This is a genomic window from Pseudomonas sp. NFPP12, from assembly GCF_900103205.1.
GTDB lineage: Bacteria > Pseudomonadota > Gammaproteobacteria > Pseudomonadales > Pseudomonadaceae > Aquipseudomonas > Aquipseudomonas protegens.
The window spans coordinates 1-42,197 of the sequence record NZ_FMWW01000011.1 but is presented as its reverse complement, the minus strand read 5'-3'; the positions used below and the strand labels follow the sequence as shown (position 1 = coordinate 42,197).

At 64.3% G+C, this 42,197-nt stretch carries 34 protein-coding genes and 1 pseudogene; 32 read left to right on the top strand and 3 right to left on the bottom strand.

All coding sequences use genetic code 11. The features are described from left to right. The coding region (locus BLS75_RS31430) for a retention module-containing protein (protein ID WP_143031451.1) at positions 1-1,541 on the bottom strand (1,541 nt) is incomplete at its 3' end. A gap of 361 nt (positions 1,542-1,902) precedes the next feature. Here BLS75_RS31430 and BLS75_RS31425 point away from each other — a divergent pair. From BLS75_RS31425 to BLS75_RS31360, 14 genes are all read left to right on the top strand, one after another. Further along, on the top strand, positions 1,903-3,255 hold the full coding sequence (locus tag BLS75_RS31425) for a TolC family outer membrane protein (protein ID WP_072453141.1): 1,353 nt from the start codon (positions 1,903-1,905) through the stop codon (positions 3,253-3,255). Between the two features lie 38 nt (positions 3,256-3,293). Then, positions 3,294-5,447 carry a type I secretion system permease/ATPase gene (locus BLS75_RS31420; protein ID WP_011058516.1) on the top strand — a complete coding sequence of 718 codons (2,154 nt, stop codon included), beginning with the start codon at positions 3,294-3,296 and terminating at the stop codon, positions 5,445-5,447. Continuing rightward, positions 5,437-6,804 (top strand): HlyD family type I secretion periplasmic adaptor subunit, encoded by a 1,368-nt coding sequence (locus BLS75_RS31415; RefSeq protein ID WP_011058517.1) that lies wholly within the window; start codon positions 5,437-5,439, stop codon positions 6,802-6,804. The genes BLS75_RS31420 and BLS75_RS31415 overlap by 11 nt, the downstream gene beginning before the upstream one ends. A 360-nt stretch (positions 6,805-7,164) precedes the next feature. After that, complete coding sequence (locus tag BLS75_RS31410) at positions 7,165-8,052, top strand: TauD/TfdA dioxygenase family protein (protein WP_072453138.1); 888 nt, start codon at positions 7,165-7,167, stop codon at positions 8,050-8,052. 39 nt (positions 8,053-8,091) lie between these two features. Continuing rightward, positions 8,092-9,117, top strand: a complete 1,026-nt coding sequence (locus tag BLS75_RS31405) for an ABC transporter substrate-binding protein (RefSeq protein ID WP_169893095.1) — start codon at positions 8,092-8,094, stop codon at positions 9,115-9,117. A 5-nt stretch (positions 9,118-9,122) separates the two neighbouring features. Next, positions 9,123-9,983 (top strand): ABC transporter ATP-binding protein, encoded by an 861-nt coding sequence (locus tag BLS75_RS31400; RefSeq protein ID WP_041115052.1) that lies wholly within the window; start codon positions 9,123-9,125, stop codon positions 9,981-9,983. Positions 9,984-10,016: 33 nt separating this feature from the next. Continuing rightward, positions 10,017-10,883, top strand: coding sequence for an ABC transporter permease (locus BLS75_RS31395; RefSeq protein WP_011058521.1), 867 nt, complete (start codon positions 10,017-10,019; stop codon positions 10,881-10,883). 215 nt (positions 10,884-11,098) lie between these two features. Further along, positions 11,099-12,025 (top strand): LysR family transcriptional regulator, encoded by a 927-nt coding sequence (locus BLS75_RS31390; RefSeq protein WP_011058522.1) that lies wholly within the window; start codon positions 11,099-11,101, stop codon positions 12,023-12,025. A gap of 176 nt (positions 12,026-12,201) precedes the next feature. Further along, positions 12,202-13,746 (top strand): MFS transporter, encoded by a 1,545-nt coding sequence (locus BLS75_RS31385; RefSeq protein WP_011058523.1) that lies wholly within the window; start codon positions 12,202-12,204, stop codon positions 13,744-13,746. A 14-nt stretch (positions 13,747-13,760) separates the two neighbouring features. Then, on the top strand, positions 13,761-14,831 hold the full coding sequence (locus BLS75_RS31380) for an HlyD family secretion protein (protein ID WP_011058524.1): 1,071 nt from the start codon (positions 13,761-13,763) through the stop codon (positions 14,829-14,831). Next, positions 14,828-16,309: an efflux transporter outer membrane subunit gene (locus tag BLS75_RS31375; protein WP_072453136.1), complete on the top strand. Its 1,482-nt coding sequence runs from the start codon at positions 14,828-14,830 to the stop codon at positions 16,307-16,309. Before BLS75_RS31380 ends, BLS75_RS31375 begins: the two co-directional genes overlap by 4 nt. 70 nt (positions 16,310-16,379) lie before the next feature. Beyond that, on the top strand, positions 16,380-16,889 hold the full coding sequence (locus BLS75_RS31370; RefSeq protein WP_011058526.1) for a sigma-70 family RNA polymerase sigma factor: 510 nt from the start codon (positions 16,380-16,382) through the stop codon (positions 16,887-16,889). Next, on the top strand, positions 16,886-17,839 hold the full coding sequence (locus BLS75_RS31365) for a FecR domain-containing protein (protein ID WP_072453133.1): 954 nt from the start codon (positions 16,886-16,888) through the stop codon (positions 17,837-17,839). Before BLS75_RS31370 ends, BLS75_RS31365 begins: the two co-directional genes overlap by 4 nt. A 98-nt stretch (positions 17,840-17,937) precedes the next feature. Beyond that, positions 17,938-20,403, top strand: a complete 2,466-nt coding sequence (locus BLS75_RS31360; protein ID WP_011058528.1) for a TonB-dependent siderophore receptor — start codon at positions 17,938-17,940, stop codon at positions 20,401-20,403. Between the two features lie 96 nt (positions 20,404-20,499). On the opposite strand, the gene BLS75_RS31355 is transcribed toward BLS75_RS31360, so the two are convergent. After that, positions 20,500-21,243: a DUF3142 domain-containing protein gene (locus BLS75_RS31355; protein WP_072453131.1), complete on the bottom strand. Its 744-nt coding sequence runs from the start codon at positions 21,241-21,243 to the stop codon at positions 20,500-20,502. Continuing rightward, on the bottom strand, positions 21,213-23,405 hold the full coding sequence (locus BLS75_RS31350; protein WP_072453129.1) for a PA5441 family protein: 2,193 nt from the start codon (positions 23,403-23,405) through the stop codon (positions 21,213-21,215). Before BLS75_RS31350 ends, BLS75_RS31355 begins: the two co-directional genes overlap by 31 nt. Before the next feature lie 331 nt (positions 23,406-23,736). Between BLS75_RS31350 and BLS75_RS31345 the strand changes: the two genes are divergently transcribed. From BLS75_RS31345 to BLS75_RS31260, 18 genes and pseudogenes are all read left to right on the top strand, one after another. Then, positions 23,737-25,347: a glycosyltransferase family 39 protein gene (locus BLS75_RS31345; RefSeq protein WP_072453126.1), complete on the top strand. Its 1,611-nt coding sequence runs from the start codon at positions 23,737-23,739 to the stop codon at positions 25,345-25,347. A gap of 109 nt (positions 25,348-25,456) precedes the next feature. Then, a complete protein-coding gene (locus tag BLS75_RS31340) occupies positions 25,457-25,918 on the top strand; it encodes an aminoacyl-tRNA deacylase (RefSeq protein WP_011058532.1) in 462 nt (153 codons plus the stop codon). Positions 25,919-25,932: 14 nt separating this feature from the next. Continuing rightward, the gene (locus BLS75_RS31335) at positions 25,933-26,178 is read left to right on the top strand and encodes a DUF2789 domain-containing protein (RefSeq protein ID WP_011058533.1); all 246 of its coding nucleotides are present in this window, start codon (positions 25,933-25,935) and stop codon (positions 26,176-26,178) included. Between the two features lie 64 nt (positions 26,179-26,242). Beyond that, positions 26,243-26,488, top strand: a complete 246-nt coding sequence (locus BLS75_RS31330; protein WP_011058534.1) for a type II toxin-antitoxin system Phd/YefM family antitoxin — start codon at positions 26,243-26,245, stop codon at positions 26,486-26,488. Then, positions 26,478-26,759 (top strand): type II toxin-antitoxin system RelE family toxin, encoded by a 282-nt coding sequence (locus BLS75_RS31325; RefSeq protein ID WP_011058535.1) that lies wholly within the window; start codon positions 26,478-26,480, stop codon positions 26,757-26,759. Before BLS75_RS31330 ends, BLS75_RS31325 begins: the two co-directional genes overlap by 11 nt. Positions 26,760-26,901: 142 nt before the next feature. After that, positions 26,902-27,330: a MarR family winged helix-turn-helix transcriptional regulator gene (locus BLS75_RS31320; RefSeq protein ID WP_011058536.1), complete on the top strand. Its 429-nt coding sequence runs from the start codon at positions 26,902-26,904 to the stop codon at positions 27,328-27,330. After that, entirely contained in the window at positions 27,327-29,414 is a 2,088-nt protein-coding gene (locus tag BLS75_RS31315) for an FUSC family protein (RefSeq protein ID WP_072453123.1), read from the top strand. The genes BLS75_RS31320 and BLS75_RS31315 overlap by 4 nt, the downstream gene beginning before the upstream one ends. Beyond that, the gene (locus tag BLS75_RS31310; protein ID WP_011058538.1) at positions 29,411-29,620 is read left to right on the top strand and encodes a DUF1656 domain-containing protein; all 210 of its coding nucleotides are present in this window, start codon (positions 29,411-29,413) and stop codon (positions 29,618-29,620) included. Before BLS75_RS31315 ends, BLS75_RS31310 begins: the two co-directional genes overlap by 4 nt. Further along, positions 29,617-30,507: an efflux RND transporter periplasmic adaptor subunit gene (locus tag BLS75_RS31305; RefSeq protein ID WP_011058539.1), complete on the top strand. Its 891-nt coding sequence runs from the start codon at positions 29,617-29,619 to the stop codon at positions 30,505-30,507. The genes BLS75_RS31310 and BLS75_RS31305 overlap by 4 nt, the downstream gene beginning before the upstream one ends. Further along, a complete protein-coding gene (locus tag BLS75_RS31300) occupies positions 30,504-31,952 on the top strand; it encodes an efflux transporter outer membrane subunit (protein ID WP_011058540.1) in 1,449 nt (482 codons plus the stop codon). Before BLS75_RS31305 ends, BLS75_RS31300 begins: the two co-directional genes overlap by 4 nt. Before the next feature lie 93 nt (positions 31,953-32,045). Continuing rightward, entirely contained in the window at positions 32,046-32,681 is a 636-nt protein-coding gene (locus BLS75_RS31295; RefSeq protein ID WP_015633693.1) for a hypothetical protein, read from the top strand. A 223-nt stretch (positions 32,682-32,904) separates the two neighbouring features. Next, positions 32,905-34,407, top strand: coding sequence for a YdgA family protein (locus BLS75_RS31290; RefSeq protein WP_072453121.1), 1,503 nt, complete (start codon positions 32,905-32,907; stop codon positions 34,405-34,407). 275 nt (positions 34,408-34,682) lie between these two features. Further along, complete coding sequence (pgaA, locus tag BLS75_RS31285) at positions 34,683-37,169, top strand: poly-beta-1,6 N-acetyl-D-glucosamine export porin PgaA (protein ID WP_072453118.1); 2,487 nt, start codon at positions 34,683-34,685, stop codon at positions 37,167-37,169. A 14-nt stretch (positions 37,170-37,183) separates the two neighbouring features. Next, entirely contained in the window at positions 37,184-39,181 is a 1,998-nt protein-coding gene (gene pgaB / locus BLS75_RS31280) for a poly-beta-1,6-N-acetyl-D-glucosamine N-deacetylase PgaB (RefSeq protein WP_019095705.1), read from the top strand. Positions 39,182-39,184: 3 nt separating this feature from the next. After that, a complete protein-coding gene (gene pgaC / locus BLS75_RS31275) occupies positions 39,185-40,534 on the top strand; it encodes a poly-beta-1,6-N-acetyl-D-glucosamine synthase (RefSeq protein ID WP_019093523.1) in 1,350 nt (449 codons plus the stop codon). Continuing rightward, on the top strand, positions 40,534-41,058 hold the full coding sequence (gene pgaD, locus BLS75_RS31270; protein WP_072453116.1) for a poly-beta-1,6-N-acetyl-D-glucosamine biosynthesis protein PgaD: 525 nt from the start codon (positions 40,534-40,536) through the stop codon (positions 41,056-41,058). The genes pgaC and pgaD overlap by 1 nt, the downstream gene beginning before the upstream one ends. Positions 41,059-41,649: 591 nt before the next feature. Then, positions 41,650-41,865, top strand: a pseudogene (locus BLS75_RS31265) (ShlB/FhaC/HecB family hemolysin secretion/activation protein); the annotation flags it as partial. A gap of 27 nt (positions 41,866-41,892) precedes the next feature. Further along, on the top strand, positions 41,893-42,197 hold a 305-nt coding region (locus tag BLS75_RS31260), incomplete at its 3' end, for a filamentous hemagglutinin N-terminal domain-containing protein (protein WP_143031450.1).

The window sequence follows — 42,197 nt, the reverse complement described above, 5'->3', positions numbered from 1 at the left end:
ACTGGCGAACCGGTCACTGGCGCAGTCACCGATGCGGTGTAAACGACGGTGCCACCCTCAGCCACGCTTGGTGTTGCGGTCAGGCTGACGGTCGAAGTATCGATAGTGTCTGTGACGTCGGTAACTGCCGGAGCCGGGTCGGTGACCAGGTTTTCGAAATTGCCGCCATCGGCCTTGGTGATGGTGACTTCAACCTTGCCCGCGTCCTTGTAGACGTCATCGGCAGGGGCCGCGACGGTGGCAGTACCGGAAGTGGCACCGGCAGCGATGGTGATCACTGCGCCGTTGCTCAGGGTCACGGTGACCGGGGTGCCAGCAGGGTTGGTCAGGGTCGCGGTGTAGACGATGGAGCCGCCTTCGGCCACGGTATCGGTGGCCGACAGGCTCAGGCCGGTGTCGTCGATGCTGTCGATCACGGTGGTGACCGCTTTGTCTGGGCTGGGTTGCAGGTTCTCGAAGTTGCCGCCTTCAGCCTTGGTGATACCGACTTCGATGGTCTCGCCGTTCTTGTAGACGTCATTGGCTGGCGCCGGGACGTCGATCGAGCCACTGGACTTGCCCGCTTCGATAGTGATCACCGAGCCGTTGGACAGGGTGATGGTCACCGGAGTCTGTGCCGGGTTGGTGAGGGTGGCGGTGTAGGTGATCTGCCCGCCCTCGGTAACGCTGGTATCAGCGGTAAGACTGACGGTGGTGGTGTCGATGGTGTCGGTGACCTGGGTGACCGCCGGGGTCGGGTTGACCGTTACCAGCAGGCCGCCACCGCCGGTGGTGCCGGTCACGCTGACGCTGATCTGGCCCGGGTCGATATAGACGTTGTCCTGGGGCGCCAGGGGCACCTGCACGCTGCCAGTGGTCTGGCCGGCGCTGATGACGATGACCGCGCCATTGGACAGGGTCACGGTCAGGTCGGTAAGTGGCGCCTGGGTCAGGGTCGCGGTGTACACCAGGGTGCCACCGGCTTCGGTAATGGTTGGGGTGGCGCCCAGGGTCAGGGTGGCCGGGCGCAGGGAGTCACTCCCGCTGCCGTTGCCATTGCCCAGGCCGCCATTGTTGGTCAGGCCGCCAAAGGTGTTGTCCTGGGTCGAGTTGGCCAGCCCCAGGCCAGCGGTGGGGAAACCGATGGTCGGGTCGACCCGGCCCGCAGTCTCTTCCAACTGCACAAAACTGTGGCCACCACCGGCCGCGCCGCCATTCCCCGCGGCGGTCGGGCCGGCGGCGGTGGCTTCCAGGTCGGTGGTCGGGTCGGCGCCGGCGGCGATGGCCTGCTGCAGTTCTGCCACCGAAGGGGCGGCCTGAGCGGTGGCCTGTGCCAGGTCCGTGCTGGAGTCCGGTGCGGCACCGCTCCACTGGGTGTCACGCCCCAGGTCCAGAGTGCGCCCGTCGGTCAACTCCAGGGTGACGGCCCCGGCCGGGCCGGTGTCTACCTGGTCACCCACGAACAGGCGGTCCCCTTCAATGAGTACGCGTCGGATCCCTTCCGGGGAAACCACGAAAACTTGGCCGACAATGCTTTTGACGATGGCAACAACACTGCTCATTGGGGACTCTCCGGTGTACCGCTCAGTCGACTTCCATGTACCGGCTTGGGCGCGGGCCGCAACTCAGTCAGGACGTACTAGGTGTGTAATTGGGAACGGGTAATTGACAGAACTACCGTCAAAAGTTTGGCTATATTTTTTGGGTATTAACTTTATGCCAAACTATTGACCTTATGGACGCCATCCTAAACAATCGCCGAATTAATGTCACATTGATATTCACGCGGTAACCTGACTTGAAGTATGTGAACCAGTTCTTAGTTTGAACTTTCCGACGGACGGTTGTTTTGGTTGTAATAAATCGATGTGGTGCCACGTTCTGACGTGATTCTGGACACGCTGTCCGAGGGAAATTCTTACCATGCGTTTTCATCTGTTCAAGGCCCTGCCCTTTGCCTTAGCCGCCAGCTTTGTGCAGGCTCAAACCCTTCCTGAAGCCATGCAGAAAGCACTGGATGTGCACCCGGAAATCCAAGCCGGCGTTAACAGCCGTCTGGCTGCTGACTACCAGTTGAAAGCCGCCAAAGGTGGCTATCTGCCACGAGTGGACATGCTAGCTGGCTATGGTCGTGAAGGGACGGATAACCCTACGACTCGTGCGGGTACAGGCAGCAATCACTGGGAAACCTTGAACCGCGGCGAGTCAAGTTTGCGTCTGCAACAGATGGTTTTTGACGGTTTTGCCACGTCTAGCGAAGTCGGGCGTCAACAAGCCACCGTCAACTCCCGCGCCTACTCCCTGCTGGGCACCTCCGAGCGCACGGCCCTGACCGTGGCCCAGGTCTATCTGGATGTGCTGACCCGCCGTCAATTCGTGCAACTGGCGGAAGACAACCTGCGCAATCACGAGCGTATCTACGACCAGATCAAGCTGCGCACCCAGCGTGGCGTGGGTAGCGGCGCCGACCTTGACCAGGCTGAAGCGCGGATGGCCCAGGCCCGCAACAACCTGATCACCGAGCAGACCAACCTCGCCGACGCCCAGACCAACTACCTGAGTGCCGTCGGAGAAATGCCGGACCAGCTGGAGCGCCCTGCCAGTTTTATGGCGATGTTGCCGGCCAACCTCGACGAGGCCCGGCACCAGATGCTGGAAAACAGCCCGATCCTGCGTTCCGCCGAGTCCGATATCGTCGCTGCCGAGAAGCAGTACGATGCCGCCAAGTCGGCGTTCTATCCGCGCTTCGACGCGGAGCTGGGGCGTACTGCCGACAACGACCTGGATGGCCAGAACGGCCACAACAATGAATGGCAGGCGATGTTGCGCATGCGCTTCAACCTGTTCGCCGGCGGCAGCAACAAGGCCGACCTGGAGTCCAAGGCCTACCAGTCCAACCAGGCGCTGGATATCCGCAACAACGCCCTGCGGGTGCTGAACGAGGAACTGGGCCTGGCCTGGAACGCCTTGAACAACGCCAACGCCCAGGTGCCGATCGCCCAGCAATACGTGGATCACAGCACCAGCGTGCGGACCGCCTACCAGAAGCAGTTCAGCCTGGGTGAACGTACCCTGCTGGACTTGCTCGACAGTGAAAACGAGTTGTTCACCGCCTCCCGGCGCCTGGCCGAGATCCAGAACATTCAGTTATTTACTCAATATCGAATCAAGGCGACCATGGGCGAGTTGCTCAAAAGCCAGGGAGTGGTGGCACCTATGGCCTCCGTCGTGCAAAGCGATGTGAAGCCCAAGGTCCAGCTGCCCGGGATGAATTGAGCTAATTTCATCCAACCAGCCAGTCAAGAGTGTCGAGCGTGGAATCAGAAGTCAGTGTGCAACTCAGTCATGATCCACGCGGCATGCATGACGATCCCCTTCTGGATGGTTTGCTGACCCTCTGCTTCCTGCACCAGAAGCCCGCCAGTGCGGCGATGCTGACCACCGGCCTGCCCTTGCCATCCCAGCGCCTGAGCGCCGAGCTGCTGCCCCGGGCCGCGGCCCGGGCCGGGCTGCAGGGCCGGGTGCTGCGGCGCAAGCTCGAACAGATTCCAGCCATCGCCATGCCCGCCCTGTTGCTGCTCAAGGACGGTCGCAGCGCGGTGCTGCTGGGCTGGCAGGGTGAAGACCAGGCGCGGCTGCTGCTCAGCGAAAGTGATGGCGGCGAAGTCTGTGTCGACCGCCAGTTGCTGGCCGACGATTACAGCGGCCAGGTGTTCTTCGCCCAGCCCCAGCACAAGTTCGACGTCAACCACGGGTCGCTGATCCCCCGCGCCCGTTCGTGGTTTCGCGACACCCTCAAGCGCTCGCGCTGGCTGTATGCCGACGCCATTGCCGCGAGCCTGCTGATCAACATCATCGCCATGGCCGCGCCGTTGTTCGTGATGAACGTCTATGACCGGGTGGTGCCGAACCAGGCCACCTCGACCCTGTGGGTGCTGTCCATCGGCATCATCGGCGCCTACATCTTCGACCTGATCCTCAAGGGCCTGCGCAGCCTGTGCCTGGACCTGGCGGGAAAGAAGACCGACCTGATCATTTCCGCCACGCTGTTCGAGCGCATCGTCGGCATGGCCATGAAGTACCGCCCGGCACGGGTCGGCAGCTTCGCCCAGAACATCCATGAGTTTCAGAGCCTGCGGGACTTTCTCGCATCCCTGACCCTCACCAGCCTGATCGACCTGCCGTTCACCCTGCTGATCTTCCTGGTGATCGCCATCCTTGGCGGGCATCTGGTGTGGATTCCGGTGCTGGCCTTCCCGATTGCCCTGTGCATCGGCTATGCCCTGCAGAAGCCGCTGGTGGCGACCATGGAAAAGACCATGGCCCTGGGGGCCGAGCGCCAGTCGAGCCTGATCGAGACCCTGGCCGGCCTGGACGCGGTCAAAGTCAACAACGCCGAGAGCGAGCGCCAGTACCAGTGGGAGCAGACCATCGGCACCCTCAGCCGGCTTGAGCTGCGGGTGAAGATGCTGTCCAGCCTGGCGATGAACATCACCTTGCTGATCCAGCAACTGGCCGGGGTGATCATGATCATCTTCGGCGTGTACCAGATCATCGACGGCAACCTCAGCATGGGCGGCCTGATCGCCTGCTACATGCTCAGCGGTCGGGCCCTGAGCCCGCTGGCTTCGCTGTCCGGGCTGCTGACCCGCTACCAGCAGGCGCGGGTCACCATGACCTCCGTGGACCAGATGATGGAGCTGCCCCAGGAGCGCAATTTCGACGAGCGCCCCCTGAGCCGCAGCGTGCTGCAGGGCGCCATCGAGTGCCGGCAACTGAGCTTTACCTACCCGGGGCAGCAGAACCCGGCGCTGAAGAACATCAACCTGATGATCAAGCCGGGGGAAAAGGTCGGCATCATCGGCCGCAGCGGCTCCGGCAAGAGCTCCCTGGCCAAGTTGCTGGTGGGGCTTTACCAGCCGGACTCCGGTGCCCTGCTGGTGGACGGTGTGGACATCCGCCAGATCGACGTCAGCGAACTGCGTCACAACATCGGCTACGTGCCCCAGGACATCCAGCTGCTGGCCGGGACCCTGCGTGACAACCTGACTTCCGGTGCCCGCTATGTCGAGGACGAACTGGTGCTGCAGGCCGCGGAACTGGCGGGGGTCCATGAGTTTGCCAGGCTGCACCCGCAGGGCTATGAATTGCAGGTGGGCGAGCGCGGGCAGAACCTTTCCGGTGGCCAGCGGCAGAACGTCGCCCTGGCTCGCGCGCTGTTGCTCAACCCACAGATCCTGCTGCTCGACGAGCCCACCAGCGCCATGGACAACACCGGCGAAGAGCGCTTGAAACAGCGCCTGGAGGCGGTGGTGCAGAGCAAGACCGTGGTACTGGTCACCCACCGGGCGTCGTTGCTGTCGCTGGTGGACCGGCTGTTGGTGGTGGACCGTGGACAAATCCTGGCCGATGGCCCGAAAGCGGTGGTGATGGAAGCGTTGAAGAAGGGGCAGATCAGTGTTGCTTAAGTCGGGATTCAAGGACTCGATCCGTCGCTATTTCAAAGGCACCGATTCGCTCCAGGGGCAGCCGCTGCCCGAGGTCAACAAGGCACTGATCGAAGATGCGCCGCGGGTTATCCGCCTGACCATCTGGGGCATCATCGCGTTCTTCCTGTTCCTGGTGCTGTGGGCCAACTTCGCGGTGATCGACGAAGTAACCAAGGGCGAGGGCAAGGCGATTCCTTCCTCCAAGCTGCAGAAGATCCAGAACCTGGAAGGCGGCATCGTCTCCGAGCTGTACGTCAAGGAAGGCCAGATAGTCGAGGCCGGCGCGCCGCTGATTCGCCTCGACGACACGCGCTTCCAGTCCAACGTCGGCGAGACCGAGACCGTGCGCCTGTCCATGCTGCTGCGGGTCGAGCGCCTGAGCGCCGAGGTGGATGAACGCGAGTTGAATTTCCCCGCCGAGGCGGTCAAGGAAGCGCCGGGCCAGGCGGCCAGTGAGAAATCCCTGTACCAGAGCCGTCGCCAGCAACTGCATGACGAGATCGGTGGCCTCCAGGAACAGCTGATCCAGAAGCAGCAGGAACTGCGCGAGTTCACCTCCAAGCAGGCGCAATACCGCCAGCAACTGGGTCTGCAGCGCCAGGAAATCGCCATGTCCGAGCCGCTGGTGGCCCAGGGCGCGGTGTCGCCGGTGGAAGTGCTGCGGCTCAAGCGTGCCGAAGTGGAAACCCGTGGCCAGCTGGACGCGACCACCCTGGCGATCCCTCGCGCCGAATCGGCGATCAAGGAAGTGCAGCGCAAGATCGATGAAACCCGCGGCAAGTTCCGCAGCGAGGCCCTGACCCAGCTCAACGAAGCGCGCACCGAACTGAACAAGGCCAGCGCCACCGGCAAGGCCCTGGAAGACCGGGTCAGCCGCACCCTGGTGACCTCGCCGGTACGCGGTATCGTCAAGCAGCTGATGGTCAACACCATCGGCGGGGTGATCCAGCCGGGCAGCGACATGGTGGAAATCGTCCCCCTGGACGACACCCTGCTGGTGGAAGCCAAGATCCGTCCCCAGGACATCGCCTTCCTGCACCCGGGGCAGGAAGCGGTGGTCAAGTTCAGCGCCTATGACTACACCATCTACGGTGGCCTCAAGGCCCGCCTGGAACAGATCGGCGCCGATACCATCACCGATGAAGACAAGAAGACCACCTACTACATGATCAAGCTGCGCACCGACCGCAGCCACTTGGGCACCGATGAAAAGCCGCTGCTGATCATCCCCGGCATGGTGGCCTCGGTGGACATCATCACCGGCAAGAAAAGCATCCTCAGCTACCTGCTCAAGCCGATCATCCGCGCCCGCGCCGAAGCCCTGCACGAACGCTGATCCATGTAAGAAACCACCTGCCAGCCTTGTAGGAGCTGGTTTGCCAGCGAAGGGGCCTTGAGAGCGCCTTCGTCGGCAAGCTCACTCCTGCAGCCTGTGTCATGGAGCCGTCGACAGCGCGCCGTCCGCAAGCGCCATGGGCTCCATCGATGGCGTACCGTCCCCAAGCGGTCCATCGGTTGAATCAACATATCGTTATTCAATAACGGTATTTAAATTCGTTTTCTTATATCTATAAAGTTGACTCCCTGCGTACCTGCCGACCAATCGGCGCGCCGCACGAAATGAACCCACACGGGATCTCCGTGAGTTTCTGATCGACGCGCGCGCCCTGGGCGCGCCTGCGCGGGAGTTTCAGTCATGTCTGCATCAGCCAGTGCCGCCTCCATTGCCGCACAAGCTTTCGAAATCCGGCCCTTGAATGGGGCTGTAGGCGCCGAGATCGTCGGCCTCGACCTGTCCCGGCCAGTCAACGACCAGGACTTCGCCCGCATCCACCGCGCCCACCTGGACCATCACGTAGTGGTGTTCCGCGACCAGCGCATCAGCCCCGAACAGCAGATTGCCTTCAGCCGTCGCTTCGGTGTGTTGCAGATTCATGTGCTCAAGCAGTTTCTGCTGGCCGGACACCCGGAAATCCTCATCGTTTCCAACATCATCGAGAATGGCCAGTCCATCGGCCTGGGGGACGCCGGCAAGTTCTGGCACTCGGACCTCTCCTACAAGGAGCTGCCGAGCCTGGGCTCGATGCTGCACGCCCAGGAACTGCCAGCCGAAGGGGGCGACACCCTGTTCGCCAACATGCACCAGGCCTGGGACAACTTGCCCGAGGCGCTGCGCAAGGCGGTCGAGGGGCGCAGCGCCGCCCACTCCTACACGGCGCGCTACAGCGAGACCAAGTTCGAGGGCAACTGGCGCCCGACCCTGACCCCGGAGCAACTGGCCCAGGTCGCCGAGGTGGTGCACCCGGTCGTGCGCACTCACCCGGAAAACGGCCGCAAGGCGTTGTTTGTCAGCGAAGGCTTCACCACCCGCATCGTTGGCCTGCCGGAAGACGAAAGCGCCCAGTTGCTGGCCGAGCTGTATGCCCACAGCGTGCTGCCGGACAACATCTACCGCCATCAATGGCAGCTCCACGACCTGGTGTTCTGGGACAACCGCTCGCTGATCCACCTGGCCGCCGGTTGCCCGAGCCATCTGCGCCGCAAGCTGTATCGCACCACCATCCAGGGCGACGCCCCTTACTGATCAGCCAGGCACGGCAGGAGAACCAGCATGTCCTTATCCATTCCCTTCATTCCCCGCCTCGGCAGACTGGCCACGGCCATCGGCCTGGGTTTCAGCCTGCTGGCCGGCAGCCTGGTCGCGCCTGCGCCGGCCCAGGCCGAAGGCGAGATCCGCATCGCTGAACAGTTCGGTATCGTCTACCTGCTGCTCAATGTGGTGCGCGACCAGAACCTGATCGAAAAGCACGGCAAGGAGCAGGGCATCGACATCAAGGTCGACTGGACCCAGCTGTCCGGCGGCGCGGCGGTCAACGACGCGCTGCTGTCGGGCTCCATCGACATTGCCGGGGCCGGCGTCGGGCCGCTGCTGACCATCTGGGATCGCACCCACGGCCGGCAGAACGTCAAGGCCGTAGCCTCTCTGGGTAACTTTCCCTACTACCTGGTGAGCAACAATCCCAAGGTCAAGACCATCGCCGACTTCACCGAAAAGGACCGCATTGCGGTACCGGCGGTGGGGGTCTCGGTGCAATCGCGCTTCCTGCAATACGCCGCCGCCAAGCAATGGGGCGACAAGGAATTCAATCGCCTGGACAAGTACACCATCGCCGTTCCCCACCCGGACGCCACCGCCGCGCTGATTGCCGGCGGCACCGAGCTGACCGGGCACTTCTCCAACCCGCCATTCCAGGACCAGGCCCTGGAGAACCCCAATGTGCACGTGGTGCTCAATACCTACGACCTGCTGGGGCCCAACTCGCCGACGGTGCTGTTCGCCACCGAGAAATTCCGCAACGACAACCCCAAGACCTACAAGGCCTTCGTCGAAGCCCTGGCCGAAGCGGCCGAGTTCGCCCAGCACGACAAGGGCGCAGCCGCCGATACCTACCTGCGCGTGACCAAGGCCAAGATCGACCGCGCCGCCTTGCTGAAGATCATCGACAACCCGCAGTTCGAGTTCAGCGTGACACCGAAAAACACCTACCCGCTGGCGGAATTCCTCTACCGGGTCGGTGCGATCAAGAACAAGCCCGAGTCGTGGAAGGACTACTTCTTCCAGGATGCCAAACCGTTGCAGGGGAGCTGATCGCCATGAACGCCCCCTTGCCAGGCCACACGGCCAGCAATCGCGCTGCCATCGCCCAGGCGCTGTTGGCGGTGGAACAAGTCAGCCTGGAATACCGCACCCCACAGCGGGTGGTGCGGGCCACCCACCAGGTGAGTTTCGAGGTTGATCCGGCCGACCGCTTTGTCCTGCTGGGGCCTTCAGGCTGCGGCAAGTCGACCCTGCTCAAGGCCGTGGCCGGGTTCATCCAGCCCTGTGAGGGCGAGATTCGCCTGCAAGGCCAGCGCGTCAGCCAGCCCGGGCCGGATCGTATCGTGGTGTTCCAGGAGTTCGACCAGTTGCCCCCCTGGAAAACCGTGAAGCAGAACGTGATGTTTCCCTTGCTGGCGTCGAAGACCCTCGGCCGCCGCGAGGCCGAAGAGCGTGCCCTGGAATACCTGGAAAAAGTCGGCCTGGCGGCTTTCGCCGATGCCTATCCGCATACCCTGTCCGGTGGCATGAAGGCCCGGGTGGCGATCGCTCGCGCGCTGGCCATGCAGCCGAAGATCCTGCTGATGGACGAACCTTTCGCCGCCCTCGACGCCCTGACCCGACGCAAGATGCAGGAGGAGTTGCTGCGGCTCTGGGAGGAGGTGCGCTTCACCTTGCTGTTCGTCACTCACTCCATCGAGGAAGCGCTGGTGGTGGGCAATCGCATCCTCCTGTTGTCGCCTCATCCGGGGCGCGTGCGGGCGGAAGTCCACAGCCACCAATACGACCTGCAGAGCCTCGGTGGCGTGGCCTTTCAGCAGACCGCGCGGCGCATCCACCGCTTGCTGTTCGATGAAGGCCAATCGCCGGAAACTGAAACCGAGCTGGATTTCGCCGATATCCGTATCGCTTATTGAGCCGTCAGGCCACCGTTGAACGAGGAATGCCCGATGAGCCACTCATCCCCTGCGCGCGAGGAATACGAAGTTGTCCTGCAGCCCTTGCTGCAAGTGCCCCTGGAGCGCGAGCTGCCCCTGGGGCAGCGCCTCTGGCAACAAGGCTGGTTGCGCAAGAGCCTGATCCTGGTCCTGCTGGCGCTGCTCTGGGAAGCCGTGGCCCGTTACCAGAACAACGACCTGCTGCTACCGAGTTTTCTGCAAACTGCCAGCGCTCTTTACCAGGGCCTGCTCAGCGGCGAATTGCTGGGCAAGGTGGGCATTTCCCTGGTGGTGCTGCTCAAGGGCTACCTGATCGGCATCGTCCTGGCGTTTGCCTTGACCACCCTGGCGGTCTCGACCCGGCTTGGCCGTGACCTGCTGAGCACCCTGACCTCGATGTTCAATCCGCTGCCGGCCATTGCCCTGCTGCCCCTGGCGCTGCTGTGGTTCGGCCTGGGGCAGAACAGCCTGATCTTCGTGCTGGTGCATTCGGTGCTTTGGGCTTTGGCCTTGAACACCTATGCCGGGTTTCTCGGGGTTTCCGAAACCCTGCGCATGGCCGGGCGCAACTACGGCCTCAAGGGCCTGCGCCTGGTGCTGTTCATCCTGATCCCGGCGGCGCTGCCGTCGATTCTCGCCGGGTTGAAGATCGGCTGGGCTTTCGCCTGGCGCACCCTGATCGCTGCCGAGCTGGTGTTCGGCGCCACCAGCGGCAAGGGTGGCCTGGGCTGGTACATCTTCCAGAACCGAAATGAGTTGTACACCGACAAGGTGTTTGCCGGGCTGGCAGTGGTGATCCTCATCGGCCTGCTGGTGGAAAACCTGATCTTCGACACCCTGGAGCGGATCACGGTAAAACGCTGGGGCATGCAGCGCTGAGCTACCTCGTCCGCCAGCCCCCCGACCGTAGGAGCTGGCCTGCCAGCGAAAGCGTCCTCAAGGGCTATGCAAGGTTCGAGGGCCCATTCGCCGGCAAGCCGGCTCCTACGCGGCTAGTGGGTTCACGGGTAAGGATTGATCTCCCTCATTTTCCTAGGCGCCAAGCCTGCTAGCATTGCGCCTGGATCATCCCTGACCAGTCACGAGTGCTCAGCATGCAACTTCCGGACATGAACCTTCTGGTGGCCCTCGACGCCCTGCTCGACGAGGGCAGCGTGGTGGGCGCGGCGCGGCGCATGAACCTCAGCCCGGCGGCCATGAGCCGGACCCTGACGCGGATCCGCGACGCCCTCGGCGACCCGGTGCTGGTACGTGCCGGACGCGGCCTGGTGCCCACCCCCAAGGCCCTGGAACTGCGCAGCCAGGTGCGCGATGTAGTGGAGCAGGCGGCGCTGGTGTTCCGCTCGGCGGACAAGGTCGACCTGGGTTCCCTGCAGCGGCGCTTCAACGTGCGCGCCAACGATTTTTTCGTCGGCGTGTATGGCGGTCGCCTCATCGATACCCTGGAGCGTCAGGCGCCCTTGTGCGAGCTGCGCTTCGTGCCCGAAGGCGATGGCGATGACGAGGCCCTGCGGGAGGGAAGGATCGACCTGCGGATTAGCAACACCCGGCCCCTGACCCCGGAAGTCAAGGTGCAGAACCTGTTCACCACCGCTTTTGTCGGCCTGGTGCGCGAAGGCCACCCGCTGTTGGACGAAGACATCACCGCCGAGCGTTTTGCCGCGTTTCCCCATATCAGCATGTCTCGCCGGGGCATAGCCCGTGGACCTATCGATGCGGCCCTGGCCGAGCAGGGCCTGGAGCGCCGGGTGCCGCTGATTGCCCCGAGCTTCCACGCCGCCATGTTCATGCTGCCGGATTCGGACCTGATTTTGCCGGTGCCCCAGGAAACCCTGCTCAGCGTCTCGCGCCTGGGCCTGCGCTTGCGTTCGTTCGTGCTGCCGATTTCCCTGCCGACCCTGGTTTTGACCCAGGCCTGGCATCCGCGCTACGACAAGGACCCGGCGCACAAGTGGTTTCGCGAAACCCTGCGCACCTCCTGCCAGGCCACCTGGCAAGAAGCCCAGCCGACCTCCTCGTAGGAGCCGGCTTGCCGGCGAAAGCGGTCTTGAGGGCCCCTTCGCTGGCAAGCCAGCTCCTACGGTCAACAGGGTGAATCATTGCGTCTGACGCACTTATAAACTGTCGATAAGTCAGTTTTCGTCAGCATCGGCTGTTCATAAACTGCTCTGGTTTTCTTGTCTGGAGCAGTATTTCCATGAGTTCCCTCGCTGTCGCTGCGCCTGCTTCGGTTGAAGCCGCCAGCAAGCCGGCAGCCATTGCACCGCCGGTGTTCGGGCCGCGGATCATCATCGGCCTGGTGGGCGTGCTGCTGGCGGTGCTGGTCTCGGGCCTCAACGAGATGGTGACCAAGATCGCCCTGGCGGACATTCGTGGTGCGCTGTTCATCGGCTACGACGAAGGCACCTGGCTGGTGGCCTGCTACACCGCCACCTCGGTGGCGGCCATGGCCTTCGCGCCCTGGTGTTCGGTGACCTTTTCCCTGCGGCGCTTCACCCTGTGTGCCATTGGCCTTTTCACCCTGCTGGGGGTGCTGTGCCCCTTCGCCCCGAACTACGAAAGCCTGTTGCTGCTGCGCACCCTGCAAGGCCTGGCCGGCGGCGCGCTGCCACCGATGCTGATGACCGTGGCCCTGCGGTTCCTGCCGGCCAACGTCAAGCTCTACGGCCTGGCCGGCTATGCCCTGACCGCCACCTTCGGTCCTAGCCTGGGCACGCCCCTGGCGGCACTCTGGACCGAGTACGTGGGCTGGCAATGGGCGTTCTGGCAGGTGGTGCTGCCTTGCCTGCTGGCGATGGCGGCGGTGGCCTACGGCCTGCCCCAGGACCCGCTGCGCCTGGAGCGTTTCAAGCAGTTCAACTGGCGCGGCCTGCTGCTGGGCTTTCCGGCGATCTGCATGCTGGTGATCGGTATCCTGCAGGGCAACCGCCTGGACTGGTTCGAGTCGCCGCTGATCTGTGTGCTGCTGGCCGGCGGGCTGGTGCTGCTGGTGCTGTTCATGATCAACGAATGGTCGCAGCCGATTCCCTTCTTCAAGCTGCAGATGCTCGGCATCCGCAACCTGTCCTTCGCCCTGCTGACCCTGGCCGGGGTGCTGGTGGTACTGACGGCGGTGATCATCATCCCGTCCGCCTATCTGGCTCAGGTCCAGGGCTACCGGCCGTTGCAGACCGCCCCGGTGATGCTGGTGATGGCCCTGCCGCAACTGCTTGCGCTGCCCCTGGTGGCAGCACTGTGCAACCTGCGCTGGGTCGATTGCCGCTGGGTGCTGGGGATCGGCCTGGGCATGCTGGTGCTGTCCTGTCTGGGCGGTACGCACCTGACCTCGGCCTGGATCCGTGACGACTTCTATGTGCTGCAACTGCTGCAGATCTTCGGCCAGCCCATGGCAGTGCTGCCATTGCTGATGCTTTCCACCGGCAGTATCACCCCGATGGAAGGGCCTTTTGCCTCGGCGTGGTTCAACACTGTGAAAGGCCTGGCGGCGGTGATCGCCACCGGTGTGCTGGATGTGCTGACCACCCGCCGCCTGCATTTTCATTCGACCATGCTGGTGGACAGCCTGGGCAACTCGCCTCTGGTGGACGACGGCGTCGCCGGCCTGGCCCGGCGCCTGCACCAGCAGGCCGTGGTGCTGACCTCCGCCGACCTCTACTACTGCATGGCAGGGCTGGCCGCTGTGCTGATCCTGCTGATTTTCTGGCTGCCGACGCGGATCTACCCACCGCGGGCGCCGACTTGAACGAGACCTTTGTCATGACGACCCAGAACAAACACAAAATCGCCATTGCGGTAGCGGCAGTGGCGGCCCTTGGCGTGTTGGCCTACCTGGCGCTGCCGGGGCTGTTCGGCCGCGCCGGCGAGCAGACCACCAACGACGCTTTCATCGCCGCCGACTACACCCTGGTGGCCCCGCGCGTGGCGGGGTTCATCAAGGAAGTGCTGGTGGAAGACAACCAGCAGGTTAAGGCCGGGCAACTGCTGGCCCTGATCGACGACCGTGACCTGCGGGCCGCGGCCCAGGCGGCGGATGCCGAGACCCTGGTGGCCAAGGCGCAGTTGCAGAACGCCCGGGCGACCCTGGACCGGCAGAGTTCGGTGATCGCCCAGGCCCAGGCTGCCTTGAGCGCGGCCCAGGCCGAGCGAGCCTTTGCCGAGCATGAACTGAACCGCTACAACCACCTGGCCGGGGTCGGCGCCGGCACGGTGCAGAACGCCCAGCAGGCCCGGACCCGCATCGACCAGGCCAGCGCCCGGCTGGCCACCGCCACCGCAGCCCTGGCGGCGGAGCGCAAGCAGGTGGAGATCCTCACCGCCCAGCGCGACGCCGCGGAAGGTGGCTTGAAACGTGCCCAGGCGGCCCTGGAAATGGCCAGCTACGAGTTGTCCTACACGCGCATCGTGGCGCCGGTGGACGGCATGGTCGGCGAGCGTGCGGTGCGGGTCGGTGCCTATGTCACCCCGGGCAGCAAGATCCTTGCCGTGGTACCGCTGCAGCAGGCCTATGTACTGGCCAACTTCCAGGAAACCCAGCTGACGGCCATGCATGCCGGGCAGGTGGTGGAGGTGCGGGTCGACAGCCTGGGCGGCGAGACCCTGCATGGTCGGGTGGAAAGCCTGGCCCCGGCCACCGGTGTGACCTTCGCCGCGGTGAAGCCGGATAACGCCACCGGCAACTTCACCAAGGTGGTGCAGCGCATTCCGGTGAAGATCCTTCTGGAACCCAACCAGCCGTTGGCCGAGCGGTTGCGGGTGGGCATGTCGGTGGAAGCCAGCGTGGACACCCACAGCTCTGCCACTAGCGCCCGCGAGGTGACCCAGCGATGAGCCGCGAACGCAGCCGTCACAGACGCTCCCACGGGCTCCGCACTCTGCTGGCGCTGAGCCTGCTGTCCCTGGCCGCGTGCAATGTCGGCCCGGATTTCCAGAGGCCCCAGGCGACCCAGGTCCAGGCCTGGTCTGCCCCGGCCCAGGCCGCTGCCAGCCAGGCGGTGGACAGTGCCATGCAGGAGCGCTGGTGGGAGGTGTTCAACGACCCGCAACTGTCGGCCCTGAGCCGTCGCGTCCTGAGCGATAACCTCGACCTGCAACTGGCCACCAGCCGTTTGCAGCAGAGCCGGGCGGCGCGCCAGGTCATCACTGCCGAACGCTATCCGAGCACCTCGGCCAATGGCGGCTACGGGCGCAAGCGCAACAGTGCCGAGGGCCTGAACGACCCTTCGGGGAACAACGGAAAATCGGCCTTCAATCTCTGGGAAGCGGGCTTCTCCGCCTCCTGGGAGCTGGATTTCTGGGGCCGGGTGCGGCGCGAAACCGAGGCCGCCGACGCGACCCTGGAAGTGGCGGAGAACGACCGGCGCGGGGTGCTGTTGTCGGTGCTGGCGGAAACCGCCCAGGACTACATCCAACTGCGCGGCGTGCAGAGCACCCGGGCGGTCACCGAGCAGAACCTCGAGGTCGCCCGGCACAGCCTGAAACTCTCGCAACTGCGCCTGGCCGACGGCGTGGCCACCGACCTGGACGTGGCCGAAGCCGCCGCCCAGGTCGCCACCATCGAGGCTCAACTGCCGGAGCTGCAACAGCGCCAGGCGCAGCTGATCAATGCCCTGAGCCTGCTGCTGGGGGAGCCACCCCAGGCCTTGCACCAGGAACTGGCCAGCGATGCGCCAGTGCCGCAACCGCCATCCCAGGTGGCTATCGGCCTGCCTTCGCAACTGGCCGAGCGGCGTCCGGATATCCGCCAGGCCGAGGCGCGCCTGCATGCAGCCACGGCCAGCATCGGTGTGGCCAAGGGCGATTTCTATCCGCGCATTACCCTGTCCGGCAACTTCGGCTCCCAGGCCCTGCAACTGGCGGACTTCGGTTCCTGGAGTTCGCGGCAGTTCGGCATCGGCCCGCAGTTCAGCCTGCCGCTGTTCGATGGCGGCCGCCTGCGGGGCATGCTCCAGTTGCGCGAGGCCCAGCAGCAGGAAGCAGCCCTGGCCTACCAGCAGACGGTGCTGCGGGCCTGGCACGAAATCGACGACCAACTGACCCGCTACAACGCCAGCCAGTTGCGCCGCGACAGCCTGGCCGAAGCGGTGCGGCAGAACCAGATCGCCCTGCGCACGGCACAGCAGCAGTACATCGAAGGGGTGGTGGATTTCGTCAACGTGCTGACGGTGCAGGGCGCCTTGTTGGCAACCCAGGAGCAGTTGGTGGAAAGCTCGGCCGGAGTGTCCCTGGCCATGGTTGGCCTGTACAAGGCGCTGGGGGGTGGTTGGCAGTCGGTCTACCCATTGCAGGCTGCCAGCCAGCCACGTTGAAAAGCGTTTTGCCTGGATTGAGAAAAAAGTGTAATGATAATTGCTCTCAATCATGTGCGCAGTTTCATTCATGCAAGCCACCACTGACGGCAACGCTCAACTCCATCGTCTGTATCAGGATCATCACGGCTGGTTGCAGGGCTGGTTGCGCAAGCGCCTGGGCGATCGCGAGCATGCCGCGGACGTGGCGCAAGACACCTTCCTGCGCCTCTTGCTCTCGGGGCGTTTTCCCGGGCAGCAGGAAAGCCGCAGCTACCTGGCGCAGATCGCCCGCAACCTGGTGGTCGACCAATGGCGGCGCGCGCGCATCGAGCGCGCCTACCTGGAAAGCATCGCCCACTTGCCGGAACCGCAGACCCCCTCCCTGGAAAGCCGCGCGCTGATTCTCGAAACCCTGATGCAGATCGACGCCATGCTCGACCGCATGCCGGACAAGGTGCGCCAGGCCTTTGTCATGTCGCAGTTCGAGGGGCTGGGCTATGCGCAGATTGCCGAGCGCCTGGAGGTTTCCGTCAGCTCGGTGCAGAAGTACATGACCCGGGCGATCCAGGCCTGTTACCAGGTGCTCTACGCAGAATGAAACCTCGTCAGGCACCCATTGCCCCCAGCGTTGTCGAGCAGGCCAGCGAGTGGCTGATGCTGCATTGGGGCGGCGAATTGAGCGCGCAGCAGCGCAGCGCCTTCGACGCCTGGCAGCAGGCCGATCCCGAGCATCAGCGAGCCTGGCAACGCCTGCAGCAACTGCAACAGACCCTGCAAGGCGTGCCGGAACACAGCACCCATGTACTGTTGGCCAAGGCGCCGGACCAGCAGCGCCGCGCCGCACTGAAGCTGCTCGGCTTGCTGCTGGTGGCCGGTGGCAGCGGCTACCTGGTGCAGGACAGCCAGCCCTGGCGAGCGGCCTTCGCCGGGCAGCGCAGCGCCACCGGGGAAGTACGCCACCTGACCCTGAGCGACGGCAGCCGCCTGGACCTCAACAGCGCCAGCGCCGTCGACCTACTGTTCAGCGCCAGCGAACGGCGCATCCGCCTGATCCAGGGCGAGATCCTGCTGACCAGCGGGCATGACCCGTCGCGGCCGCTGATCGTGGAAACCCCCGCCGGCGATATCCAGGCCCTGGGCACACGTTTCGCCGTGCGCGAGTTGGACGGCGGCACCCGGGTCGATCTTTACGAAGGGGCCCTGCGGATCAGCCCCCGCCACACACAGGCCCTGCAACTGAATGCCGGCGAACGCCTGTGGTTCGACGCCGGCCAGGTGTCGGCCCGGCAAGTGGCCCAGGTCAATGCCAGCAGCTGGAGCGAGGGCCGGTTGATTGCCGAACGCCAGCCCCTGGGGCAGTTCGTCGCTGAGTTGTCACGGTATCGGCCAGGGGTGCTGCGCTGCGATGAGCAGGTGGCGGGCTTGCTGCTGACCGGGGTCTTTCCCCTGGCCGACAGCGATGCGGTGCTCGCAGCCCTGGAGCGCTCGCTACCGGTACGGGCCCATGCGGTGACCCGCTACTGGGTAACCCTCAAGCCGCGAGGCTGAATGCAAAAATATTTTGTCAGGCGGTTGTCGATTCCGGCGCGCCGTTCGGGATACCCCATGAAAGCCGATCAAGACGCATTCTCATGGGGAGTTCAGGAATGCCTTACCAGACCGCTGCATCCATTTTGACCCTGGGCGCTACCGCGCGCCGCCGAGCCTTTGTTGCGCTGCTGGCGGTGGCACCCGTACTGCCAGGCATTGTCCAGGCCGAGCCGGGCAGCCAGAGCCAGGCCCGCGACTACCAGATCGCCCCCGGCAACCTCGACCAGGTGCTGAACCGCTTTGCCAGTGCGGCGGGGATTCTCCTGTCGGTGGATGCGAGCATGACTGCCGGCAAGCACAGCCAGGGCCTGCAAGGCCGCTACGAAGTGGCGCAAGGGCTGCACCAGCTCCTTGCGGGGACCGGCCTGCAAGCCACCCAGAGTGGCGCCAGCTGGGGGCTGCAACCAGTGGCCCAGGGTGCTGCGCTGGAGCTGGGGCCAACCCGCATCGGCGCCACCCAAGTGGATGAAAATGCCTGGGGCGCAGTGCCGGGGATCGTGGCCAAGCGCAGCGCCACCGGCAGCAAGACCGATTCGGCGCTGGTGGAGATTCCGCAGACCATCAACGTGATCGGCGCCAAGGAAATCAGCGCCCGCGGCGCCCAGAGCGTGACCGAGGCGCTGCTCTATACCCCGGGCATGACCGGCGGCGGCTTTTCCGACCGGGTGAAGATTTTCGACGAACCCACCTCCCGTGGTTTTTCACCGACTCCGCTGTACCTCGACGGCCTGCACTTGCCCTATGGCGGTGGCAGTACCGGGGGGGCCCTGCAGATCGAGCCCTATTCCCTGGAGCGCATCGAAGTGCTCAAGGGCCCGGCCTCGGTGCTCTACGGGCAGAACCAGCCGGGCGGGATCGTCAACATGGTCAGCAAGCGGCCCACCGAGACCCCCGTGCATCAGCTGAAAGTGGAAGCCGGCAGCTACGACCACAAGAGCATCGCCCTGGACCTGGGCGGCCCGCTGGATGAGCAGGGGCAGTTCCTCTATCGCCTGACCGGCCTGGCCAGCGACAGCCAGGACGCCATCGATTACGTGCAGCGCCAGCGTCAGTTCATCGCCCCGAGCCTGACCTGGCGGCCGGATGACGACACCCAACTGACGGTGTTTGCCCAGTTCCAGAAGGACAACGACGTGCCCGAGGCCCAGGGCCTGCCCAGCGTGGGCACGGTGTTCGCCAACCCCAACGGCAAGATCGACCGCGACCTGTTTCTCGGCGAGCCCGGGGTCAATGCCTACGACCGTGACCAGTTCGTCGTGGGCTACGAGTTCTCCCATCGCCTGAACGATGTCTGGACCCTGAAGCAGAATGCCCGCTACGCCGACGTCGACGACCGTTACCGTGCGCCGCTGCACGGCTACAAGTTCGTCACCAACCCCAAGACCGGGCTCGACGACCAGCGCTACATGACCCGCTACGGGGTCGACTGGAAGCAGCACAACAAGGTCTTCGGCGTGGATAACATCGCCCAGGCCGAGTTCGACACCGGGCCGTTCAACCACACGGTGTTGGTGGGGCTGGATTACTACCACTTCAATTCGAAATACCACGGCAAGTACGACTACAACCCGCCGATTCTCGACATGTTCACCCCCACCTACGGCCAGTCGCTGAATTTCGGCAACGCTTACCAGTGGGACAACACCATCATCCAGACCGGCCTCTACGTGCAGGACCAGATCAAGTACGAGAAGTGGGTGCTGGTGCTGGGCGGTCGCAACGATTGGGCGGAAACCGACAACAAGGCGCCGCTGGGTGGAGCCCATACCAACGTCAAGAACCAGTCCTTCACCGGGCGCGGGGGGCTGGTGTACCTGTTCGACAACGGGCTGGCGCCCTTTGTCAGCTACTCGGAATCCTTCCTGCCGTTGAGCGGCACCAGCTTCCAGCGCAGCGCGTTCGAGCCTTCCACCGGCAAGCAGTACGAAGTGGGGGTGAAATTCCAGCCTCCGGGCCAGGAGAGCTTCGTCCAGGTATCGGCCTATCAACTGGACCAGGAGAACATTCTGACCACCGACCTGGCCAACCCCGGTTTCAGTATCCAGAGCGGCGCGGTGCGCTCCCGGGGTATCGAGCTTGAAGCCAAGGCCAGCCTCAGCGAATCGCTGGACGTGATTGCCTCGGCATCGCGCAACGACATCAAGTACACCAAGGACAACGATGGCCGCGAGGGTCGCCACCCGGCGGGCATGCCACCCCTGACTGCTGCGTTGTGGCTCAACTACACCATCCTGGGCGACACCCCCCTGGCAGGCCTGGGAGCGGGCGTCGGCGCCCGCTACGTCAAGGGCAGCTACGGCACCGACTACGACGGCGCCTTCCAGATCCCTTCCTACACCGTGTACGACGCCGGCCTGACCTACGACCTTGAAAAGTCGCCGTTGCAGCTCAAGGGCGTGAAGCTGGCGCTGAACGTGAAGAACCTCACCGACAAGACCTACGTCGCCAACTGCACCAGCATCTGGGACTGCTACTACGGCGAAGGCCGGACCATGGTCTCGAGCCTGACTTATGACTGGTAAGGGGTTGTCTGACTGATTTGCAGGTCCCGGGTTCGCTTTCGGCTGTTTGTGGGAGCTGGCTTGCCAGCGAAGGCGTCTGCCAGGCCGCCTTCGCTATCAAGGATTCTGCAAGAACACCACGTAGCCCTTGAACCAGGGGCTGTCGTGCAGGGCCTGGGGTTCCTGCCATTCACCGCCCTGGATCAGGCCGACCTTGTAGGGCAGGCCCATGCGGTCCAGGCGCGGCAGGTAGCTGGCGTAGTTGGGGATGCTGCGGCGGCCCTGGTAGGTCTGCACCACCACTTCGTCCACCACGCCCTTGAGCTGGCCGATGGCTTGCGGGTCGGCGTTGCTGCCCCAGTCCATCAACCCGGTGATGCTCAGGCGGTAGTGCGCCGGCAGGCGCTGGCGCAGGTCACGCAGGAAGTGGCCATAGCGCTCCAGGTCGTGGGTGCTGCTGTCGAAATCGATCTGGATGCCCACCACCTGGGTGCCCGTGGCCTGCCAACGCCGGACCTGGCCCAGCAACTGGTCATACAGCGGTTCGGGCCAGGCCAGGGTGTGGGCGCGGTAGACCACCCACACCTGCTCCTGGCGCAGACGCGACACCGGCAGGCCCTGGGCGATGAGCTGGACGCCGCTGGCCGGATGGCGCCGCGAACGGCTGATCTGGCCCTGGAGGAGGTACAGGGTCCTGGCCTGGCCCAGCACCGGCTGGGTCTTGACCCCGCTCCATAGCCAGAATGCGTCGTAGTCGGTGGCGTCCACTGCCGCGCTGGCCGGCGTTGCCCAGCACAGCCACAGCAGCAGGCCATAGCCCAGGCGCTTGCCTACCAGTAGTAACGCAGCGACTGGGCCCACTGGGTATCCCCCAACTTGGTCTTCAACTGGCGGAACCAGGCCTTGCGCACGGCGGGCTCGACACCGGCACCGCCACAGTTGTTATGGCCCGAGGAGGCGTAGCAGTTGATGGCTCGGTACAGCGCGTAGGCGCGATCGTCACGGCTGGCCTTGGGGTTGTTGATCACCACCTGATAACCGTCGAGCCGCGAGAACGGCTTGCCCGGGAACGTGTCCTGGGTGCCGCCCAGGTTCTGGGCCGGTGGCGGGGTGTCCAGGGGCATGCGGTCGAAGCCGCTGAAACGCATGAACTCGCCGAGGCAGAGCAGCCCGGCCGGCGCTTTCGGGTCACGCTGCAGGAGCGCGGCAGTCTCCAATAGGCTTGGGCAGCGGTAGTCGGGTTTTTCTTCTTCGGGCTGTGGGCCATTCCAGTGGAAGTCCTGCAACGGCGGAGTATCGAGGTAGATGTAGCCCAGGCTGGCGGCAAGGCTAGCGTCGGGCAGGGTGGGCGGCAGTTGCTCGAAGTCTTTGCCGAAGGCCGCGTACTGGCCGCGGGTCAGGTCCTTGTACAGCAGGATAAAACGCGCGGCGTTGCGCTCCGCTGGCGAGTCGGCCTGCTGTGCCTGCTGGCGCAGCAGTTGGGGAGAGGCCACCTGGCGCAGGAGAATGGCGCGCACCTGGGCGGTCTTGATCGGCGAGTCGGCGGCGAACACCTTGGCCAGTTGCCCGCTGCGCTCGTAGGTGTAGGCCAGGGCCAGTTCCAGCTGTTCGCGTTGCAGCGGTTGCTGGGCCAGGGGCAGCAGTTGCAGCCACAGCGCCTCGGCGCCTTTCCAGTCCTTTTGGGCCTGCAGGGCCAGGCCACGCAGGATCTGCTGGCTGAAGCTCAGGTAGTCCAGTTGCGCCGGCACTTGGCTGGGCAATTGTTTGAGCGCCGCCGCCGGTTGTTTTTCGACATACAGGCTGAAAGCGGCCTGGAGATAGTCGAACAGCGCCGGCTGGCTGGCGAACAGGGCCTTCTGCTGTTGCAGGGCGTCCCGGGTCAGGGGCGCCGATGGGGCGTCGCGCATGCGCATCAGGTCCTTGACCGCCAGCAGCAGCGGAGCCTTGAAGTGGTCTTCGGGCAGGCTCAGCAGTTTGTAGTCGACTTCTTCCACCAGGTCGTCCAGAGGCATGTTGCGCGGGGTGCCGGGAGCCTGGGTCAGTTGCCAGGCGTAGTCCTCGGCCAGGGCCTGGGTGTCGCCCGTCAGCCAGTGCACACGGCGGATCAGACCCTTGGCAGAAACGGCGTAGCGGCCCTGTGGATAAGTCTTCAGGTAGGCCTCGAAACCGGCGCCGGCCTGTTGCAGGACGGGTTTGTCCACATGCTCCAGATTGACCATGCTCCATTCATCGAAGGCGTTCTGCTGGGCCAGGTTGAGCAGGGTGCGCGGGCTCATGTAGGCCGCGGTTTCGGCCAGCCAGGGCTGGGGACTGTCCTTGAGCGCGGCAAAACCGTTGCCGGCTTCGTTGAAGCGGCCGCTGTAGAAGTCGGCGGCGGCCTGCAGGTAGCCGGCGAACGCCTTGGCCGCCGCCGAGTTCAGGTTGGCCGGCAGCAGCTTGCTCATTTCGCTGGCGTTCCAGTCGCAGCTGGCCAGCAGTTGCACCCGGGCCTCGGCCAGGGCCTGGCGTTCTTCGGGGCTCAGTGGCGCCTGGTCGAGCTGCTCGACAAAAGCCAGGGCACTGTCGTCCGAGTTGCTGCGGCAGCGGCTGCCTTCTCCGGAGAGAAAGCCGTTCCCGGCGGCTTCCTTGCTATCGCGACGCAGGCCCACGGCCTGCAGCAGGCTGTCGAGCTGCTCGGTGGCGGGCGAGGGGCCGGGCTTGGGTGGGTTGCCAGTGTCGGGATCGAGCTCGGGCTGCGCCGGGTGCAGGCGATAGTGCATGAAGGGCACAGGGCCGTAGCCCATGCCCAGCTCATCCTGGGTCAGGGCCCGGGGTGCCAGGGGCAGGCTGCCTTGGTCGGCCAGCAGCAGCCGCAGGTTGACCCGGCTGTCGTTGCCCGGGCTGAGAAAGGGCAGGTTGCTGCAACCGTCCAGGCGATTTGAGTAGAGCGACCAGCTCGGCGAGCAGATGTCATCCGAGCTGGCCTGGGCCTGGCCGGCGCACAGGGCGGTGAGGGTCAATGCCGAGAGCAGAAGCTTGCGCATGAATTGTCCTTAATTCAGAAAAGCCATGAGGGCAGGTTCCGAGTGTGGCGAAAATCATACAGAAGGCGCCGGCTGGCACCTACGTCGCTGGTTAGAAAATCCGCCGTTCTGTGACGCGCCTTTGCTGTGCTCCGGTCTATGTTCATCCATTGCCGGTGATGGCCGGGCCCGACCCCGTACCGCGGTCCCCGAGGGCAATCGGCAGGCGTCGCACATGACATTCGAGGAGCGGCTTTTTACCCTTGCGTCTGTGCTTTGCGGTTTTCCAGGCAAAGGACGATGCTGTCGGGGTTTGAGCGACCAGATCTGGCGAGTTTATGGGGAGCAAGGAATGGATTTTCGCAGAGCGCCGGAGTTGATCGGGCGTTTGCAAGAGCGGGCCGTCGTGCCTCGGGAGCAAGGTGTGCAGCGGCTGATGCGCTTGGCGCTTGAGTATTGGTTGCTGCCGGTGTTGCTATTGGCTGCGGCCGTTCGCTTTTATGACCTGACCGCCGCGGCCATCTGGGGCGACGAGGGTTCCAGCCTGGTGCTCAGCCAGTATTCGCTGAGCGAAATCTGGTTTCATGCGGCCCGCGACGTCCATCCGCCGCTGTATTTCATGCTCTTGCGTGGTTGGATTGAACTGTTCGGCGACGGGATTTTTTCCATTCGCACCTTCAGCGCGCTGCCAGGGATAGTTACCGTAGGGCTCGGCATGTGGCTGGTGGCGCTGCTGGCGACCCGTCGCGCGGCGATTCTCGCCGGTGTGCTGCTGGCCCTGCTGCCCACGGCCGTGCGCTACAGCCAGGAAGTGCGCATGTATGCGCTGCTGGGCCTGTTGCTGTTGGGAGCGACCCTGGCCCTGGTGTACTGGCTGCGCCAGCCTTCGCGTCCAGGCTATCTGGTGAGCTACGCGCTGCTGATGACCCTGGCCTTCTACACCCATTACTTCACGGCGTTTTGCGTGCTGGCGCACTGGCTGTACCTGGCCGTTTCGGGCGTGCGCGCCGAGGGCGGCGGGCGCTTGGTCACCCGCCCGGCCTGGTGGCTGGCGAATGCGGCGATCGTGCTGCTGTTCCTGCCCTGGGTTCCGGAGTTGCTGGACCTGCTGCGGCACATGGACGAGTTGAAGGCTAACGGCGATGTCGGCTGGGAGCCGGTGGTCACCTGGTCTTCGCTGCCGGCGATGGTCTGGCAATTGCTGATCCAGGACGAAGGCGACAACCTGCCAGGTGCGCTGTTTGTGGGCATGCCGCTGCTGTTGCTGGCGGTCTGTAGCGTCCTGGCCTGGCGTGATGGTGCACCTGCCAGGTTCGGCGGGCTGCTGGCGAGTTTCACCCTGCTGCCGTTGTTGTTGGTGTTTGCGGTGTCGTTCGCTTCGCCAGTGTTTATCGAACGCTACCTGACCGCGTATGCCGTGGGCTTGCCGATGATCATGGCGGTGCTCATCGATCGCTGGCTTAAGACTGCCCGGCTGGTGGCGCTGGCGTTGCTACTGGGGTTCGTGGGGCTGGAAGCGGTGGGGCTGAAAAACAACATCGATGTCGACGCCAACGACCAGATCAGCGTGATGGTCGACTACGTCAACCGGCACTACGTCGCGGGCGACCGCATCGTTATCAGCGACATGCTCTGGTACTTGAGCTACGTCTACTACAACCGCACCGATGCCCAGCCGATGCTCTATACGCCGCTGCTGCCGGGAGGCACCTCCAGCAGGCCGAACGCCTACGGCTTCGGCGCCCTGATCGACCACCCGGATCAGGTCTACCTGGATCAGTTGAGCGCCTTGTCAGTGGGCAGCGGACGCTATTGGCTGGTGGGGTCGGACGATCAGTCCGAGGAATTCGCGCCATTGCCCCAGGGGTGGCACAAAGTCGGTCAGTTCGCCGCGGGTGGTACTCGGGCCCGCTTGTTTGTCCTCTGTGGCTCGGCAGCCGGCGCTTCCTGTGCCGGGCAATGAACGCGCAGGGTGCCGTTCGGAAGTTCGAGGCCTTGTGTCTTGCAGCGCGACCTAGACTTGCATCAGGAGTCACAGTCCTGTCCCCGCTTGCGGGGCACCGAGGTGCATCATGCGTATGGCAAGAACCGTGCAGCGCAGCCTGGAACAAGCCGCTTGCGAGTTTGATCTGGTGAGCCATCCCCATTCCGCCAGCAGCCTGGAAACGGCGCGGGTGGCGGGGGTACCGGCGGAGCGAGTGGCCAAGTCGGTGATCCTCGACGATCACCACGGCCATTACCTGATGGCGGTGTTGCCGGCCAGTCGGCACCTGGACCTCGGCAAGGTGCGCGGCAGCGGCGAATGGCAGGTCACCCGGGAAAGCACCCTGGCCCACCTGTTCAACGACTGCGAGCGCGGCGCGGTGCCGGCCCTGGGCGAGTCCTATGGGCTGGACGTGGTGATCGACCCGCTGCTGACCCGGCAGAAAGACATCTACCTGGAAGCCGGCAACCACCACAACCTGGTGCACATGAGCATGGCCCAGTACCTGAAGCTGGTGCCCCACGCCGAGGTTTGCGAAGTCTCGCACTGATCAGGAGCCCGACCATGGAAGCACCGACCCACAGCCTGCCGGCGTTGTTCAAGCAGTTGGGGCTGGCCGATGACCCGGTGAGTATCGAGCGTTTCATCGCCACACATTCGCCGCTCAAACCGGAGCTGCACCTGGCGGACGCGTTTTTCTGGAGCGAGAGCCAGGCCGACTTTCTGCGCACGGAAGTGCTCGATGATGCGGATTGGGCCGAGGTGGTGGATCAGTTGGATGTGTTGTTGAGGAAGGGGCGCGGGGGCTGATGAGCTGTAGTTGTTGATATGAAGTATTTAGACCAGAATCACGACCTGAATTGAGGTCATGATTATGCAGAGTATTCTGGCTGACAAAGCCGTCAGCGTATCTGAGTTGAAGAAAAACCCTTCTGCCGTCTTGAGTGGTGCCCAGGGCGGGCCAGTGGCGGTGTTGAATCACAATCGTGTCATGGGCTACATGGTTCCGGCCGAGGTTTTCGAAGCGTTGATGGAACGCCTGGATGATCTGGAGTTGGCCGAAATCATCCGCGAGCGCAGCCATGAGACGCCCGTTCCGGTCAGTCTGGATGACTTATAGCCTTGAGTTCCTGCCTTCGGCACACAAGGAATGGAACAAGTTGGGGCATACGCTTCGAGAGCAATTCAAGAAAAAGCTCGCCGAACGGCTTGAGGTGCCGCGTATCCCTGCTGATGCCCTGCATGGGCTTCCCGATTGCTACAAAATCAAACTCAAGGCTTCGGGCTACCGATTGGTTTATCAAGTGATCGAAGAGCGCGTCGTGGTTTGCGTGGTTGCGGTCGGCAAGCGCGAGCGTGGAACCGTTTACGAGCAGGCCAGGAAACGCTGAGGTTCGGTGGCAAGCAGTGCTGCTTCACTATCAAGCAATTGTTACAAAACTTGACTGGATTTATCCGTCAATGACATATTGATAGTTAGCAAACTAACAGTGTGCGAACAATCTTGTGTCCAGCTCCCTTGAATCACTCCACATGAATATCAGCAGTGGCATGGTGGTCGCGTCCCGGCATTGGCGGCGGATCTGCCAGACCACGCTGGTCAACTTCGGCATTTCCGAAGCCTGCGCGGTGCCGCTGTTGATGATCGGGCGCCTGGGCGAGGGCGTGCGCCAGGTCACGGTGGCCCAGGCCGCGGGGATGGAAAGCCCGTCCCTGGTGCGCCTGCTGGATCAACTGTGCAGCGCCGGCTACGTGTGCCGCAGCGAAGATCCCCACGACCGCCGGGCCAAATGCCTGAGCCTGACCGACACCGGTCGCGAGCTGGTGCAGGCGGTGGAAAGCGAGTTGGTGCGCCTGCGCCATGAAGTGCTGGAAGGCATTGGCAGCGCCGACCTGGAAGCGGCGTTGCGGGTGATCCGCGCGTTCGAGTCCGCCAGTCATGTACCGGTGCTGCCATCTTGAAAGGCTTCTTTACCGGCATGCCTCCCGCGCGGGACTGGTTCTATGGCGTACGTACCTTCGCCGCGTCGATGATCGCCCTGTACATCGCCATGCTGATGCAGATGCCCCGTCCGTATTGGGCGATGGCCACGGTGTACATCGTCTCCAGCCCCTACGTCGGCCCCACCAGTTCCAAGGCCCTGTACCGGGCGATCGGCACCTTTCTCGGGGCGGCGGCCGCGGTGCTGTTCGTGCCGATGTTCGTGCAGAGCCCCTACCTGCTGGTGGTGATCATCGCCCTGTGGACCGGGATCCTGCTGTTCCTGTCCATGCACCTGCGCACTGCCAACAACTACGCCCTGATGCTGGCCGGCTACACCTTGCCGCTGATCGCCCTGCCGGTGGTGGACAACCCCCTGGGGGTCTGGGACGTCGCCGAGGCGCGGACCGAGGAAATCTTCCTCGGCATCGTTTGCGCCGCGGTGATCGGCAGCATGTTCTGGCCTCGGCGGCTGGCCCCGGTGTTCGTCGATTCCGCCGCCAAGTGGTTCGCCGATGCCGCGCTCTACAGCCAGCGCTTCCTGGCCCGCAACGTCCAGCCCGAGGAAGTCAGTGCCCTGCGCGCGTCCATGGTGGGCACCTTCAACACCCTGGAACTGATGATCGGCCAGTTGCCCCACGAGGGCGCCCGGCCGCAGACCGTGCGCAACACCAAGGAGCTGCGCGGGCGGATGATCAACCTGCTGCCGGTGGTGGATGCCCTGGACGATGCCCTGTATGCCCTGGAACGGCGTACCCCGGAGCTGGTGGCGCAGTTCGCCCCCTTGCTGGCCAAGGCCGATGAATGGCTGCAAGGCACCGCCCGGGATGCTTCGGTGGAACGCTGGCAGGCCCTGCGCGATGAACTCGAAGCCTTGCAGCCAAGCCCCGAAGCCCTGGATGACCGGCGCCAGCTGCTGATGTCCAACGCTCTGTATCGCCTCGGCGAGTGGATCGACCTGTGGCAGGACTGCCGCAGCCTGCAGCACGCCATCCAGAGTGAAAGCCAGGCGCCCTGGCGCGCGGTCTACCGGCATTGGCGGCTGGGCCGGCTGACGCCGTTTCTCGATCGCGGGCTGATGCTGTACTCGGCGGGCTCGACGGTCCTGGCGATCATCGTCGCCTCGGTGCTGTGGATTCTCCTGGGCTGGACCGACGGCGGCAGCGCCGTGATCCTGGCGGCGGTGGCCTGCAGTTTCTTTGCTTCCATGGACGACCCGGCGCCGCAGATCTACCGGTTCTTTTTCTGGACCGCGATGTCGGTGCTGTTCGCCAGCCTCTACCTGTTCCTGATCCTGCCCAACCTGCACGACTTCCCGATGCTGGTGCTGGCCTTTGCCGTGCCGTTCATTTGCGTCGGCACCCTGACGGTGCAGCCGCGGTTCTACCTCGGCATGCTGCTGACCATCGTCAACACCTCGTCCTTCATCAGCATCCAGGGCGCCTACGACGCGGACTTCCTGAGTTTTGCCAACTCCAACCTGGCCGGCCCCATGGGCCTGCTGTTCGCCTTTGTCTGGACCCTGATCGCCCGGCCGTTCGGCTCCGAACTGGCGGCCAAGCGCCTGACCCGCTTCAGCTGGCGCGACATCGTCAGCCTCAGCGAACCGGCGACCCTGGCCGAACACCGGCACATGGGGGCACAGATGCTCGACCGCCTGATGCAGCACCTGCCGCGCCTGGCCATGACCGGGCAGGACACCGGCATAGCCCTGCGGGAGTTGCGCGTGGCGCTCAATGTGCTGGACCTGCTGGCCTACGCACCGCGGGTGCAGGGCGTGGCCCAGAGCCTGCTGCGCCAGGTGGTGGCCGAGGTGGGCGAGTACTTCAAGGCCTGCCTCAAGGCCGGCGAACGCCTGCCGGCCCCCAGCGGGCTGCTGATGACCCTCGACCGTACCCGCCGCGCCCTCGGCAGCCAGGGCCTGCAAGGCGATCACGAAACCCGCCTGCACCTGCTGCACGCCCTCAGCGGCCTGCGCCTGGCGCTGTTGCCGGGGGTGGAATTCGTCGCCACCGGCGAGCTTGAAGAACCCCTTCCCCATGGCATCGATGGAGCGCCCCTATGATCGGTGATCTGGATATCAGCGGGGTGTTCCTGCCCACGCTGCTGGTGCTGATGGGCATCACTTATGGCTTGTACCTGCTGGTGCACGGGGTGCTGACGCGCTTGCACTTTTATCGTCTGGTCTGGCACCGGGCGCTGTTCAACGTGGGTCTCTACGCTCTGCTACTGGGCGCCGTGGACTCTCTCAGTCGATACCTGATGACATGAAAAAACCTTTATTGACCATTGGCCGTGTGGTCCTGACGTTACTGGTGGTGACCTTCGCGGTCGTGGTGGTCTGGCGCATGGTGATGTACTACATGTTCGCGCCCTGGACCCGGGACGGGCATATCCGTGCCGATATCGTACAGATCGCTCCGGACGTGTCCGGGCTGATCCAGCAAGTGCAGGTGCGTGACAACCAACTGGTGCAGCGCGGTCAGGTGCTGTTCAGCATCGACCAGGACCGCTTCAAGCTGGCCCTGCGCCAGGCCAAGGCGGCCCTGGCCGACCGCCAGGAAACCCTGGCCCAGGCCCAGCGCGAGGCCAAGCGCAACCGTGGCCTGGGCAACCTGGTGCCGCGCGAGCAACTGGAAGAAAGCCAGTCCCGCGAGGCCCGCGCCCAGTCGGCCCTGGCCGAGGCCCAGGTGGCGGTGGACAGCGCCCAGCTCAACCTCGACCGCTCGGTGGTACGCAGCCCGGTGGACGGCTACGTCAACGACCGTGCACCGCGCACCCAGGAATTCGTCACCGCCGGGCGCCCGGTGCTATCGGTGGTGGACAGCAACTCCTTCCACATCGATGGCTATTTCGAAGAGACCAAGCTCGATGGCATCCATGTCGGCCAGGCCGTGGATATCCGCGTGATCGGCGACCGTGCGCGGCTGCGCGGGCATGTGGAAAGCATCGTCGCCGGGATCGAGGACCGTGACCGCAGCAGCGGCTCCAACCTGTTGCCCAACGTCAACCCGGCCTTCAGCTGGGTGCGCCTGGCGCAACGGATTCCGGTGCGCATCGCCTTCGACGATGTGCCGGCGGACTTTCGCATGATCGCCGGGCGCACCGCCACGGTGTCGATCCTCGACGACCAGGCCAAGCAGGAGCCCGGCCAATGAACAACGGCGCGCGTTTGGCCCTGGCCGGGCTCGGCCTGCTGCTCTCGGCCTGCCAGATGGTCGGGCCGGATTACCAGGTGCCCGGGGATGCGGCGGTGCAGCGCAAGGATTTGCAGGGCCAGTTGAGCGCCAAGGGCGCCAACGTGGTGTCGGCGCCGGTGCCTGCCGACTGGTGGCGGCTGTACCAGGACCCGCGCCTGGACCAGCTGGTGCAGCAGGCCCTGGCTTCCAACACCGACCTGCGGGTGGCGGCGGCCAACCTGGCTCGGGCCCGTGCCCAGGTGGATGAAGCCCAGGCCGCCGGTGGCTGGAGCGGTGGGGTCAAGGCCGGGGTCGAGCGCCTGCAGGAATCCGGCGAAGCCTTCCTGCTGCCGGAAAAGGTGCCAGTGGCCAACGTCGGCAACCTGTCCATCAGCACCTCCTACCAGTTCGACCTGTTCGGCACCTTGCAGCGCGGCATCGAGGCGGCCCAGGCCAATGCCGACGCGACCCAGGCTGCGGCGGATACCGCGCGCATCACCCTGGTGGCGGACGTGGTGCGGGCCTACACCCAGGTTTGCGCGGCCAACGAAGAACGGGAAATCGCCGAGCACTCCCTGAGCCTGCAAGCCCAGAGCACCGAGCTGACCCAGCGCCTGCGCGATGCCGGGCGCGGCGACGAAACCCAGGTCACCCGTTCCCAGACCCAATTCAAATCCCTGCGTGCCGAACTGCCGCGCTATGAGGCGGCGCGCCAATCGGGCCTGTTCCGCCTGTCGATGCTGCTGGCCAAGCCGCTGGATCAATTGCCCGCCGGCACTGACAGTTGCGCCCAGTTGCCGCATATCACCCAGCTGTTGCCGGTGGGCGATGGCGCGGCGCTGCTCAAGCGCCGCCCCGACGTACGGCAGGCCGAGCGCCAGCTGGCCGCCGCCACCGCGCGAATCGGCGTGGCCACCGGGGCCCTGTATCCGGATATCAGCATCGGCGCGACCGTCGGCACCGTGGGCATCCTCGACAACCTCGGCAAGCCTTCCACCAATCGCTGGGGCTTCGGCCCGCTGATCAGCTGGACGGTGCCGGCCAATGGCGCCCGCGAGCGCATTCATGAAGCCGAGGCCGCCAGCCAGGGCGCCCTGGCGCATTTCGATGGGGTGGTGCTCAACGCCATCCGCGAAACCCAGACCGGCCTGGCCCAGTACAGCGCGCAGCTGCAGCGCCGCGATGCCCTGGCGGATGCCGAGCAGTCGGCGCAACTGGCGGCGGACCAGACCCACCGCTTCTTCCAGGCCGGGCGCGCGTCCTTCCTCGCCGACCTGCAGGCCACCCGCACCTACACCGATATGCGCGCGCAACTGGCGGCGGCCAACACTCAGGTAGCCATGAGCCAGATCGATCTGTTCCTGGCCCTGGGCGGCGGTTGGGAAAGCGGACGAACGCAAGGCCCGGAGCACGCGAAACCCTGAGGCGGTTGCTATGCTTTGATCAGTTGGAAAAGTGCCTTGTGCAACGTGCCTTCCAACCGATCAAAGCATGTGATGGTCATGGGGATTCCAATAATGAAAAACCCTTATGCTCCGGGCTTCTGGTGCGCGCTCTGCGCCCTGGTGCTGCTGTCTGCCACCTACTTCTACGGCATCATGCTGGCCCATCAGATCGACAAGGCCCTGGTGTTCCTCGACAGCGCCAGCGCGTTGATCGCGGTGATGGCCATCGGTGTGGTGGCCTGGGCCTCCTTTCAGGGCCAGAAAATCAAGAAAAAACAGCTCGAACAGAGCAAGACCCTGGTGGTCATCTGGGACACCAAGGTGGCCTTGCGCCGGGTCGAAACCGTATTCGACCGTTACTTCTGGGGCAGTTACTGGCAACCGGGGCGGACCTTCGCCGAAGTCATGGGCGAACTCACCGGCACCCCGCTGGAAAAGAGCCTGGAGGCCCTGAAGAAACAGTGCATGCTGCTGGACAAGCAAGCCGAGGACGGTCACCACTGGCTGAGCAATGCCCGGGAGCTGTCGGATGTCGCCACCGCCATGGCGCGGGAGCGCTACCAGCTGGATTTCTGCGACCCGCGGGGCGAATCCCGGGGCAACAGCGCGGTGATCGACCGGGATTTCGAGGTCCTGGTGTACACCTGGAGCGCCCGGCTCAAGAGCTTCGATCATCAGCTCGATGCCTTGGAAATCGAATACTCCTAAAAGCCCCTTCCCCTGGCACTGTAACAGCGGCGGCTGCCGGTTTGCGGCAGCCGCTGCCCTGGCCATCTCCCCGCGCTCCACGGTTTTTCACATTCAAAGATTGGGCTCGCCCTAGCCGCCAGTGGTAATCTGCGCCGGTTTTACGCGGAGTCGAGCCGCAACCCGTCATGGGTTCAGGGAAGACGACCACACCTTCAAACAACGGATATTGATCGGGTCAGACATGAATAAATCAGCAGGCGTACTGTTAGGAATCGTCGTCGCAGTAGGTGCCATCAGTGCCGGCGGCGCCTGGTACACCGGCACCAAGCTGGAAGGGGTCCTGCAGCAGCAGGTGATTGAAAGCAACAAGGAGCTGCAAGCGGCGCTGATCGGCTATGACGCCACCGCCACTCTGGAGCTGGTGTCCCTGGAGCGTGGCGTGTTCAGCAGCAATGCCCGCTACCGCCTCAAGACCCAGGGCGAGGTGTTCAACGGTGGGCTGGAACTGATGATCGCCGACCATATCGAACACGGCCCGCTGCCTTTCTCGCGCTTGATCCGCCTCAAGTGGCTGCCAGTCATGGCGTCCAGTCATTACGAGCTGGAGAACAACGGGCAGACCGACAAGTGGTTTGCCGCCACCAAGGGTGCTGCACCGTTCAAGGGCGTGGTCAATGTCGGCTATGACCTGTCCGCGGAGGGCACCCTGGATTTCGCTCCGATGGAACTGGCCCTGGATGAGCTGAACAACCTCAAGTTCTCTGGCCTGAATGCCACTTTCAGCGTCAGCGAAAATCGCCGCAAGGCCAAGGTCGATGGCTATATGGACAGCCTGAGCCTGTTCCTCAGTTCGCCGGACAAGGCCCCGCTCAAACTGGAAATCAACGGCCTGACCCTGGCCAGCAACCTGCAGAAAAGCAGCTTCGACTACTTCCTGGGCCAGAACACCCTGGAGCTCAGCGGCCTGAAGGCCACCTTCGGCGACAAGCAGTCGGTGCTGACCCTGAAGCACTTCGAGCAGAAGACCTTCAGCGAAGAAACCGGCAGCACAGTGGCGGGCCGTGCGGATTACCGAGTGGGCGAAATCGCCTTCGACGGCAAGACCGTGGGTTCGGCCGAGATGCTCTGGAGCATGAAGAGCCTCGACAGCCAGGGCATGCTCGATCTGGTCCAGGTCTACCAGAACGTGCTGCAGCCGTATCAGAAGGCCGCCACCGAGGCCTCTGCCGAGGGTGAACCGGCTCCGGAACTGCAAATGTCCGACGCCGAGCAGGTCAAGGTACGGGCTGCCGTGAACAAGGTCCTGGAAGCCAAGCCGCAGATCGCCCTGGAAAGCCTGGCATTCAAGACCGCCGGTGGTGAAAGCCGTTTCAGCCTGAGCCTGGATCTGGCCAAGCCGCAGAGCCTGGAGCTGCCGCCGGCTGAGCTGGGCAAGCAACTGGTCAGCCAGCTGGATGCCAAGCTGTCGCTGTCCAAGCCGATGGTGGCAGACATCGCCGCCCTGCAGGCCCAGGCCGAAGGCCAGACCGATGCCAAGCTGATCGCCGAGCAAAGCGCGGCCACTGCAGAAATGCTCAGTGCCATGGCCCTGTCCACCCAACTGGCCAAGCTGGAAGGCAATGACGTGGTGTCGGCCCTGCACTATGCCAATAACGAAGTGAACTTCAACGGCCAGAAAATGACCGTCGAGCAGTTCATCGGTTTGGTCATGAGCAAGCTGGGGGGCGTAGGCGCCCAGCAGTAAAGGTGCACGGGCCGCTTTGCGCGGCCCTTCTTGTGCAACCCCTGACGCCCGGCCTGTGCAGCCCACAGGTCGGGCGTTGTGCTGTCTGGAGCAAGGCGGTGAGGGCGGCTGCAGGCCCCGCAGAATCTGATTCTGAATAAATATGGCGCTGCAAATTCTGAACTAACCTTCGTGGAAGAATTCTCCCAGACGCTCTGTCGATCTTCTGATCGTCCGGGCTGGGGCGTTAGGGCGGGGCGCAGAACTCCGGCTAGCCACGTAAGGATGCTGACGAAATGCAACGCACTGTTCATCCCGCTCGCCGCTACGGCCTTCGTCCGCTGTTTCGCCTGGCATTGTGCAGCCAACTGTTATGGCCGGGCCTGGCGTTCGCCGATGCGGCCTATGACCAGTTGATCATCCAGGCCCGGGCCGGCAGCTACGCCCCGGCGCTGAACCATCTGCGCCAAGTACCGGCGGACCGGTTGAACAACGGGCTGGTCAGCGACCACCTGCAGATCGCCAGCTGGGCCGGCCTCGATGCCGAGGTGGTGAAGGTCTACGAGACCCAGGGCCGCAACCGGGTGCTGCCGGCGCAGGCGCTGGCCGCCACGGCCCGTGCCTATCGCAACCTCAAGCAGTGGGACAACGCCACCCAGGTCTATCGCCTGGCCCTGCAGCGCGACCCGCAGAACGCCGACCTGCAGCTGGGGCTGGCCCTGACCCAGGCCGATGCCGGCCAGCCGGCCGAAGCCGTGGCCCGGGCCAAGGCCCTGGTGGCGGCCAAGCCCGATGACCCGAACCGGCGCCTGGCTCTGGGCTACGCGCTGACCCGCGCCAACCAGCCTTATGACGCCCTGGCCGCATACGACCAGGCGTTTATCCGCGCTGGCGACAAGCCCGAAGTCATCCGCGAATACATCTACGCCCTGCAGCGGGCGCGCCTGCCGGAACCGGCCCTGCGCCTGGCCCGGCAGCACCCCGGGCTGATCGATCCGGTGATCCAGCGGCGCATCCAGGCCGACCTCGCCGCCGAACGGGTGCGCCTCTCGGAGCTGGCTAGCCGCAGTGAGAAAGAGCGCTTTGTGGTGGCCGACCGTGCCCTGGCCGACTACGACACCCTGTTCGCCGCCTGGGGCAAGGACCCTCAAGCCCAGGACGACCTGACCCGCTGGCGCATCGACCGCCTGGGCGCCCTCAAGTCCCGGGCGCGCACCGCAGAGGTGATCAGCGAATACGAGCAGCTCACCGCTGCCGGCGTGGCCATTCCCCCGTATGCCCTGCGCTGGGTGGCGGCTTCCTACCTCGACCAGCGCCAGCCGGAAATCGCCGCGGACCTGTATCGGCGTGTGTTTTCGGCACCGGACGGTGATGCCGACCACCGCCTGGAAGACACCACCGCGCTGTATTACGCGCTGCTGGAAAGTGAACGCCCGGAAGAGGCGCTGAAACTCGCCAATGACCTGGCCGACAGTGTGCCGCAGCGAATTCAGCTCACCGGGCAAACCGTGGGCGACCCCAATGACGACTGGGTCGATGCCCAACTGCTGGCGGCCCAGGCCGGTGCCGACGGCACGGCCGGGGCTGACCTGCCGGGCACCGAGCAGCGCCTGGAGACCCTGGCGGGGCAGGCCCCGGGCAACATCAGCGTACGCCTGGCCCAGGCCGATCTGTACCGGGTGCGCGACTGGCCCCGGCTTTCGGAAAGCCTGCTCAAGGAAACCGAGAGCGTGGCCCCGCGCGATGTCAGCCTGGAAGTGTCCCAGGGCCATACGGCCCAGGACCTGCAGGAATGGCGGCAACTGGATGCGCTGACCGACGACGTGGTGGAGCGCTTTCCAGAGAGCCGCCAGGTGCAGCGCCTGGCCCGCGAGCGCGAAGTGCACGACATGGCCGAACTGCGGGTCATGACCTATGGCGGCAAGAGTTACGGCGGTGGCAGCAATGGTGCCGGCGCGGTATCCGGCAGCCGTGATTTCGGCATCGAAAGCCGGCTTTACACGCCGCCGATCGCCGAGGACTGGCGCCTGTTCGGCGGCATCGGCTATGCCATGGGGGACTTCCCGGAAGGGATCGGCAATCACCGCTGGCAGGTCCTGGGGGTGGAGCGGCGCACCCGCGACATGACCCTGGAAGCGGAAGTCTCCAACCATTCCTATGGCTATGGCGACAAGACCGGTGCCCGGGTGTCGCTGGCGCGGGACATCGACGATCACTGGCAATACGGCGGCAGCCTCGACTACCTCTCTGCCAACACCCCGCTGCGGGCCCTCAACAGCGATATCAGCGCCAACGGCGGCAGCGCCTTCCTGCGTTGGCGGGCCAATGAAAGCCGCGAGTGGAAACTGTCCCTCAGCCCGTCGCACTTCAGCGACGGCAACAATAGGTTCGAGGCCCTGCTCACGGGCCGCGAAGGGGTCTACCGCTCGCCGAAAGTGCAGGTCGACCTCGGCCTGGAAGTGGGCGCCAGCCACAACACCCTGGAAGACACCCCCTACTACAACCCCGAGGCGGACCTCAGCGTCCTGCCCACCGTCACCGTCAACCACGTGCTCTATCACCGCTATCAGACCTCCTGGAGCCAACAGTTCCAGGCCGGCGCCGGTACCTACAGCGAACGCGGCTACTCCACTGGAGCGGTGGGGCTGCTCAGCTACGGCCAGCGCTACAGCTGGAACGACGTGTTCGACATCGGCGGAGTCCTGAGCGTGATCAACCGGCCTTACGACGGCGATCGGGAAACCGACCTGCGCCTGGCTGTCGACCTTACCTATCGCTTCTAGAGAAGAGTGTGACGATGCGCCTGATCAACCGTTGCATCCTCCTGCTGGGAGCCCTGGTTCTCAGCGCCTGTTCCCAGCCCGCCGCCGACTTTCTCGCCCCGGCGCAACGGCCGTTGCCCAACACCGAGGCACCCTGGCCGAAGAACCACGTGCTGGGCATTGCCTACCACGACATCGAGGATCGCGACCCGGACCAACGGGTGGTGGCGGTGCGCACCGAGCGGATGATCGAGCAACTGGCCTGGTTGCGGGAAAACGGCTACCGGCCCGTGACCGTGGACCAGATCCTGGCGGCGCGCAACGGCGGCCCCGAACTGCCGGCCAAGGCCATCCTGCTGACCTTCGATGACGGCTATTCGAGCTTCTACACCCGGGTGCTGCCGGTGCTGCGCAGCTATCACTGGCCTGCGGTGCTGGCGCCGGTGGGCACCTGGATCGACACCCCGGCCGACCAGCCGGTGAACTTCGCCGGCGAGCTGCGGCCCCGCTCTCAGTTCCTGACCTGGGCGCAGGTCCGGGAAATCTCCCGTTCCGGGCTGGTGGAAATCGCCGCCCATACCGACCACAGCCACCTGGGCATTCTTGCCAACCCTCAGGGCAACCTGCAGCCGGCGGCGGCGACCCGCCGTTTTGACGCCGCCTCCGGGCGCTATGAAAGCGAGGCGGATTTCCAGGCGCGGATGCGCCAGGACGTGACCGCCATCTCGAACAAAATCCTGGCCGTGGCCGGCTATCGCCCGCGGATCTGGGTCTGGCCCTACGGCACGGCCGACGGCTCCACCCTGCAAGTGGTGGACAGCCAGGGCTTCAAGCTGGCCCTGACCCTGGACGACGGCCTGGACACACTCGACAACCTGATGAGCAGTCCGCGTTTCCTGGTGGTGTCGGACCCGGACGGCATGCACTTCTCCAACAGCATTGTCGGTGCCGAGACCGCCGCGCCCATGCGCGTGGTGCACGTCGACCTGGACAACGTCTACGACCCGGATCCCAAGCAGCAGGAGGTCAACCTCGGCAAGCTGGTGCAGCGCATGGCCGACCTGGGGGCCAACACCGTATTCCTCCAGGCCTTCGCCGACCCCAAGGGCGACGGCCTGGTGCAGTCGCTGTATTTCCCCAACCGGCACCTGCCGATGCGCGCCGACCTGTTCGACCGGGTCGCCTGGCAATTGCGCACCCGGGCCCACGTCAAGGTCTATGCCTGGATGCCGGTGCTCAGCTTCGCCCTGGACGCCCGGCTGCCCCGGGTCACGCGCTGGGATCCGGCCACCGGCCAGAGCACCATCGATCCTAAGCAGTACCAGCGGCTGTCGCCCTTCGACCCCAATGTGCGCCGGCAGATCGGCGACCTCTACGAGGACGTGGCGCGCATGACGTCGGTGGACGGCATTCTGTTCCACGACGACGCCGTGCTCTCGGATTTCGAAGACGCCAGCCCCGGGGCCTTGCGCGCCTATGCGGCCCAGGGTCTGCCGGGTTCCATGGCCGCCCTGCGCGACGATCCGGCCACCCTGCAGCGCTGGACCCGCTTCAAGAGCCGCTACCTGATCGACTTCACCCATGAGCTGGCCGCCAAGGTCCGGGCGATTCGCGGGCCGCAGGTGCAGACCGCGCGCAACCTGTTCGCCGAGCCGATCATCAACCCGCAGAGTGAAACCTGGTTCGCCCAGAACCTCGATGATTTCCTGGTCAGCTACGACTGGACCGCGCCCATGGCCATGCCGCTGATGGAAGGCCAGAGCCAGCGGCATTCCGGGCCCTGGCTCGAAGCCCTGGTGGACCAGGTGCGCGCCCGCCCCGGTGCCTTGCAGCGCACGGTGTTCGAGCTGCAGGCCCGGGACTGGGCCCGCAAGCCCGCCAGCGACCTCTCCGCCCAGCAACTGGCGGACTGGATGGGCCGCCTCAAGCGCCAGGGCGCGACCAATTTCGGCTACTACCCGGACAACTTCCTCGAGAACTCACCGGACCTGAAGACTCTGCGGCCCGCGCTCTCCAACAAATGGAGCCCTTGAATCATGGTGGATCGTATCTTTGCGCTGGTGGTCCTGGCGCTCGTTCTCGGCGTGCCCCTGGGGCTGATCTTCGTGCTGACCGGCGAATTCCTCATGGACTTCGTCTTCTACTACCCCTTGTTCATGTCGGCGCTGTGGATCGCCGGCGGCCTGTATTACTGGATGCACTGGGAGCGCCACTGGCCGTGGAGCGACGACACCCTGCCGCCGCCCCTGGCCGGTGAGCCGCTGATCAGCATCCTCATTCCTTGCTACAACGAAGGCGACAACGTCGCCGACACCATTCATGCGGCCCTGGCCCAGCAGTACCCGAACATCGAAGTGATCGCCATCAACGATGGCTCCAAGGACAACACCGCCGAGGTGCTGGACCGCCTTGCCGCCCAGGACCCGCGCCTGCGGGTGTTGCACCTGGCGCAGAACCAGGGCAAGGCCGTGGCCCTACGCATGGGCGCGGTGGCGGCACACAGCGAATACCTGGTGTGCATCGACGGCGATGCCCTGCTGGCGCCCAACACGGCGGCCTACCTGGTGGCGCCGATGCTGGACAACCCGCGCCTGGGCGCCGTGACCGGCAACCCGCGGATCCGCACCCGTTCGACCCTGGTGGGTCGGGTCCAGGTGGGCGAGTTCTCCTCGATCATCGGCCTGATCAAGCGCACCCAGCGGGTGTTCGGCAAAGTCTTCACCGTCTCCGGGGTGATCGTCGCCTTCCGTCGCACCGCCCTGCACCGGGTGGGCTACTGGAGCCCGGACATGATCACCGAAGACATCGACATCAGCTGGAAGCTGCAACTGGACCACTGGTACGTGTTCTTCGAGCCGCGGGCGCTGTGCTGGATCCTCATGCCGGAGACCCTGCGCGGCCTGTGGAAGCAACGCCTGCGCTGGGCCCAGGGCGGCGCCGAGGTGCTGTTCAAGAACATCCGCGGGATCTGGGAGTGGCGCCACCGCTACCTCTGGACCCTGCTGTTCGACTACTGCCTGTCCACCGGCTGGGCCTTCACCTTCCTGCTGTCGGTGATCTTCTGGGCCCTGGGCAAGTTCATCGTCATGCCCGAGGCCATCGCGGTGCACACCATCGTCCCGCCGGCCTTCACCGGGCTGGTACTGGCGATGGTCTGCCTGACCCAGTTCGCGGTGAGTATCCTGATCGACCGCCGTTATGAAAAAGACCTGTGGAAAACCATGTTCTGGGTGGTCTGGTACCCGCTGGTGTTCTGGTTCATCAGCCTGTTCACCACCCTGGTGAGCTTTCCCCGGGTGCTGTTTGGCGAACACCAGAAACGCGCGCGCTGGGTCAGCCCGGACCGCGGCATCAAACCCATCGATGACGAAGAGGAGGTGCGCTGATGAAAATCATCCGAACCCGCCAGCGTCCGTTCATGGTGATCGTCGACGTTGTCCTCACCGTACTGGCCTGGGTAGGCCTGCTGTACTTGCTGGTTCGTGGGCTCATTCCGCTGCTGGACAGCCATGAAGGGCCGCGGATCGAAGCGGGCATGCTCGATGCCCTGACCACCCTGCAGTTCTATGCCTGGGTGGCGGTACTCAATGCGGTGCTGCTGATTTCCTGGGCCCGCTACCGCCAGCGTCGCAACAAGAGCTACCCGCCCCGGCTGCCGGCACCCGTGGTGGACGACAAGCGCCTGAGCGAAACCTTCAAGCTCAACGACGCGACCTTCGCCCAGATGCGCCAGCCCGGCACCATGATCGTGCACAACGACGAGGAGGGCGGTATCAGCCACGTCACCACGCAGTTCTATCGCATTCTTCCCGAAGACCAGCAGCACCCGCCGCTGAGGGTGGAGCCGCCACCGCGGGTGATCCATCTGCGTTCGGAAGAGGATGAAGGCAAGAAGACAGGAGAAGATTGATTGCCCAGGGGGGATGAGCTCTGGGGGGGGGTACGGCTCTTCTGAATTTGCAGAGGGAATTGTCTGATTCTATTTTCAGTAAATAAATCAATGCGTTATTGATTTGTTTGGGATTTCTGCATGGGGTTGTCGCTACGGATGTGGTTGTGGGTGAGTTGTTATTTAATCGTAGCGAGAGAGTGAGAACCAGGGTTCTTGCGTACGGGCGTTGGCTCTTCGAAGTGTGCAATCTCCTGTTTTTGCTCAAACTTTTTAAAGCTATATAGCCTTGATTTAAAAGGCTTTAAGGTGATTTTTCCTTTAAATATTTCAAAATTTAAAATGGGCGGCTCCATGATGGAGCTGCATGTTTTTTATCTCGTAAAGTTGCTTGAAAGTTCGATTTGATTGTTATTGGCGATTCTGCGGCAGTCATTTGACGATGCAGTAATAGCTTATTAGCGTCACGCCCTTCGTAGCTCTTGTCGTCACGCTTTCGAAGGATCGGATATGTCTCTCTCCACGCTCGGGATGAGGTTGTGCTGTGCCTTGTCCTGCCTGCTGCTGTTTAGCGCGCTGCATAGCGCCGCTGTCGCGCCGATGCCTGGTACCACCTTCAACCTGGGCGCCCAGTCCTTCATCCGCGGCTACAAAGACCCGAGCCTGAACGGCGACAGCGGCTACTGCTGGCGCAACGATCTGCGCTGGACTCGCCCGATGGGCAACCACCTTGTCACCGGCGTGAGCTTTACCCATTCCCTCGAACCTCCCGAAGCCTTGAGTGAGCGGGAAACCCCGACCCATTTCCGCCTGGATTTCTATCTCTGATTGCACTGATTCATTGAGACTTTTGACATGGACGTTCGCCAACTCGCCTTTCTGGCCCGCCAGCCTTGCGCGACCTTGCAAGCGCGGGATTCGTTCTGGGGACTGTCCAAACGCGGTCTGGCGTTTATCCTGGTCAACGTGATGTTCTGGCAGCCCGTGGTGGCGATAGCCGACGGCATCGTGGTCAACGGCAGCGGTACAACACTGGGACAGGCCGGCAATGGCGTGCCCATCGTCAACATTGCCACGCCCAATGGCGGCGGGCTGTCGCACAACAAGTTCAGCGACTACAACGTCGGCCAGCAGGGGCTGATCCTCAACAACGCCACCGG

What these genes read in the sequence shown, in the direction of transcription:
- BLS75_RS31425 (WP_072453141.1), top strand. Translation starts at nt 1,903, where the DNA reads ATGCGTTTTCATCTGTTCAAGGCCCTGCCCTTTGCCTTAGCCGCCAGC.
- BLS75_RS31410 (WP_072453138.1), top strand. Translation starts at nt 7,165, where the DNA reads ATGTCTGCATCAGCCAGTGCCGCCTCCATTGCCGCACAAGCTTTCGAA.
- BLS75_RS31400 (WP_041115052.1), top strand. Translation starts at nt 9,123, where the DNA reads ATGAACGCCCCCTTGCCAGGCCACACGGCCAGCAATCGCGCTGCCATC.
- BLS75_RS31395 (WP_011058521.1), top strand. Translation starts at nt 10,017, where the DNA reads ATGAGCCACTCATCCCCTGCGCGCGAGGAATACGAAGTTGTCCTGCAG.
- BLS75_RS31390 (WP_011058522.1), top strand. Translation starts at nt 11,099, where the DNA reads ATGCAACTTCCGGACATGAACCTTCTGGTGGCCCTCGACGCCCTGCTC.
- BLS75_RS31385 (WP_011058523.1), top strand. Translation starts at nt 12,202, where the DNA reads ATGAGTTCCCTCGCTGTCGCTGCGCCTGCTTCGGTTGAAGCCGCCAGC.
- BLS75_RS31380 (WP_011058524.1), top strand. Translation starts at nt 13,761, where the DNA reads ATGACGACCCAGAACAAACACAAAATCGCCATTGCGGTAGCGGCAGTG.
- BLS75_RS31375 (WP_072453136.1), top strand. Translation starts at nt 14,828, where the DNA reads ATGAGCCGCGAACGCAGCCGTCACAGACGCTCCCACGGGCTCCGCACT.
- BLS75_RS31370 (WP_011058526.1), top strand. Translation starts at nt 16,380, where the DNA reads ATGCAAGCCACCACTGACGGCAACGCTCAACTCCATCGTCTGTATCAG.
- BLS75_RS31365 (WP_072453133.1), top strand. Translation starts at nt 16,886, where the DNA reads ATGAAACCTCGTCAGGCACCCATTGCCCCCAGCGTTGTCGAGCAGGCC.
- BLS75_RS31360 (WP_011058528.1), top strand. Translation starts at nt 17,938, where the DNA reads ATGCCTTACCAGACCGCTGCATCCATTTTGACCCTGGGCGCTACCGCG.
- BLS75_RS31350 (WP_072453129.1), bottom strand. Translation starts at nt 23,405, where the DNA reads ATGCGCAAGCTTCTGCTCTCGGCATTGACCCTCACCGCCCTGTGCGCC.
- BLS75_RS31345 (WP_072453126.1), top strand. Translation starts at nt 23,737, where the DNA reads ATGGATTTTCGCAGAGCGCCGGAGTTGATCGGGCGTTTGCAAGAGCGG.
- BLS75_RS31340 (WP_011058532.1), top strand. Translation starts at nt 25,457, where the DNA reads ATGCGTATGGCAAGAACCGTGCAGCGCAGCCTGGAACAAGCCGCTTGC.
- BLS75_RS31335 (WP_011058533.1), top strand. Translation starts at nt 25,933, where the DNA reads ATGGAAGCACCGACCCACAGCCTGCCGGCGTTGTTCAAGCAGTTGGGG.
- BLS75_RS31330 (WP_011058534.1), top strand. Translation starts at nt 26,243, where the DNA reads ATGCAGAGTATTCTGGCTGACAAAGCCGTCAGCGTATCTGAGTTGAAG.
- BLS75_RS31325 (WP_011058535.1), top strand. Translation starts at nt 26,478, where the DNA reads ATGACTTATAGCCTTGAGTTCCTGCCTTCGGCACACAAGGAATGGAAC.
- BLS75_RS31320 (WP_011058536.1), top strand. Translation starts at nt 26,902, where the DNA reads ATGAATATCAGCAGTGGCATGGTGGTCGCGTCCCGGCATTGGCGGCGG.
- BLS75_RS31310 (WP_011058538.1), top strand. Translation starts at nt 29,411, where the DNA reads ATGATCGGTGATCTGGATATCAGCGGGGTGTTCCTGCCCACGCTGCTG.
- BLS75_RS31305 (WP_011058539.1), top strand. Translation starts at nt 29,617, where the DNA reads ATGAAAAAACCTTTATTGACCATTGGCCGTGTGGTCCTGACGTTACTG.
- BLS75_RS31300 (WP_011058540.1), top strand. Translation starts at nt 30,504, where the DNA reads ATGAACAACGGCGCGCGTTTGGCCCTGGCCGGGCTCGGCCTGCTGCTC.
- BLS75_RS31295 (WP_015633693.1), top strand. Translation starts at nt 32,046, where the DNA reads ATGAAAAACCCTTATGCTCCGGGCTTCTGGTGCGCGCTCTGCGCCCTG.
- BLS75_RS31290 (WP_072453121.1), top strand. Translation starts at nt 32,905, where the DNA reads ATGAATAAATCAGCAGGCGTACTGTTAGGAATCGTCGTCGCAGTAGGT.
- pgaA (WP_072453118.1), top strand. Translation starts at nt 34,683, where the DNA reads ATGCAACGCACTGTTCATCCCGCTCGCCGCTACGGCCTTCGTCCGCTG.
- pgaB (WP_019095705.1), top strand. Translation starts at nt 37,184, where the DNA reads ATGCGCCTGATCAACCGTTGCATCCTCCTGCTGGGAGCCCTGGTTCTC.
- pgaC (WP_019093523.1), top strand. Translation starts at nt 39,185, where the DNA reads ATGGTGGATCGTATCTTTGCGCTGGTGGTCCTGGCGCTCGTTCTCGGC.
- pgaD (WP_072453116.1), top strand. Translation starts at nt 40,534, where the DNA reads ATGAAAATCATCCGAACCCGCCAGCGTCCGTTCATGGTGATCGTCGAC.